Origin of the sequence: Ligilactobacillus agilis DSM 20509, from assembly GCF_001436215.1 — a bacterium.
Taxonomy (GTDB): domain Bacteria; phylum Bacillota; class Bacilli; order Lactobacillales; family Lactobacillaceae; genus Ligilactobacillus; species Ligilactobacillus agilis.
The window spans coordinates 1-42,633 of record NZ_AYYP01000026.1 but is presented as its reverse complement, the minus strand read 5'-3'; the positions used below and the strand labels follow the sequence as shown (position 1 = coordinate 42,633).

The window sequence follows — 42,633 nt, the reverse complement described above, 5'->3', positions numbered from 1 at the left end:
CACTGACCGTAAGGTCGTGATCTACAAGCCTCTCACTTTAGTGAGGGGTAGTTGACCTTTTTGTACATTATCTATATCGGCCAAAAGCAAAAATATTTTAGCCTCTTTAGACAAAAAAATAGTAGTGCTTATTTCAAACGGTTGAAAAAGTCACTACTTTCTTTTGACTATAAAATGCTGATTATCCGTTAAACTAGCCAAAAAAATAAAATTATAGGATAGTTCCCACAAATGGTGGTCAATCGCAGCACTCAACAAGACTAACCCTAGGCCTAGCAAGAGGCTGTAAGTTCGTTCTGCTTTAAACCGCCAGGCTAGAAAAATTAGCATGATAACAAAGCAAGTAAACAATAAAATTCCTTGCATAGCTAGCAGACGTACAAAGGAGGAATCAATGAAAAAGTACGGTTGGTGGGGGTTAAACTTGCCATTACCATTTTCCCTAAAGTAACGTCCAAATAAGGTCAGCGGTTTTTGCAAGGCTAGCTGTCCGTAAGTTAGGCGGTGAGACAAAAGTTCATCCACCCTCCTAAACCAGGTCCACTCAGGTGTAAACAAATAATTCATAGCTAGGTTAAAGCCCAAGTACACTAGCATGATGGCCCCTAAACTCCAACCATCAAGGTAGTTAATGAGTTTCTTTAGCTTAGGGTAGCTAACAGCTAGAACTAGCGTGACCGCCATTAATATTAAATCTAACCTGGTCCCCGTAAACCTAAATACTCCCCAGGTAGCCACTAGACTGACTAGATATTCTATCCAACTGAGCTTAAAATTGCGGTAACAAAAATAAGCTACTAGCCAGTGAAACACGTGGGCAGCAAAATCTGAGGGGGTAACGGAACCAAATGACATTCGTAACGTTCCCCCAGGTCTAACCATGGTCATATCATTAAGTATTCCCCCAAAAGTCAGGAGTGCTAGGCTAAGCATTATCACAGCTACTTCGATTAAGTAACACCTTAATAACCAACGATAGTCTTCATCTTTAGCCGCCACTAAAATCACAAAGTAAAAAAAGATATCCAGTAAGTGGGCGTTAGAGCCGACATAATACAAAAACAAGCTCATAGCTAAAAAGCCGGCTTTAAAACGCCAACTGTTGGCATCAATAAATAGAATTTTAATTGTAGCTAACCCAACCCCTAATTGAGAAATCCTAAATAAGATTAAGGGACTTAAGCCGGAAACATCTACCGGCAGTTGTGTTCCCCGCAAGTAATTTCCTAATAACGCTAACCCTAAAGCGACTAGCAGTATCTTCCTGCCCCAATTAGCTTTAGGTGTCAATTCTAATTGAGCCATGTTGCTTGATAGACGTCCTCTTTAAAACCACAAGTTACCTTGGTTCCCTCCACCATCAACGGCCGTTTGATTAGTTTGCCATCACTAGCCAACAATTCAGCCGCTTCAGCAACTGACATCTGGGCCACCTTATCTTTTAGGCCCAACTGCCGATAATGCTGGCCACTTGTGTTAAAGAAGTAACGCAAGTTTTGGTCCGAATTACTAATCCAGGTTAATAACTCTTCCTTAGTGGGAGGAAGTTCCACCAAATCCTGTTGTTCATAAACTACCTCATGCTCATCCAACCACTTCTTGGCCTTCTTACAAGTTGAACACCGAGAGTAACAGTAAAATTTCTTCATAGGTATCACCTCATTAGAAATTATACTGTGTTTTTAGTAAGAATGGTAGCCTTTCGAGCTAATTAAAAAATGCGTTGCCTTCAGTTCACATAGACAACGCATTATTAGTTCTATTTAAAATCACTCTCGTCTTGGTTACTAAACATGTAGCTCTTGTAGTGATAGCGCATTGACATAATAAAGCCAATCCCCATCATATTTCCTAACAGAGCTGACCCCCCTTGACTAACGAAGGGAAGAGGAATCCCAGTTAATGGCAACAGACCAATACTCATCCCGATATTTTCAAATACGTGGAATAAAATCATCATGATAACTCCAGTTGAAATATAGGCATAAAATTCATTTTTGGTATCAAAGATTACCTGAATCATTTGGAAAATCAGTAAGAGGTAAACGAAGATTAAGAGACAACTCCCAATGAAACCAAAGTTTTCACCAATTACTGAAAAAATCATATCTGATTCCCGCACTGGGACGTAAACTTTGGAAACATTGAAACCTTTTCCTAAAAGCTGCCCTGAGCCGATTGCCTTCATGCTTTGCCACAACTGATAACTAGTCCCGTTAGTTGATGCAGAGGGATCTAACCATGAATCAATCCGGCTGAATTGGTAGGCCTTAAAGCCGATTTTCTCCAGGATTGCGCGGTTATAAACTACTAGGAAAATCGCAGTCGACCCTAAAACCGTGGCAACTGCAATTACCGGGGCAATGATTCTCCAAGTCAGACCAGAAACAATTACCATCCCCCCAAAGATTGCGAAGAAAACCAACATTGTCCCAAAGTCATTTTGCAATTTTAATAAGACTGCCACCGGAATTAACCAGGCAATCATCTTGCCCAACAGCAACCAGTCCGTTCTCATGGTGTGCTCATAATACTCTGAATTATGTTGGGTAATAACCCGCCCCATCATCAGAATAAAGGCTGGCTTCATAATTTCTGACGGCTGGAAGGTAAATGGTCCCAGTGCAAACCAACTCTTAGCCCCGGTTAGGGCTGCATAGGAACGACTATAAAAAATCAGCACCATAATCAAAAGAAAAATTCCGATTCCATAAGCTACCGGCGCTACTTTCCAAAGTTGTTCGGCATCAAATTGCATCAAAAAGATAACGATAATCGCTCCTAAGGTGTACCAAATTGCTTGTGATAACATTACCCTGGTGATGCTGGCAGTACTAGTATCATGCTTAACCGCAACGTAGATGGACACCATCCCAATTACCGCCAAGACCAAGACACAAAAGATAATTCCCCAGTCAATCCTGGCATCATCGTCAGCTTTCATGCTTAAAAATTGTTTTTTTAGCATGGAAAAATCCCCTTTAACTAAAATTTGAATACTACTTATTATAGATAATTTGCCGACTGAAGCAATAATCAGCCGGCAAATTTAGTGCTTTTTTAGCTTTTAACCCCGATGTAAGTGGAAGTCACGAATCAATAGGTCAAGTGCTTCATTTTCTGTCTTCACATTAAAGCGCTCGCCACTTGGTAACACGGCAATAAACTTATCTTGGTCAGCAATTACTTGCCCCAACTTACTTTTCTTAGCCGTTAATTCTGTGACTAATTGACCATTAACCATCTTTTCTTCTTCAGTAATTTGAATATTTTTATCTTTTCTTGACACGAGATTACTCCTTATCGCTCTTTATTTCTCTGTAAGTTTTATCAGGATTACGCCTTAAGCTAAATTTATCAGGAACATAATCTATTCCGCCAGGAACAAAGGGATTACACCTTAGAATACGGCTAAATCCCATAATTAGCCCCAATATGGGTCCATGCTTTTCAATCGCTACAATAGTATAGGTTGAACAAGTCGGATAATACCTGCAACTAGGCGGAAATAAGGGAGATATCCACCCTTTGTAAAATCTTATCAGCCCAATTAAAATTCCTTTTAAAAGCTTACTTATTGTCATTTACCAGTTTGTTCCACCTTATCTAACAAGTAGCCTGTCCCTACAGCTACATCATCTAACGGCGAATCTGCTACCACCACCGGTACTTGTAATTGGTTAGAGAATAATTCGTCAATTCCATCTAAGAGTGCACCACCACCGGTTAAAACGATTCCCCGATCAATAATATCAGCCGCTAATTCAGGGGGAGTTTGGCTTAAAACCTCATGGGCAGCGATAATAACGGACATCATTGTGTCATGCAAAGCTTCTTCAATTTCGGCAGAAGTAACCGTAATTGATTCAGGCATTCCTTTAACCACGTCACGTCCCCGCACTTCCATTTCCTTATCGCGGTGGCCTTTAAGCACCGTCCCAATTTCAATCTTAATTTTTTCGGCCGTATGTTCACCGATTAAAAGCCCCCGTTTCTTGCGTAAGTAGGTAACAATATCTTGGTTCAGCTTATCACCTGCTACACGTAAGGACCGACTGACTACAATGTCACCTAGTGATAGGACAGCAATATCACTAGTCCCACCACCGATATCAATTACCATGTTTCCCTGTGGCTTGAAAATATCTAAACCAGCTCCTACCGCTGCTACCTTGGGTTCTTCTTCCAAATAAACATTGCCCCCGCCAGACTTCTCTGCAGCTTGGCGAATGGCCTTTTTCTCAACTTCAGTGGTATTAGTTGGGCAACAAATCATAATGTTAGGCTTAGACATAAAGCCTTTTACATTTAATTTCTTGATGAAATAAGATAACATTTGCTCGGTCATATCAAAATCCGCAATTACCCCATCTTTTAAGGGTCTAATTGCCCGGATATTGCTTGGGGTCCGTCCCACCATTTTATATGCCTCAGAGCCAACTGCTAGCACCCTATTACTCATCGTATCTACCGCCACAACTGAGGGTTCATTTAAAACGATTCCCTTACCCTTAACGTTTATTAAAACATTGGCAGTACCTAAATCGATACCGATATCTTTGGCCATACTAAAACTCCTCTTTAATACTTTAATTTTACTAGGATTCACTTGTCATATATTTTTATGCATCGAAAGTATTATAACATGAACCAATACCGCTTGAAAAGTCAATCAAAAAGGTGTTTAACCACTGAACTTGCCTTATTTCAGTGGTTAGACACCTGTTTTTTTACTTAATCAAATCACGTTGTAACCGGTACTCTACATCACCAGTAACATCATTTATCCGTTTAATTTCGGCCCCTAAAGCTGCTAGCTTTTGGTGGAAGTGATAGTAGCCCCGGTCTAAGTATTGAAGGTGGGTTACTTGGGTAATGTTTCTTGCCACTAAGCCGGCTAAAATCAAAGCTGCAGCTGCCCGTAAATCAGTTGCAGCCACTTCAGCACCATTGAAGTCAGTTGGTCCATACAAGATAACCGTATTTCCCTCCACCTTAAAGTCAGCGTTCATCCGTCTCAGTTCTTCTAAGTGCATAAAGCGATTTTCAAAGACTGTTTCCGTTAATAGACTCGTGCCACTAGCAGCCAACTGAAGAATGGACACCTGCGGTTGCATGTCCGTTGGGAACCCTGGGTGTGGCAAGGTTTTCACTACTACTGGCTTTAACTTATCCGGGCCAATAATTCTGATTCCCCTTGCCTCTTCTTTAACGGTAACACCCATTTCTTCTAATTTAGAAATTAACGGGATGTTGTGTTCAGCGATGGCATCCTTGATAAGTACATTTCCCTTAGTCAAAGCCGCTGCCACCATAAAGGTTCCTGCTTCAATCCGATCTTGAATAATTGCATGCTCAGTTCCGTGAAGCTCATCTACCCCTACAATCTTGATGGTTTCTGTCCCGGCACCTTTTACATTAGCTCCCATTTTATTTAAAATGTTAGCCAAATCAACAATTTCAGGTTCACGGGCAACATTTTCAATTACAGTGGTTCCCTTAGCCAAGGTGGCGGCCATCATAATATTTTGCGTAGCCCCAACACTTGGAAAATCAAGGTAGATATTGGCCCCCACTAAACCATCTGTACTAGCCTCAATGTAGCCATCATGCCGTTTTATCTTAGCACCTAGAGCTTCTAAGCCTTTCAAGTGCAAATCAATTGGGCGCGAACCAATTGCACAACCGCCGGGCATTGCAACCTTGGCATGATTTAACCGTGCCAAAAGTGGACCCAAGACTACGATTGAGGCCCGCATTTTAGAAACGTACTTAAAGGGCGCTTCATAAGATAGTTTACCGGTCGCATCAAGTTCAATTGTTTTACTTGCCTCGTCCATGCCGACTTCTACGTTCAAAAAACGGATAACGTTATTCATCGTATACACATCAGACAAAATAGGTACGTTTGTTAACACAGTCCGTCCCTTGGTGGGAAGAATTGCAGCCGCTAAAATAGGCAACACCGCATTTTTAGCCCCTTCTATTTCTACTTCGCCTTCCAACCTACGACCACCACGAACAATAATTTTTTCCAAGATAATTCCTCCATTAACACAGCACTAATACTGGCTTTTACAGCTTTTTGTAATTAAAATTTACCGACAGCCAATCTAGCTAATAAGATAGACTAGGTTGCGTGCGCTATCAATAAAATTCAAGAAAAATTCACTACAACCAAAACCAACTGCTACGGATAGCATTACTATGACCAATTTAAATTTACCTTGACGTTCTGGTGTAATGTAACGATCTAACCTTAATGATTGAAACCCCATAAAGGCTAACGTTATAAAAATAAAGTGGCTCACTAATGTAATTAGCGCCAAATATCCATAATATTGCATAACATTACCTCGTTAAGAATTCGTGATAATCATAGCATAAACTTTACTTTTAGTCACTAAAATTTTCTAATTTAAGTAAAGACTTAAACTTTAGTAAAAAAGGCATCGACCCGGAAGGTCAATGCCTTTTAGCTAACTATCTATGACTAGAAATACTAATCCGGTTAACAGCACGACGTAAGGAAACTTCCGCCCGCTTCAATTCGTCAACATTGTGATTTTCCTTAGCTTGTGCAATCCGCTTTTCAGCGCGTTCCTTAGCCCGTTGTGCACGGTTAGTATCAATATCTTCACTTTTTTCTGCAGCTGAAGCCACAATCGATAAAGTGTTGTCAGAAAATTCCATAAAGCCCCCGCTAACGGCGATTTCATCAAACTTTTCTTCACCTTTATGAACACGAACCCTATCAATTGCAAGGGCAGCTAAAGTTGGAATGTGGTTGGGCATAATCCCAATTTCACCAACAGTTGTCTTGCAAACAACTAGGTCCGTAGTCGCATCATAAACACTGCCATCGGGTGTAACGATATTTACGGTAATAACAGATTTAGCATCCATTTTACGCTACCCCCTTTATTGGTTTGCTAATTTCTTGGCTTTTTCAACTACGTCTTCGATTGGTCCAACTAAACGGAAAGCTTCTTCTGGAAGGTCATCGTACTTACCTTCTAAGATTTCCTTGAAGCCCTTAACCGTTTGTTCAACTGGAACATATGAACCTGGCAAACCAGTAAATTGTTCAGCAACGTTGAAGCTTTGTGACAAGAAGAATTGGATTCTCCGAGCCCGAGCAACGATAACTTTTTCTTCATCAGAAAGTTCATCCATCCCTAAGATAGAGATAATATCTTGTAATTCACGGTAACGTTGCAAGATATGTTGAACTTCGGTTGCAACTTGATAGTGTTCTTCCCCAACAATTTCTGGAGAAAGGGCACTAGAAGTAGAAGCCAATGGATCCACAGCTGGGTAAATACCTTGTTGAGTCAAGGCACGTTCCAAGTTAGTGGTTGCATCCAAGTGGGCGAATGTAGTTGCAGGCGCAGGGTCAGTGTAGTCATCGGCAGGAACATAAACCGCTTGAATAGATGTAACTGAACCCTTCTTAGTTGATGTAATCCGTTCTTGTAATTGACCCATTTCAGTTGCCAAAGTTGGTTGGTAACCTACGGCAGAAGGAATCCGACCTAAAAGGGCAGAAACTTCTGACCCGGCTTGAGTAAACCGGAAAATGTTATCAATGAACAAGAGCACATCTTGACCTTCAACATCACGGAAGTATTCCGCAATTGTCAACCCTGTTAAGGCAACCCGCATCCGGGCTCCAGGAGGCTCATTCATTTGTCCGAATACCATGGCTGTTTTTTCTAAAACGCCAGATTCTTTCATTTCAAAGTACAAGTCATTACCTTCACGGGTCCGTTCACCAACACCAGTGAACACTGAAATCCCGTTGTGTTCTTGGGCAATGTTGTGAATCAACTCTTGGATTAAAACGGTCTTACCAACACCGGCCCCCCCGAATAACCCAATCTTACCACCCTTAATGTAAGGGGCAAGTAAGTCAATAACCTTAATCCCAGTTTCAAGGATTTCTGTACTTGTATTTAATTGATCATAGGCAGGAGCATCACGGTGGATTGGATCACGCCGGTGATCTTCTGAAAATTCTTCGCCATTATCGATGGTTTCACCTAAAACATTAAATACCCGTCCTAAAGTATCTTCCCCAACAGGAACACTAATTGGTGCGCCAGTATCAACAACTTCGGCTCCACGTTGAAGCCCGTCAGTTGAATCCATGGCGATTGTTCTCATAACACCGTCACCTAATTCAAGCGTAACTTCGATGACCAAGACAGAGCCATCTTCACGCTTAACATGTAAGGCGTTGTTAATGTCGGGTAAAGCTTCGTTAAGAGGGAATTGTACATCGACAACAGGTCCGATAATTTGAACTACTTTACCAAGACTCATTTCGTTAAATTCCTCCTGTTATTCTTATTCTAAGGCAGCCTGTGCACCAGTAATTTCTGTGATTTCTGTCGTAATTGCACTTTGACGCGCCCGGTTATATTGCAACTCTAAACTTGCAATTAAATCCTTAGCGTTATCAGTAGCAGACTTCATGGCCGTTGAACTGGAAGCATGTTCCGATGTTTTTGCATCTAAAATTGCCCCGTAAACCAAACTTTCAGCATATTGAGGTAAAACTACCTCTAAAATTGCGTCTTGTGAAGGTTCCGTTTCATAATCTGCCATCAAACCATTTTCATCAGGAGTATTAAAATCATCGCTCCCCATGTTTTCAGCAGAAATTGGTAACATCTTTTCTGCACGAAAGGCAGACGTTAAGGTGTTAACAAAGTGACTATAGCAAACATACAACTCATCGTATTGACCATTACTATACATTGTAACGATTGCATTAACGATTGGCTGTACCTCACGGAAAGTTGGAATATCCTTTACTCCCCGGTATTCATAACCTACTTCATAGCCACGTTTCTTAAAGAAATCAGCACCAGTACCACCGATTGCTAGAATAACTACGTTATCCTTGTTGCGTTCGCCACTATTAACCAATGACATAGTTTGCTTAATAACATTGCTGTTATAACTACCTACTAAGCCACGATCAGAAGTGATAACCACAACCCCTGTTTTTTTGACGGGACGTTGTTTTAACATTCCCAAAGTATTGATTTTGCCATCTTGACTAGTCTCACTCTCGCCGGTTGCAGCAGAGTCTAATAGGTGAGACTTAGCCAAATGAGTGATGACACTACGAATCTTTTGTGCGTAGACCTGGTAACTGACAGCGTGCTTTTGAATTTGACTCAATTTAGCTGTTGAGACCATCTGCATAGCCCCGGTAATTTGCCCGGTCTTTTTAGTTGATTCGATTCGACGTTTAACTTCTTGCAAAGAAGCTGGCATCAGCTCTCACCACCCTTTCTATTTAGCACTAGCTTGAAATGTTTGTGCAAAATCTTTGATAGCGGCATCAAGCTTAGCTGTATCAGGTAACTGACCACTTGTCTTGATTTCAGCAAGTAAATCTTGATGGTTAGCATCAAAGAAATCAAAGAGTTGGTCTTGGAATGGTAAAATATCGTCCACAGCCACAGTATCTAAGAAACCGTGTGTTAAGGCGTATAAAATTACAACTTGCTTTTCAACTGGAAGTGGTTTGTGAAGTGGTTGCTTCAAAACTTCCACTGTCCGCCGACCACGGTTTAACTTACCTTGAGTTGCTTCATCCAAGTCAGAACCAAATTGTGCAAATGATTCCAATTCACGATAAGAAGCAAGGTCCAAACGTAAGGTCCCGGCAACTTTCTTCATTGCCTTAATTTGCGCTGCCCCACCAACCCGGGAAACAGATGTCCCGGCATCAATTGCGGGCCGAATTCCTGAGTAGAAACTATCACTATTCAAGAAGATTTGTCCATCGGTAATTGAGATAACGTTAGTTGGAATGTAGGCAGAAACGTCCCCGGCCTTAGTTTCGATAAATGGTAAGGCAGTCATAGAACCGCCACCTAATTCATCACTTAACTTAGCTGCCCGTTCTAGTAAACGAGAGTGTAAGTAGAAGACATCCCCAGGGTAAGCTTCACGACCAGGAGGACGACGTAAGATCAAGGAAAGTTCCCGGTAAGCATCGGCTTGTTTTGATAAATCATCATAAACAATCAAAACGTGCTTACCGTTATACATAAATTCTTCCCCCATGGCAGCCCCTGCATATGGTGCTAACCATAGCATTGATGCAGGAGATGAAGGACCGGCAGAAACAACGATAGTGTATTCCATTGCTCCGTAGCGACGTAAGGTTTCTACCTGTGTTCTAACAGTAGATTCCTTTTGACCAATCGCAACGTAAATACAAATCATGTCTTGGTCTTTTTGGTTTAAGATAGTATCGATGGCAACAGAAGTCTTACCTGTCTTTCTGTCCCCGATAACCAATTCACGTTGACCACGACCGATAGGAACTAACGCATCGATTGCTTTTAACCCTGTTTGTAATGGTTCAGCAACAGATTGCCGTTCCATAACACCAGGTGCCTTTCTTTCAACAGGACGGGTCTTAGTGGTCTTAATTTCACCAAGTCCATCCACTGGTTGTCCCAATGGGTTAACAACCCGGCCAATCAATTCTTCCCCAACTGGGACTTCCATGATTCGACCTGTCCGCTTAACAGTATCGCCTTCACGAATACCTTTATAAGCACCTAAAATAACAATCCCGACATCGTTGGCTTCCAAGTTTTGAGCCATTCCGTATGTGCCGTTTTCAAACTCTAGCAATTCACCAGATAAGGCATTATCCAACCCGTTGGCCCGGGCAATCCCGTCACCAACGTATGTTACAGTACCAACTTCAGCAACTTCTAATTGGTCTTGGTAACCAGCAAGTTGTTGTTTGATTAAAGCACTGATTTCTTCAGCCTTAATGCTCATAAAAGTCTCACCTCTTTTAAAATTACTTATTTCAATAATAACCGCTTAATGCGTTCAATCTTTGTTTTAATCGAGCCATCATAAATATAGCTTTTCGATTGTAAAACAACTCCACCGATGATACTCTCATCAATTTGCGGATTAACGATGACTTTCTTAGCACCAACAAGCTTGGCAAATGAATCACTGAGTTTGTCTTCTTGTTCTTTGTCTAATTTAATCGCAGTAGTGACCTTAACCCTTACTACTTTTTCATATTCATCGTATAAATTATTAAATGCATCAATAATTGTAACTAGGTTTGCAATCCGACCGTAATCATAAGCCATCATGATTAAATTCTTAGTCAAATCAGATGCTTCTTCAGTCATAGCATTTATCATAGCTACCTTTGCTTCCGGTTTGATTGCCGGACTTGCCATAAAAATTATAAATTGTGGTTGTGCAAGTAAACCCTTCTTTAACTCATTAAGCTCCAAACTTAAATCTTTCAATTGCCCTTTTTCTTGAGCAACTTCAAACAAGGCTTGGCTATAACGACGGGCTACTGTTGGATTATCTAATGCCATTTTGCTTCCCCAACCCTTCGATGTATGAATCTACTAGTGCTTTTTGATCAGCCGCACTCAATTCTTTTTGAATGATCTTCGAAGCAATTTCAATAGATAATTCAGCCACATCATTTTTGACACTAGCTAATGCTTCTTGACGTTCCTGTTGAATATCCTTTTTAGCATTGGCCTTCATTGTGACAACTTCATCATGAGCCGCACTAACGATGGTAGCCTTTTGTTGTTCACCGTTTTGCTTAGCACGGTTAACAATTTCAGAAGCTTCAGTGCGTGAAGCTTGTAAGGCTTCTTCCCGCTTTTGAGCTAAATCTTCAGCCTTCTTGCGTGATTCTTCTGCAGCATCAATATCAGTTGCAATCTTAGTGGCCCGTTTTTCCATCATTTCGGTTACAGGTCCCCAAGCAAACTTCTTAATTAGTGCCATCAAAATAATAAATAGTACTAGGTAAAATAAGAAGTCACCCCAAGCAAAGCCTTCTTCAGCAGCTCCTAAAAGAAATGTTGAATTCATCTATTGACACCTCCTTACTTTAGTATTTAAAACAAGTCCTTTGTTTATTGGAACACAAGTAAGAATGAAATAACAATCGCTATAATAGGAACAGCTTCAATCAAACCAACACCGATAAACATGTTTGTCCGTAATTGCCCTGATAATTCAGGTTGACGTGCCATACCTTCAAGCATCTTTGAGATAACCAAACCATTACCGACACCTGCACCAATTGCAGCACCTGCAGCTGCTAAACCTGCACCAATTAATGTTAATGAACCCATTTGAGAATCCTCCTCATTATTCTTTTTCAATCTTTTGTGAAATGTATACCATTGTTAACGTTGTGAAAACAAAGGCTTGGATACTTCCGATGAAGACTGAGAAACCTTGCCAGATTAATTCCAACACGGAAGCTGGAATAAAGACAAACGCATTAATCTTTGCTAACTTATAAATCAAGGTTAGCAAAATTTCACCGGCGAAAATATTACCATAAAGACGTAACGCTAAGGTAATAAAGTTAGTAAACTGCTCGAGAATGTTAATAGGTAACAAAGCTTTCATTGGACTCATGAACGTATTCACAAAGTAACCTTTAAAGCCGAACTTCTTAACACCCATGTAATGAGCTAGCAAGAATACGATAAATGCTAGCGTCATTGTCGTCATTGGCATTGAGGTCGGACTTTTCATAAAGTTATAATCATTGTAAGAAACTTCAATTGCCAAGCCCAACTGGTTTGCAACAAAGATAAACACAAATAGTGTAAATGCTAGCAAGCCATAGCTTTTTCCCGCTTCATCCGGAATTGCACTTTTTACAATGCCATTTGTAAAATCGATAATCCATTCTAAGAGATTCTGTCTCCCACTTGGCTTCATTTGAATATTACGTGAAAGCCAAAAAACCAAACAAAAGACAAGGAAAGCCGCAACAGTTCCTGAAATAATGTTGGACAAGTTAAACGGAATCCCTAGAAAAGTCACGATTTGAGTCTTTTCATCCACCGGGGTTTCACCTCTTTTCCTAAATTGTCAAAAATGGTTAAACATCAACCAAAATAAGATAGAAAGATTCAAGTTTGAAAAGCTTGAATACAAATGAAATAATACCACCATTTCAATGAAAATACAAAGGCAAAATTAGCTTTCTGTCGCTGTAAATCGGTTATTTATTGGGATTTATTTAGAATTAATTAAAAAACTAAACTTGTATATCCCAGTCATAAAAAGCCATCATTCGGCTTCTTATAGCCAATTACTCCAGTAAGCATAATCTATTTTTATATCCTAACATAAGTAAATATTTTATTTAATTTACATATTATAGTTAGCATATGCTTTAGCTTTATAAAAATAGTATTCTAGCCGTCATTACCCCGCATAATAGTTAATAACTAATAGAAACTATTACCACATTCTTAAATAAGAACTTGGTTGCGTTTTCAAAAAAATTTCATTTTTTAGCAAATAAAAAAGCCACAAACCTAGTACGGTTTGTAGCTTTAAACCTCAACTTAGATACTTACTTAGTCCCGAATAAACGGTCACCAGCATCCCCTAAGCCAGGGATAATGTAACTATTTTCATTTAGCTTTTCATCCAAAGCGGCTGCAAAGATATCAATATCTGGATGAGCTGCTCGTAAAGCTTCGACCCCTTCTGGAGCGGCCACTAAACAAACAAACTTAATTGAACGTGCGCCCCGCTTCTTCAAGGCATCTACGGCCATGATAGCTGAGCCACCTGTTGCAAGCATTGGATCGACGATAAACATTTCACGATTTTCTAAGTCATCTGGCATCTTGACAAAGTATTCGTGTGGTTTCATTGTTTCTTCATCACGATACATTCCGATGTGACCAACCTTAGCGGCAGGAATTAATTCTAAGATGCCATCAACCATCCCTAAGCCAGCCCGTAAAATGGGAACAATTACCACTTTTTTACCGGCTAACCGCTTTTGCACAGTCTTACCCATTGGGGTTTCGATTTCAACATCTTCTAGAGCCATGTCCCGCGAAACTTCATAAGCCATTAATTCAGCAATTTCATTTACACATTGACGAAATTCACGCGTCCCACAGTTCTTGTCCCGAATGATTGTCAACTTATGTTGGATTAAAGGATGATCCAAAACTTCAAATTTTCCCACGTTCAACACTCCTCAAAAAAATTTTAAACCATAACTATTTTAGCCGATAGTGCTAAACATTACCAGTTAAAAATCCCTAATTATGCCTCAAAAAATTGATTACCCGCTGCCTTTTTCAACCGGTTCATGTAAGCTTCACCCAGGCCTTCTTCTGGATAGGCTGGCGCTAAAATCCATTTAACCTCGGCCTGGTCATCAAAGTAACGCAAGCCAGCGAATAAATGCTGACTGGCAGTAACTACATCGGCTCCTAAATCATACGTATTCAAACCAGGCGCCCGGCTAATAACTTGCGGGCTAGCCATTATCCCAACTGAATTCGCGTGGTCTTTTGCCCAAGCCAAGGCGGCATCCCACTTGTCTTGAGCCACAATCAACACTTGGGCTGCCGGTGCATAATGCTTATACTTCATCCCTGGAGCCTTAGGCACCTCATTTTGACCTACATGGTGTTTATCAGAAATAACCTCCTGACCCAAAACAGCCGCGATTTCTTGCGGACTGACTGCTCCCGGCCGTAAAATTGTAGGTTGCTTGCTAGACATATCTAAAATAGTCGATTCGACCCCTACACTAGTCGGACCATCATCTAAAACCCCGGCAATTCTTCCTTCTAAGTCATGGTAGACATGTTGAGCGGTTGTCGGGCTTGGCTTACCAGACGAATTAGCAGATGGCCCTACTAACGGCACCCCGGCCTCAGCGATTAAAGTCCGCGTCAACTGATTAGCTGGACACCGAAAGGCAGCCGTCTTTAAGCCCCCAGTAACCGCTTTGGGTAAACTGCCGTCTTTAATTGGAAAAACCATCGTCAGCGGTCCCGGCCAAAATTTATCCATTAATTTAACCGCAGCTTCGGGAAGTTCACCGGTATACTGCTTAACCATTTCGCGTGATGCAACCGTCACAATCAAGGGATTATCGGAAGGACGGCCCTTAGCTAAATAAACCCTTTTTACCGCTTGTTCATTAGTTGCATCAGCTCCTAACCCATAAACCGTTTCAGTTGGAAAGGCAATTAGTTCTCCTAAGGTTAATTCTTTTGCAGCTTGTTTGACCTCACTTGGTTGGTATATTTTTGTAATTAACATGTTGATCCCTTCTTTTAAAATTCTACTTTAATCATCCGATCATGCCCGGTTAAATCCTGCTTAACCGTAACTTGTGCCCGCGGAAATTCCTGTAAAAATAGTACCTGTACTTGCTTAGCCTGGCTAAAACCTATTTCTAAGTATAAACGCGCCTTAGGCTGCAAGTAAGGCCGGATTTCTTTAGCCAAACGTTCATAAATTGCTAGACCATCTTTAGCCGCAAATAAAGCCAACGCGGGTTCATAGCGTTTAACACTTTCGTCCATTAAATCCGCTTCGCGTTTAGGAATGTAAGGGGGGTTAGACACAATCACATCGTAGCGTCCAACTAACGGTGTTAATAAATCACCTTGTTTCAGTTCAACGTCTAACCCCAAGGCATGGGCATTATTTCTAGCAACCGCCAAGGCAGCTTCGGAAATATCAGTTAAACTTACATCCCAACTTGGTTTGTTTGACTTCAAAGCTAGTCCAATCGCCCCTGTACCGGTTCCAATGTCAGCTACCCGTAAATCTTTTTGAGCTTGCAAATCCGTTAGGATAAAATCAACTAGTTCTTCTGTGTCCGGACGGGGAATTAACGTCGCCGGAGTTACTTGCAATTTAAGCCCATAAAAACTGGTACTACCTAGCAAATATTGGGGCGGGTAACCCTGACACATCTTTTTAACGTTAGTCTGAAACTTTTCCCAAGCGGCAGCTGGCATCTCACGTTGATAATTACTCAGTAACTGGGCTAAGGTCCAATTCAGTTGCCCTAGTAACAAGAAGTCGACATCCTCTTTTAAGTATCCATGCTCCGCACTAAAAGAAAAAGCCCATTGCTGAGCTTTAAAATAGGTCATCTTAGGCATCTTGTAATTTCTCCAAGGCCTTAGTTTGGTCAAAGAGGATTAAGGCATCAATAACGTCCTCTAACTCACCGTTCATAATCCGGTCTAACTTGTTTAGCGAAAGACCAATCCGGTGATCAGTCACCCGGTTTTGAGGGTAGTTATAAGTCCTAATTCGTTCGGACCGATCCCCAGTCCCAACGGCTGACTTTCTGTTTTCATCATAGGCATCTTGTTCTTGAGAAGCATAGTAGTCATAAACCCGGGCCTTTAAGATTTTCATTGCCTTTTCACGGTTCTGTTGTTGTGATCGTTGGTCTTGCATAGCCACCACAATCCCAGTTGGTAAGTGGGTCATCCGGACGGCTGAAGACGTCTTGTTGATGTGCTGTCCACCGGCACCGGATGAACGGTAAACGTCGACCCGAATATCCTTTGGATCTAATTCAATCTCAACGTCTTCTGCTTCAGGCATAACTACCACTGTTGCCGTTGACGTGTGGACCCGTCCAGCTGATTCAGTCACAGGCACCCGTTGGACCCGGTGAGCGCCACTTTCATATTTCAACTTAGAGTAAACATTCTTACCGTTAATCAACATGGCTACTTCTTTAAAACCACCAACTTCGGTCATATTGCGATCGATAACTTCGATTGACCAGCCCTGGCGTTCTGCATACTTAGAATACATATTAAACAAATCACCAGCAAATAAGGAGGCTTCGTCACCACCAGCAGCCCCCCTAATTTCCATGATGATGTTTTTATCATCATTAGGGTCCTTAGGAATCAACAAAATCTTGATTTCTTCTTCTAAAGCTTGCTTTTCGTCCTTAGAGTCAGCCAATTCAGCCTTGACCATTTCTGTCATTTCATCGTCGTCAAGTCCTTCGTTAAGCATTTCTTCGTCGTCGCTAATTCGTTGGCTAACTTCTTTATATTGGTTATACTTTTCAACCGTCTCACGTAAATCGGCCATTTCCTTAGATAGTTCTGTAAACCGCTTAGTATCAGCGATTACTTCTGGATCCGACAATAATTCACCTAATTCTTCATAGCGGTCTTCTAGCATTTGTAACCGATCAAATAATTTATCCATTTTATTCTCCTTTACTCATCATTTCTAAATCAGGGTTAAAATAATGCCGACGGCAAACTGGATAATAGGCCTCATTTCCCCCAATTTGAATTTGTTCCCCAGCATAGACTGGCTGATTGTTATGCACCCGTAAATTCATCGTTGCCTTCTTCTGGCAGAACCAACAAATCGTTTTCATTTCTTCTATTTTATCGGCATACAACAGCAAATATTTTGACCCCTCAAATAATTCATTACGGAAATCATTTTTCAAGCCAAAGGTCATAACAGGAATTCCCAATTCATCCACGATTTTAGTCAGTTCTAGCACATGATGCTTTTGTAAAAATTGCGCCTCATCAATTAGAATACAATCTGCAGCGGCATTGTGTTTAATTACTTCGTCATAAATGTTAGTTTGACTAAAGACCGGCAAGGCTTTGCGCTTCATTCCAATCCTACTTGAAACATAGCCAACCTCGTCACGATCATCCAGGCCACTTGTTAATATAATTACCTGTTTGTCCTGTTCTTCATAGTTATGGGCAACCTTTAAAATCTCAATCGTTTTACCACTATTCATCGCACCATAACGAAAAAAAAGCTGTGCCACTTTTTTCACATCCCAAATTTAGTCTTCCCTTTTTAGTATAGCTTAACCTTTCTGTGAATACAAATAGAAAAAATCCCCTAAGAAACACCGCTTTTTTAAAAATAGCTAATAATCAAAACTTTTTGCTAGCTTATTAATTAAGATGTGCTAACATTTAGATATTAAGTTAAAACAAGATGAGGAATGTTTATGTCTATCAAAAGTTCACTAGCAATTAGTGCTGGTAAAAGTTCATATTGGTTTTTACACAAATTTTTGCACGGCGGAACTGCCTTACCCGGAAAAATTACCCTGCAACTTGATCCGGACGTACTAAAAAGTTTAGCCAAAGATTATGAAATCGTCATTATCACCGGAACCAATGGAAAGACTTTGACAACCGCTTTAACCGTTAAGGTACTAAGACAAAAATACCCTAACCTATTGACTAATCCCAGCGGTTCTAATATGAAACAGGGAATCGTAACTGCCTTTTTGACCCATAAGAAAGCCAAAAGTGGCAAAAATTTAGCCGTCCTAGAAACAGATGAGGCTAACGTTCCCCTTATTTCTCAATACATTAAACCAAGCGCCTTTGTGCTGACTAACTTATTTAGAGACCAAATGGATCGTTATGGTGAAATCTACACGACCTACGAAAAAATCTTAACTGGGGTGAGGATGCATCCCAAAGCCACCATCATTGCCAATGGGGATGCCCCTATTTTCAATAGCGTTGAGTTACCTAACCCAGTTATCTACTATGGTTTTGACCACCGTGCTGATTACGACCAAAAGGCCCCTGCCAATACGGATGGCTTACTGTGTCCCAAATGTCAACGCATCTTGGCCTATAAAAATTTGACTTACAGCAACCTAGGTAAGTACTACTGCCCTAACTGTGGTTTTAAACGGCCCGAGTTAACCTATAAAGTTACTAAGCTAATCAGCCAAAGCCCACAAGCTTCCAAGTTTGAAGTAAACGGCCAGCCGCTTACGCTTCATATCGGTGGGACCTATAATATCTATAATGCCTTAGCCGCCTTTGCGGTTGGAGCTCACCTAGGTGTTAGCCCAGACTTAATTCAAGCCGCCCTAGACGATCCTGACGAAAAGGTTTTTGGACGCCAAGAAGTTATTAAGCTTGCTGATAAGGAACTGACTTTAATCCTAGTTAAAAACCCCGTCGGGCTTGATCAAGTCTTGGAAATGATAAAAACCGACCCCGAACCATTTTCTTTAGCGGTCTTATTAAATGCTAACTATGCAGACGGAATTGACACCTCCTGGATTTGGGATGGTCGCTTCGAAGACCTACCGTTTGAGCGGATTCCCGCCGTTTTAACCGGGGGTGAGCGGTATAAAGATATTACTTTTAGAATGCGCGTGGCCGGTGTACCTGAGGCAAACTTTGACCAAGAGCCTAAATTAGAGGCCGTTTTAGCCAAGGTTAAACAGATGCCTACTAAACACGTCTATGTACTTGCAACCTATACCGCCGTCTTACAGTTACGTAAACTACTGGCAAGCGAAGGTTATATTAAGGGAGGGATGGAATAATGCCTTACTCATTACACGTTGCCCACCTATACGGTGATTTAATGAACACTTACGGAGACATCGGTAATATTTTAGTTTTAAATTATTACGCTAAAAAAATTAACGTCACCCTGACTTCAGAAGTGATCTCCCTAGACCAAACTTTTGACCCCACTAATTTTGATTTAGCCTTGTTTGGTGGCGGTCAAGACTACGAGCAGGTGATTGTTTCTAAGGATATTCAGAGTAAAAAAGCTGCCCTAACCTCTTTTATTGAAGATAACGGCCCCGTTTTAGCAATTTGTGGTGGTTATCAACTTTTAGGCCAGTATTATATTGGCGCTAACGGTCAGCGAATCGAAGGTATCTCAGCCTTACCTCACTATACAAAGAGCCAAGACCATAACCGCTTTATCGGTGATATTGATATCAAAAACGAAGAGACTGGTGAAGTTTACGTTGGCTTTGAAAACCATAACGGGGTCACTTACCTCGGTGCTGGCGAACGGCCTTTAGGTAAAGTCTTAACCGGCCACGGTAATAATGGTCAGGATCAAACTGAAGGTGCAATCTATAAGAACACCTTTTGTTCATACTTCCACGGGCCAATTTTAGCTAGAAATCATAATCTAGCCAAACGAATTTTGTTACTAGCATTAAAACGTAAATACCCTCAAGCTGATTTTAGTCAAGCAGAAGCTACGCTAGCGCAAATTGACTAAGGCATTTCCCTAGGTTAACTGGCTAACCTAGGGGAATTTTAGTGCTTAAACCCTAGCTAAACTGTAAAAGATGTGCGATAATTTATGAACTTACCACTTATAATTACGCGGGGGAAAGCGCATGGAAAATAAGTTAATCGCACATAGTCTCATCAAAGCTCATGGGAAATACTTAGTAATTAGGCGAAATAAGATTAAACGCGGACAAAAAAATGTTTACCCTGCTCATTGGGACATTCCTGGCGGCCGGGTCGAGGTTGGTGAATTACCAAGAATGGCCGCCATTAGAGAATGTCGTGAAGAAGTTGGATTAGAGATTGAACTCGAAAACATTCTCCATGAAGATAGCAACTTAGACGGCCAACTAGTGTTTACTAGACTGGTTTATGCCGCCCACCTACTGGTAGATTCAAAAACTGATGTCAATCTAGACTTTGAAGAACATGACCAGTACAGATGGATTACCGGGTTAGGCGACTTAGCCGGTGAAAATGTTGTTCCTTATTTACAAAGTCTGCTCAAATAAAAAACAAAGCAACCTCTGATTTGCGTCAGAGGTTGCTTTGTTGTGCTTACTGGGCACGCTTAGCTAATTCCATAATCGTTTCAAAAAAGCTATCATGATCAACATCGTATACTAATTTAGCCTCACGCCCATTTTCGCTTAAGTAGGTCCGACCATCACTAGGTGCTTGGGTCATAACATCACACTTAATTTCTTTTTCCTTAACCAAATCAGGCTTATATAGACTGCAAGTCGTCAAAACATCCCAAAGGTAATAGGTTGAGTTAGTAGGAAAATCGCGTAACTCCGGTACAAAGGCGTAACTATTTCCAATAAAATCAAGGCCAATGTAGCGCCGGTTTTTAGCCCAGCTAAGGCGAATATCATTAGTCAAGGGTACATTATTAGTGCTTTCTAGTGCCACCATTGTTAGGGGAATCTTGGAATCAAAAACTGTTTTAACAGCCTCTGGATCCCAGAAAGCATTCCATTCCTGGGTACCATCACAATCGGGTTCGGCCACATTACCTTCCTTCAAAAACGAACCTCCCATCCAGCGCAATTCTTCAATCTTATCGGCAATTACCGGCTTTAATTCTAAAGCCATAGCTAAATCTGTTAAGGGGCCGGTAAATAGTAAGGTTACCTTTTCTGAACTAGCCTCTAGTTTGTCAATTAAATCCAAGTGAGCCGGCTTAGCTGCTACCGGAGTTACTATCTTACCGCTCTCGTTTAAAATTGGCAATGCATTCTCCGAGTAAGCATCTAATCGCCATTCCTTTGGAAAAGGATGAACTGCCCGGGCATTTGAGTTAGCTACTGCTAATTTCTTAGTTGGTGCAAAGCGATCAATTACTTTGCGACTAGCTTCACTAGCTGGTTGCAAGTAAGAATCAGCTCCCATAACACCAACCCCGATTAGGTCAACTGATTCCATCTGCAAGAGTAAAAAGAGAGAAATAATGTCGTCAACGCCACCATCATGACTAAAATATACTTTTTTCATCTATAATTCTATCCTTTCCTTAGCTAGGCCTTCTTACCTGGAACGGAAGCAATTAGCGTTAGTGTTCCTTCTAGCTGCCACTCTTTGACATCATTTGGCAAGATAAAGTGTTGCCCCTTTTGTAACTCATAGTCTATACCGGCTACGGTTAGCTTGCCACTACCAGCAATCACAGAAACCAAGGTATAAGGTTCATCACTATTGCGGATTAGACTTCCGGCTTGACCAGCTAATTGCCAACGCTGAACCTTAAAGAAGTCAGTATCTACAAAGGTCGTTACCTCAATTCCAGCCACCTGTTTCACTTCACGGTTTAGCTTAGGGTCAACGTGGGGAACGTTGATAACGTCAATTGATTGTTGTAAGTGCAATTCACGCTTTTGGCCCGTCTTTTTATCAACCCGATCAAAATCATACAGGCGATAAGTTGTATCAGAACTTTGTTGGGTTTCTAATACCATAATCCCCTTACCGATTGCATGCACGGTCCCACTAGGAACGTAAAGAAAGTCGCCGGCTTTGACTGGGACCCGTCTTAATAAGTGTTGCCAGTCTCCAGCTTCAATCAGTTGCTTTAACTCTGCTTTAGTTTGGGCGTGGTGACCATAAATCATTTCCGCTCCCTCATCAGCAGCTAAAACATACCAACATTCCGTTTTGCCCAACTCACCTTCATGTTTTAATGCGTAAGCATCATTTGGGTGGACTTGCACAGATAAGTCATCACGTGCATCTAAAATTTTAGTTAATAAGGGAAAAACATCACCTTTGGCGTTTCCAAAAACTTCCCGGTGTTGTTGCCAAAGCTCAGCTAGATTCAAGCCTTGGTAGGGGCCATTTTCAATTACAGCCGGTCCGTGGGGGTGAGCCGAAATTGCCCAGCACTCCCCGGTAGTGTCACTAGGAATTTCATAGCCAAATTCCGTTTTGAGGCGCTTACCACCCCACATTTTTTCTTGAAAATAAGGTTTTAAAAATAGTGGTGCTGTCATTTGCTTCCATCCTTTTCATAAAAATATTTTTCACGTAAATATTGTCCCAAAAGTAATTCACGCTGGGCTAAAAAAGCCTGGTTGTTACCAGCGGGGTGTACCCGGTTAGTTAGTAAAATTAGTGCATCTTGATTAGCCTGGTCTATTAATAGCATCGTCCCGGTATAACCAGTGTGATAAAGGCAAGCTTGGTTTTGCCAAGTGTACCGTAAATCCCAACCAAGTGAACGACCATCGTGCCCACTAGGAGTCCAATCCTTAAAAAGAGCGCTTACCATTTTAGAATCAAGTGGCCCTGGCGTAGAGTCTGGTTGTAAGAGCCACTGGCTAAACTTAACCATATCATGTAAGGTCATGAACAAGCCAGCAGAACCACAATGCTCTTTTAGGGTGTAGGCCTTAGGGTCGTGCACCTGCCCTCTAATTAAACCACGTTTAGCCGTCAATTCAGTTGGAACCGCTAAGCTTAGAGGTGGATTAAAGGTACTTTGACTCAATCCTAACCTAGCTAGAACTTCTTTTTCAATCACCCTTTGGACCGGTTGCTGATAAAAGCTCTCTATGATTTCTCCTAAAAAAATCAACCCGATGTCCGTGTAAACAACCTTTTTTCCTAAACCACTACCAACTTTAAGTTGATGTAGTGCAGCTAACAAGGCCGCAGGACTTAGTTCATCACGATTTTTTATGTAACCACTAATGGCCGAAGTGTGCGTTAATAAATGCCTAATGGTAACCCGCTGGTCCTTAAAGGCCGGTAAATATTTGGTAACCGCATCATCGACTCCCAGCCGACCACTGGCTATTAACTTTAAAATTACGGTAGTAGTACCTATGACCTTAGTCAAAGATGCTAAGTCGTAATACATGCCCGGTCTTAACTTTTCTTTGGTTGGTTTTAACTGGGCTAAACCAAATACCCCGGTTTGAAGTTGGCCTTGGTGTAAATAGGCATAGCTTACCCCAGGAACTACCTGCTTTGTGACTAGCTCGTGAATTAATGCAGTGGTTTTAGGATATAGCATCCTTAGCCATCCCCTTATCATCTAACTTCATTCTGTTAACGTATATAACCTTAAACTTGCCATTTTCATAGTCGACCCGACTAGCCCGTGAATTATCTAATAAAAAGAGGGGCACCTCACCTTCCAAACTCTCAATAAAGTTGGACAAAATTAACCCGTGGGTAACAATTAAGATGTTTCCTCCCTTATCTTGGTACTGATTTCCAATATTGGTTAGTGCACGGGTCATCCTCAAAGTAAGGTGATCAGCATCTTCAATCACTTCATTCCCATCTAGGGAACGGAAAAGCTCTGTCAATTCAGCCACATGTTCTTCATTAAGTAGCGCTTGCAAAATTCGCCGTAACCCCAAAGCTTTTAAGGCCTTGGGAATCATCTTAGTATTCTTAGCCTCTTCAAACTTACCAAAGCTAATTTCACGTAAATCAGGATCTTGATAAACGGGGGGGTAATAGGCCTCGTTTTCATCGATAATATACTGAGCCGTTTTTTGTGTTCGCTTCAAATCACTCGTATACACCGCTTCAAACTTAATCTGCTTTAACTCTTGACCTAACCTTTTGGCCATCCTAATCCCCTTTTTGGTTAACGGCGAGTTGGTCACTCCTTGGAGTCGTCTCTTCTTATTTAGCTTGGTCTGTCCGTGCCTTACTAGGTAAAAGTGTACTACCGCCACTAAAAGCCCCCCTTTCTTCTTACACATAATAATTATATACTTTGCCTTAGATGGTTTCAAAATTTATTTCTTTAGGTTAACCGTTTTCAATTTTAGCTTTACCTAAAAAAATGTTACAATTAAGAAAAACTAAGCACGTATAAGGGGGAGCAACCCGTGGCAAGTAACTCTGATTCTATTTTTTATGTCCTCTCTTATTTGAGACGACACCCTGAGGCTTTCTACTTTGCTAAAAATAAATACGATAACGTCGTTCAAATTTTTATTAAGGATGATTTACAGATAGCAGACGCTGACATCTATTTTCCACAAAACCGCTTGATGGTTAACCGCCTGCAAGACGACTTTTTAGCCCAACACGGTAATTTATTAGATTATTTTTGGGAGCAAAGTGGTCACCGACCAAGTGGCTACCATGAAGTTTGGGCAACAAGCAGCCACTTAATCGACAGTAACGTTTTCTTAATCGAATTATCCTACGAATAAAGCTTAAACTAATAGCGCTGAAGGTGACATCAATATCACACCTTCAGCGCTTATTTTCTTCACTAACTCACTTACAAACAATCACATTCCCCACTTACCGCCGTGAACCTTGGTTACCTGCGAGGTTACTATAAAGGCCTGCGGATCGATTTCGTGGATACTAGTAATCAACCGCCCGTAATCCTGACGATCTACAATTAACAATAGCTGTTGGCGTGGGGTTTGGCTGTAACCGCCAACCACATCGTAAACAGTCAAGCTACTATTTTCTGCTAACAACGCTTCCTTAATTTGAGGAAGCAAGTCGTTACTTAGAATCTGAACTTGATATTTCAAGTCCAAACCAGCTTCCGTATAGCGCATCACTAAGGCAGTCACCACTTGGGAAAAAGCAGCCAAGAAAAAAGCATTCAAGCCGGCTACAAAAACGTTCATTAAAATGACGGTTAGATCAATTAACATTAAGCTAAAAGCCGTATCTAAGTAAAAATATTTTTTTAAGATTAATGGTGGGACCGTCGTTCCCCCACTAGAAGCGTTTACTCGATACAGCAGCGCGACCGCAAAGCCCATTAGCACCCCACCGATAATAACGGCTAACAACTCATTATCGGTCACCTTAAAACTCGGGGTTATTTTCATTAGTAACGGTAATAATAAACTCCCTACCGCAATATTTTTAACCACTTTTCGCTCTAAGAACACCCCCGCCAAGACAATCATGGCCAGGTTACAAACTAAGACTGTTAACGACCTGTCAATTTGCCAGACTGCTTCCACCAAGATGGCAATCCCAGTCGTTCCCCCCGCGGCAATGTCTATAGGAGCGTAAAAAAGTTAATACTTAAAGCAATAATCTCTAAGGCAACTAAAAATACTAACCAGCGTCCCCAGCGGTATTTCCGTATTCTATTTGTCATTCAAACATCCTTTCAGTCTGTCCTTTTAGAAACATTTCTTATAATAAGCATAACAAAAAACTGACCTTGTGTAAAATTTAGCAAAGTCAGTTTGGAAAGATTTTATTTAGTTTTAATTTGTTGAACCTTAGCTCCAACCACCAACAGTAAGTTAACAAACACCAAGCTGGCAGTCACTAAGAAAACATATTGATAATCTAGCGCACTGGATACGAGCGAACCCATCAAAGGTCCAATCACCCCACCCGCAGCTTGAAAGGACTGGTTATAACTAAAAATTCGGCCAAATGATTTGGCAGGAACATTAATAGTCAAAGCAGTTTGAACAGCCGGTAGCAAGGCTGCATTAGCTACCCCTAGTAAAAAGCGCCAAAAGGCCAATAACCAAGGGGAATCCGTCATAAACATTGGAATAAATAGCAGAGTAGCAGCTAATAAACCGACCATCAACACCTTCAAAGGACCAACTGCATCCATCTTATGTCCTAACCAAGAAGCCACTAATAAGGTTCCAAACCCTGGGGTGGCCGCAACAATCCCACTCACAAATGAAACGTTACCGTGATTATGCATTAATTCTTTCACCAATAAACTAATAATTGGCGAAATTGACATCAGTGACGACTGTACAATCAGTGTCGTCAAGAACATGATAATAATTAAGCCCGGTTTTTCTAGGTCCGCAAACATTTGTCTCATTGGTTGCATTTCCTTTTTAGAAATAGGCTTAAAATGCTCCGTCGTATTAAATAGTGTCATCAAAAAGGCCAAGGCCATGCAAACTCCGGTAATATAAAAGGGAATCCGGTAGCCAAAGGTATCGGCTAATGCCCCTCCAAATAAAGGGCCTAACAGGTTACCGGTCACGCCCGCTGTCATAATCATGGTCATCACAGACCCGGACTTACTCCGCGGTGTTTCTCCCGCGATAAAAGCAGTCGCATTATTGATATAGCCAGAAAACAGGCCCTGGGTTAGCCGCAGTGCGATTATCATCCACACATTAACTGCCATCCCCGTTAAGAAAATTGTAATTGCCATTACTCCGGAAGCACGCAAACACATTAACTTCCGCCCCTTCCGGTCCGCCAGGCTCCCCCAATAAGGCGAAATTAATGCCTGGGTTAAAAAGGTTCCCGCAAAGGCAATCCCAGAATAGATATTTAGTTGCCACCGACTAAAATTACCAATTGACGAAATAAACAGTGGTAAAAAGGGCATCGTCATTGAAGCACCTAACCCAGTCATAAAGCAGCCAAACCAAAGGGCGATAAAAGTTTTGCGCCAGGTCGAAGGCATCTTTTCACCTTCAGTTACCATAAAAACATATCCTTTCACACTAAATCTGTCGATAACTACTATCCTAACACCAATTAGTTAACCTTGCACGCTACTTTTATAAATTTTTGTTAAACACTACTAAAGCTAAATTAATCATCCAAATCACGTTCAATATCAAGCCCATATAAATTACTTACCGGATGGTCTTCATCGGCTTGATGAACTACTAGAATTGCAATTGCGCCCTTGCTAGAAACGTAGCCCGCAAATTGAGCCACCTCTTCTACCACATAGGCTAACCCATCCGTGTTGTAGATATATTCACCGACTTTAGGCATACTTTCAAAAAAGGTCTTATTCATCTTGTAGTAATCCCCGTTTTGATCATGCATCACTAAAATTACCTTTATCATGCAAAAACTCCTCTCGAAAAAAGGCCACCTTCCCCTCGGGTCCGGCAGCCTTATTACTTAAACGTTAATAACTTTATCTAGGAACGCTTTCGTCCGGTCATGTTGGGGATGGTCGAAGACTGCTTCTGGCTTGCCTTCCTCTACTACGTAACCATCAGCCATAAAGACAACCCGGTCAGCCACTTCTTTAGCAAAGCCCATTTCGTGAGTAACTACCACCATCGTCATCCCATTTTTGGCCAATTCTTTCATAACCTCTAATACGTCGCCAACCATTTCTGGGTCAAGCGCACTAGTTGGTTCGTCAAACAACATCACATCCGGATTCATCGCTAAAGCCCGGGCAATGGCTACCCGTTGCTTTTGTCCCCCAGAAAGAGACGCTGGCATTGCATCGAATTTGTCGGATAATCCAACTGTTTCTAATAACTGCCGCGCTTCAGTTTCAGCAGTTTGCCGGTCCATTTTTCCTAGTTCGACTGGGGCTAACATAATATTTTCGCCTACAGTCATGTTATTGAACAAGTTAAAATGTTGGAACACCATCCCAATATTTTCGCGTGCCTTATCAATATTAGTCGATGGTAAACTAATATCTTGACCATCAATCACAATTGAACCGCTGGTTGGTTCTTCCAGCTTATTTAAGCATCGTAACAGCGTACTCTTCCCCGAACCAGACGGCCCGATTAAAACGACCACTTCGTTATTGGCAACTTTAAAGTCAATCCCCTTTAAAACATGGTTCGAACCATAACTTTTTTGTAAGTTTGTTACATCAACCTTATATTCTGTCATTAGTTCTTCATCCTCCGTTCAATCCATTTTGAAATCAATGTCAAGATAGTTATCATTAGCAAGTAAATAACGGCAATGATTGCCCACATTCTGAATCCTTGTAAGTTTCTAGCGATAATAATCTTACCAGTTTGGGTTAATTCTAAGATTCCAATTACCGATAGAATTGAAGTATCTTTCAGGGTGATAATAAATTGGTTAATAAATGATGGAACCATCAATTTAATCCCCTGTGGTAACACAACCTTCTTCATGGCTTTACCAAATGGCAAACCTAAACTACGAGCTGCTTCCATCTGTCCATGGTCTACCGACTCAATTCCACCTTTTACGAAGGCGCCGATATATGCTCCTTCATTTAAGGTCAAGGTAATAACCCCCGCAATGAAAGCAGGAACTTTAGTACCGGTTAAACTTGGAACCCCGTTATAGATGAAGAGTGCCAACACGATTAATGGTAACCCACGGAAAATGTAGATTACAGTGGTAGAGATTCCTTGGGCTAACTTATTAGGAACCACCCCTAATAAACCAATAATCACCCCAAAGATAGTTGCAAACACAATCCCAACAATTGTTAACCAAAGGGTTTCCAAAACCCCATGCCATAACGTGGTTTTATTTTGCTTTAGTAAGCCCATAATTGTATATTCGCTGTGTCCACTAGCTGCATTCTTCTTATCGGCCAAGGCCTTCTTACCCGTATACTTGGCAATGATCTTGTCATAAGTACCGTTCTTCTTGAGGGCAGCCAAGCCATGATTGAACTTGGCTAGTAATTCCTGGTTGGCACCTTTTTTAACAGCAAAACCATAATCGCCCGTATTAGTTGGCTTTGTCACAATTTTTAGTCCCAGGCCAGTCTTAACTCCGTATTCTAACACCGCGGAATCTTCAAAACAGGCGGCCGCGTTACCTGTTTTAACATCATCGTACATATTGTCTGAATCATCAAAGGTTACCGTCTTAAAGCCGTACTTCTTTTTAATTGAGTTAGCATAATCGGCTCCTGAAGTCCCGGTCTTAATTGCGACTTTCTTCCCCTTCAAGTCGGTTAGCTTAGTAACCCCACTACCAGGCTTGACTGCCATCACAATCCCAGATGAGTAGTAAGGCGTTGAAAAGTCAAACGTCTTCTTTCTTTCATTGGTAATGGTCATTCCGGCAATCATTCCGTCTACCTGCCCAGCTTGGACTGCTTGAATAGCAGCGTTAAAGCCGATTGGTTTAATTTCAACTTTAAAACCTTCTTCTTTAGCTACCGCCTTAATTAAATCCATATCAATCCCGACATATTTATTGTCTGCATTTGCGTAAACAAATGGGGGAAAAGTCACATCAGTTGCAATCGTATATGTTTTTTCGGCCGCTAAGACTTGCTCGGGCTTGGCAACAAGCGTTGTAATAAATGTTATTCCCAACAAGAAACTAAGCCAAATGAAAAATTTCTTCATAATTTCATGTTCCCCTTGTCTTTTATTAGTATATAAAATATTATAGCACACCTTTGTAATAAAATGGTACATATTCTCATTTTATCACTCTTTAAAAAGTTACATTTCAAGCAAAAATCCCGTTATATCAAAGTTTTATCAGCAAGAGCTTTTATTATTTTTTACTAATTTTAAGCGTAACAGCCCTTAAAAAACTCAATTCATGTTAGGTCGCAATTTAGCATAAACCCTTTAAAACCAAGGTTTATTCAGGTTAGTTGTATTTACATATAAAAGTAATAAAATATAACATTAAAATAAAATTAATTTTTATCATTAATCCTTCTTAGGCAAACCAAAAAAAGACCCTAGCCTCTTTCAAAAGCTAGGGTCTCAAAATATGAGTCATTGGGCATACAGGGTTCGAACCTGTAAATTATGGATTCAGAGTCCACTGCCTTACCAATTTGGCGAATGCCCAAAATCATTAACTCCATTATTATAGTATCTAACAATTCGTTCGTCAATAAGAGATTTTAGATTTATTGACGAACACTTACCTTAAATACTTACTTGCTTCCCGCAGACTTAGTTTAGCCAAGCCATTTTTCCTACTTGCAAGAAACTCTTTGACCCATGGTGGGTTAGTTTTAGAATAATCACGCAAAGCCCAGCCTATCGCCTTATTAATAAAAAACTCTCCCCCTATTCAAATTGTTATCAATAATTTTGGCCAACAGTTCTTGCTTAGTCTTTTCCTTTCTGCCTCGTTGGTGATCAATCGCTATGCGTCGCAGCCAAAAATCGCTAGCCTGGGACCAGTCCAACATTAGCTGGTCTACTCGCTTATCACTAAGCCCAATTTGGCCAATGACAGTATCCAAGACATCAATCGTATCCCACCATTGCTTGGTTTGCACATACAACTCCAACCGCTTTAAATCAGCGTAAACCAACTGTCCTTGCATCGCTTTCAAATAGTCACAAACAAAGTATTGGTATTCCCTTTGCTCAGCATCCAAAAAGTCCCACTCAACTTTAGCCGCCCGCTTAGTAGCCTTGATTAAATTTTGGGTCAGGCTCCTGCGCTGTGGAGTCTTAATTCCGTAGAACTTGAATTGATTGCGCATATACGCCGCCTGCCCACGCGCCATCTCCTTGTCGGCATTAGCTTCTAAAAGTGCCTTTAAGTCTGCAAATTGTCCCATCTCTTCACCTCTTAGAAATTGCTTTTCTTTTAGTATAATACCAAAATAAGGCCACTAACGTAGCAAAACTTTTAGCTACGTTAGTGACCTTAAGCTATTTTTTACCTATTCAAAGGTTACAAGTTGGTCGTTAACCTTAACTTGATAAGCGTTGGTTTTTAGGTTAGCCGTTAGGACCGCCGTCCGTGTCTTGGCCTTATTTTGTCGTTTAATCACAATTTCACTTTGACTTGGACAAGTAACATCAATTGTGCCCTCCAAGTCAAAGGCTGCTTCACGGTTACGGAAGCTGAGAAGTTTCAATAACGCAGCTACTACCGGCCGCTTAATCTCAGCATTAACCTCGGCGCGACTATAGTAATGGCGGTTAATATTGCGCCCTTCCTTGGTCTTTTCTAGCAACTCGATGTCATTTTCACCAGCTAGTAAACCAACGTAGTAGACTTGCGGAATTCCTGGTGCAAATACCTGCAACAACCGGGCTAAGAAATATTTTTGGTCGTCATTTCCCAAGGCAGAATAATAAGTAGTATTTATTTGGTAAATATCCAGATTATGATATTCAGCGCTAGAATACTTCTTCTTAACGTTAGCCCCAACTTGGTAAAGTTCTTGACTAGTATACTCGATTTCAGCAGGACTTAAAATATCACGAGCATCTACCACCCCAATCCCGTCATGGGTATCCAAGGTAGTAAATTGCTTCATGGGACTCATCTTTAACCACTTAGCTAACTGGGCTGTTTTCCCACTATAAAGCGAATACAGAGTCACCATTGGTAAGACAAAGTCATAGACAAAGTAACCATGCTCTGCAATCTTAAATGGTAATGAATAATGCTCATGAATTTCCGGTAAAATCTCGCCGTGCCCTGCAAGATCAGCCTTAACCTTAGCCAGCAAATCCCAAATTTCTGGCTCAACAAAAAAGTCATTGCTATCTAATTTTTTAACCGCGTATGCAAACGCATCTAACCTAATAATGTCTGCACCTTGTGCGCATAAAAAGCGTAACGTGTCTTTGATAAACTTCTGTGTGACTTCACTAGTAACATCTAAATCAATTTGTTCTTCACCAAAGGTGTTCCACAATTTCTCACGTTGCCCATTAGCAAAGGTAATTTCTTGATAAGGGGCCCGGTCCTTACGCTTATAAATCAAATCAACGTCTTCCTTGGTTGGACGTCCTTCGGGCCAAAACTTATCCCAACTTAAGAATAGTTCTGCGTAAGCACTAGCCGAACCCTTAGCTTGAAAATCTTTGTAATAACGCGATTGCCGGGAAATATGATTGATCATAAAATCAAACATCAAGTAGTAACGTTTACCTAGCTTTTTGACATCCGCCCAATCACCAAATTCAGGGGCCACTTGCTGATAATCAACTGGTGCAAACCCGCGGTCTCCGGTTGATGGGAAAAACGGCAGTAAATGAACCCCACCGATTGCTTCGCCAAAGTCATCTGTCAATACTTCAGTTAACTCTTTAATGTTCTTACCCAAACTATCTGGGTAGGTAATCAACATTACTTTATTTTCAAGTGCCATTCAACTACTCCTCCGTCACTGCTTCAAATAGGTAGGTTTGACTAGCAAAGTCATGCCGAACAACTGGATCATAAAAACCTAGATTCATCAATTCATCGCCGCCATAAACCTGACCCGTCGCCAAATTACGATAGCATTTATCCTTATCTAACCCGGCTAGCTTAGTCTTAGTTAGGTATGGTTGAGCCTGGGCTAAGACGTTAAAGACCGCCACAAAAACCTGCTTTTTATCAGCGGAAACAAAGTTCCAAGCGGCTTGATTACTATCTAGTGGACTCTTAAGGCGATAGAATTTACCCTCAAGTACTAATGCGCGCATTTGGTTATAGGCAGCAATCTGCTCTTTAACTGCAGCTTTTTCAGCAGAAGTCAACTTAGTTAAATCAAGCTCATAACCAAAGACCGCACTCATTGCAGCCGCCCCACGTGTTTCAAATGGGGTAACCCTGCCAGTCTGATGATTAGGCACTGCGGAAACATGAGCTGTCATCATTGAAGGTGGGAAGGCTAAGCTCGTTCCCATTTGAATTGTTAGGCGGGCTAAGGCATCGGTATTATCACTCGTCCAAATTTGTGGCATGTAGTAGGCTACCCCTGCGTCGAAGCGGCCGCCCCCACCAGAACAACCTTCGAATAAAACATCTGGGAATTTAGCAGTCAACCGTTCCATCAAGTCATAATAGCCTAAGACATAGCGGTGGTAAACTTCTCCTTGCCGATCTGCAGGTAAGCTTAGTGAATAAATATCGGATAAGTGCCGATTCATATCCCACTTAACATAATCAACTTGACCTTGACTCAAAATTGTCGCTACTTGTTCGACCACGTTGTCGCGAACTTCTGCTTGGCACAAATCCAAGATGTATTGACTTCTTGAAGGACTTGGAGCCCGGTTAGGGACTTGCATCAGATACTCTGGGTGTTGGCGATACAAGTCTGAATCGTAGGAAATCATCTCTGGTTCAAACCATAAACCAAATTTAAGCCCCTGGTTATGAACATAATCAGCAAAGTGGCCTAACCCTTGCGGGAATTTTTTAGCGAAGACTTGCCAATCACCTAGGCTACTATAATCGTCATCACGATGACCAAACCAACCATCATCTAAGACAAACATTTCAATTCCGAGTTGCTTAGCTTCAGCTACAATTGGTTTAAGCTTCTCTTCATCAAAGTCAAAGTAGGTAGCCTCCCAGTTATTAACCACAATTGGTCGCTTTAAGTCACGATACTTAGACCTAACCACCCGCTTGCTGATTAATTGGTGGAAAGTTTGACTCATCTTGTTTAACCCTTGGTCGGAGTAAGCCATTAACACTTCTGGCGTTTGGAAGCTTTGTGCAGGCTCTAACTTCCAAGTAAAGTTATAGTCATTAATTCCTACTAACAGTCTAAGCTGAGCTAGTTGATCTTTTTCAAGGCTAAACTTATGGTTACCCGAATAAACAAAGTTAAAGCCGTAAGCATCACCGCTAAATTCATCGGTTTGTTTATCAACTAAGGCAATAAACGGACTTATCTGGTGACTGGAAGTTCCCCGCCGGGATTCAAAACTTTGCACTCCAAAGGAAACAGGACGCCGTTCTGGATGCCGCTCGTTAACGTGCGCTCCCGGTAAAGAAATAACTTCAAAGTCGCGGTCAACAAAATCCAACTGCATGGAGGCCACTTTTTCTAACTGTACCGCTTGGGTCCCATTGTTTACCACCTTAACGGAACGGGTAATTACAGGCAAGGCCCGGTAAATAGTGTAACTTAATTGATAGTCCAATCCAGTTACTTCGTCTCGTAAAGTGATTACTAACGTTTCAGCTTCGGAATCGTCTTCAACGTAAGCTGCAGGAAGACCAGCCAACTTAGGTTTACCTTCTAAAACAGTGTAACCTACGTACTGTAAATTTAATGCATTAGCTCCGTCTGCTTGCCGGACCACAGTTGCCGGCAAATGGTAATCCATTTCGCCCGCACTACTGTATTCCCTTGGAAGGGTATCCTTAGAAAAAGTCCGGTCATCACTTCCAGGTAAGTTACCAGAAAAACCACGATCTACCCGGGGATAAGTTAACTGTCCGTGATAGCCCCTAACCCGCTTACCAAAGTACAAGTGGCTTAAAGTTTGGCCAGCTTCTACCGTTAGTAAATAAGAAATTTGCTCATTGTATAAATGAAAAATTTGTTGTTGTTCATCAACTTCAATTAGTTTTGTCATTATCCTTCACCTCGTTTAAGTTCCATTACCGTAGTTAAAGCTTCAACTGAACTTGCTGGTGCAAGTGTTAATTGAAAGTCTGTAAAACTTTGACTATTGGTTACCGTCACAATTACCGTGTCGTCTAACCCTGCTTTTTGAATGGTTGGTTGCCAGAATTCAAGTAATTGGTCACCTTTTTTCACCCGTTGATTCGTATCAACATAGGAGATAAAGCCGGTTCCTTTCAAAGCGACGGTACCTAACCCAACGTGGATTAACATTACCACGCCGTTGTCACCAACCAAACCAACAGCGTGTCTTGTCGTAAAGACCTGTCTTACCGTAGCATCGAATGGGGCGTAAACCTTACCGTCACTTGGTTTAATTGCAAATCCTTGACCAAGACCCCCCATAGCAAAGGTAGGATCGTTAACCTCAGCCAACGGCATTAATTGCCCGGCGATTGGACTGGCAAGTTTAAGTGTCTTAGCAGCAACTTGGCTTGTAGCTTCGACATCAGTTTCCTTTAAATCTTTTCCCCAAGTCTTTTCAAGTTCGGCCACGATTTCTGCGTGCTTAGCTTCAGTTAAGATAATCTTCTTCCAAAAGATTACGATAGCAATTACCATCATTAAGGCGGGCACTGCAAACATCATCAACTTGAAATTAGTTCTTCCGGCAGCCGTAATTGTCGAAGCGCTAGCTCCGGTTGTCATCCCAGCCATGATTGCAATTTGACCAACAACCCCGTTAGAAACAGCTCCACCAAACTTATCAATTAAGGGACGAATTGATAAGGAGAGGGATTCGTCACGGTGACCTAACTTCCATTGACCGTATTCAACTGAATCAGTGATAATCATTAATACTACCAAGAAAACAATTTGTTGTGGAAAGGCAAATAACACTGCTGAAGCCAATACCATTAACAAGTTACTACCCGAAAGTGCAAATAATCCAATCGCAATCAACATGGTGGTTAATGAACCTGTGAAGACTGCTCGTCTTGAGAACCGCTTTGACAAAACTGGGAATAAGGCTGCCGCCATCATCCCTAAAAAGATATTGATCGTTGATAAAATTGAAAATGAGGTTGGTTTGCCCATAATGTAGGTAAAGTAATATACCTCTAGAGAACATAAAATATTATTACCCACTCCATAAAAGAGGTACGCAATCGCAATCCATAGTAATTGGTCATTTTGAGCAACCGCCTTTAAAACGCCAAAGACCCCGACAGTATCTTCTTTATTTTCCCGAATTTCACTATTTACCTCCCGGGTAAATAAACCAACACACCAAGCGGATACTAAAGCAATCGTACAGATAATCGCTGCAAAGACAAACCAGCCTTGGTTATCCCCTGAAGTCGTCTTGGTAGCTGAAAAGTAGATAACCGCTGGCATAACTAGCACACCAACAAGGCCCCCACCAATTGTAGAACCAAAGCGCGCAAACGTTGCTGTTTTTTCCCGTTCCCGTGAATCGGTTGTTAACGATGGTAACATTGACCAAAAACCAACATCCTTAAAGGAATAAAAAATATCCATCGTAATGTACATAATGGCAAAAACAACTAAGTAAACAAAGGCGTTCTTAGCGTATAATCCACCTAAGCTCGTAAATAATAGCAATAATAATAGCGCGGAGATAGTCCCACCAATAACAACCCAAGGTCTAAAGTGGCCCCACTTGGTCTTAGTCCGGTCGATAGCGTTTCCAATAAAAGGGTCAATAAACAACTCAACAATACGCAAGATCATGATAATCAAAGTTACCAGTGAAATCATGTGGTTATCCAAGGCTTTATTACCGGTGTTAAATAAGTGTGACGTGATAAAAACAATTAAGTAACCTGACAGTAAGCCATAAAAGGCGTCATTACCAAATGCCCCAAAAGCATAGGCAAGCCGTTGCCCCATACTCATCTTTTTATTAGTTGTTGACATAACTTAGCCTCCAAATTTAAATCTAATTTCCTACTCGTGATCACACTTATAATATAACGGTTACATTTAACTAAAGCCATGGTCGTAAATTTCTATTATTTGCCAATTTACCTAGTATACAAATTGACATATTCGTTGTATAATCCTTGTTAATAAAAGAATAGTTTACTAGTGATTTAATTATTTTGACATTTTATAGATAGTAATTTTAATAGTAAATTTTTAGTTAAGGAAGAAATAATGAATAACGAATACCACACTCTTAGTCAAAACGGAATTGAAAGTAACATCTTGTTTTTTGGGCAGGAAAAATGTCAACCCGGCTACGCCTTTCGCGGAAATAATATTCGAGACAACTATGTCCTCCACTATATTTTAGCCGGCCAAGGAGATTTTTCGGTTGCCGGTCACAAGACCGTTAGCCTAAAGGCAGGCGATTTTTTCTTACTTCCTAAGGGAGTAGCCTGTTTTTACCAAGCCAGCTTTACCAATCCTTGGCATTATGCATGGATTGGGTTAACTGGGATTAAGATTGCCAATATTTTTGCAGCTTCTAAGCTAGCGGGAAACTACTACCTCAAAGCCACCGGCCAATCTAACTTTACTAAAAGCTTTCAAAGGTTGTTTGAGGTCCTCCACCAAAAAACTAGTCTGGCTAACAATTTATTAGTTGAAAACTTGACTTACGAGATGTTTTACCACCTCGTAACCGAATTTCCCCACACTAACACCGCCCCTAGCCAAAATCGACCCGCCCAACAATTTGAACTTGCCGTCCGTTACTTAGAAAATAATTACACCTATAACTGTACCATTGAAGACCTTTGTGTCTCCTTATCGCTTTCACGTAGCTATATTTATAACTTGTTTCAAAAATTTGCACACACGAGTCCCCAAAAGTTGTTGACCCAAATGCGGATGGAAGATGCCAAAAGTAAATTGACCTCCAGTAACCAAAGTATCCAAGAGATTGCCGACCTCGTTGGCTACCATGATACCTTCACTTTTTCTAAGGCCTTTAAGCGTTACAGTGGTTACAGTCCGTCCACTTACCGTAAGCATTTTTCTTAACTTATGGAGGAAATTTAAATGAAAATTACAGTCGCAGGGGGAACCGGCCTAGTTGGCCAAAGCATTTTGACAGAGCTTAGGCACCACCCCGAATATGAACTACACAGCCTGTCACGAACTGGCCGGCGGCCAACCTCTATTCCAGGCGTTACTTACCACGCCGTCAACTTACTAGCCGATACGTCATGGCAGCAACTAATTGAAACTTCTGACTGGGTTATTGACTGTGTCGGCATTTTATTTGAGAATCGCCGTAAACAAATAACCTACCAGACTAGTATCGTCTTACCTGCTAAAAAACTCATTGACACTCTTGCTAACACCTCCGGTAACTTCCTTTATGTTTCTGCTAACTACGCCCCCTTTTTCCTAAAGGATTACCTGGCGACTAAAAAGGAAGTTGAACTTTACGCTTACAGTCGCTTGGGCCAGCGGGCCGTTTGCGCTTTTCCTGGAATTGTTTATTCTAAAAAGCGGCTTAGTAATTATTACCCGGCCCGCATCATCGCTAACCTAATAAGGACTAGGTGCTTTAACTGGCTAACTAAGATTCGCCCCATTAGCAGCCAGGCCTTTGCCCACGAAATCTTAAACATTATCACCGGCTTACCTTCACCCTTACGCAAACGAATTCCCTAATTTCCCGGAAAATACTAATTAACCTTAGTGGCTAATCATGCTAAACTTAGTTTAGATTATTATTGAAAGGAAGTTTTCACTTTGAAAAATACCGACCCAGTTGCTAACACTAAAATTTACCTGGCTACCAGCTTCTTCAACGAAGAACAACGTGCCCGCATCCCTCAAGCTCTAGCCCAACTAGAAGCCAACCCGACTGTCGGCGTTGTTCACCAGCCATTCGATTTCCAATATAAAGATGCACGCGTAGACTCCGATCCTGCCGGCGTCTTTGGCAGCCTCGAATGGCAAATTGCCACTTACAATAACGACCTCAACGCGGTAGGAACTTCCGATGTCTGCGTTGCTTTATACGATATGGACCAAATTGACGAAGGAATTTGTATGGAAATCGGCATGTTCGTCGCCCTCCATAAACCTATCGTTTTACTACCTTTTACTAAGAAAGATAAGTCTGCTTATGAAGCTAACCTAATGCTAGCACGGGGTGTAACTACCTGGTTGGAACCTAATGACTTTAGTCCCTTAAAAGACTTTAACTTTAACCACCCAATGGCTCAACCTTTCCCACCATTCAAGGTTTTCTAACTAACCTAAAAAATTACCCAGTAAGAATTTAGCACTATTCTTACTGGGTAATTTTTATTCAGCTAACCTAAACCAGCCTTTACGGCTAAACAAGGCATACATATCGTTTAAAAAGAATACACTGTAACTAAAAATCAAAGCAAAGTTGCCGTCACCTTGAAGCATCGTTTGAACCCACAATGCAATCGTAAACAGGGATGCTAGCGTCCACACAAAGAACTGCTCCCTTTTCCGGTTTAATTCTAACAAGGAACCGGTAATTGCCATTGCTAGGTTTAAACTATCCAAAAAGACCCGCGGATCGCTTGTCAAACTAAAAAGTAGGTAGGTTATTAACCAAGTTACGAGGAAAAATAGGCCATATTTAATCCACTCAAGTCCTGATTCAAATTTTTCCACTTGAATGTCATCATTCCACTTAGGATCTAAGATACAAAATAAATCCAAAAAGATTAAATACCCTAATTGTTCAAAGGCTGTGGCGTAATTACCGGCAATAAAGCCCGTCGTTGCAATCGCTAAGGCCGAAATTGCCCCGGCCCAGCCCTGAATTCCTGACCGGTTAGAAATTCCGATTACACAAGCAACTGAGAGGTTGCCCCCAATAAAAGCAATTACCGCTAGTAGCGGCGTTTGCTTAAAGGACTGTCCTAAAGAAATAACTTGCAAGATAAAGTTAAAGCCTAACAACCCATAAGAAAATCTTCCCCAGCCTTGGCATTGTTGCCATAACCACGCAAAGTAGCCCTTTCTAAAAATATTTTTTGAATAACTGCTAAAATTAGTTAAAACGTCATAGTAACGTGCAAACATCTTCTCTTACCCTTCATGCTAAATTTGACCAAGCTTAGTCCAGTTTTGCAAAACAACGTGCTTAATTATACCCAAGGTTTAGTGTAAATACAAGCCTATACCTACTACATATTGTATTCTATTTTTAGAATAGCACTATATTTTGTGCAAAATCCTTTTACTAACATCCTTATTTTCCCTAGACAGACCAGCAATTTGACCTTATACTTTTAACTAGAAACTTTTAGCAAACGAGGTTAATTATGGCAAAAAAGAAACTCAGTAATAAAAAATTACTTCACCAAAAAAAGGCTAACGAACGAAAAGTAACTGGTATTAAAAAGACGGACAGTGCAATCACTCCTATGAACTTTATCTCCCAAGAACAGTTCATAAGTGAAGCAACTAAGCTGTTACAAAAGGTTAAGCAAAGTGACAATCCGACTAATATCGCCACTTTCCCAGCCCAACTTTACCCTGAACGCAAAGCTTTGGCCCGGCTTTTGCAAGGCTACATCTTAGCGGATGCTAACTTAAAGGTTACTGACCAATTAACCAACCTTACCGACTACCAAAATCAAAATATCCTCGTCCGCGGCTTAGTCGTCGACTTCATTCCAGGTGCTAGCGACGAAGAAGGTCGTTTGGTTATTCAAGCTCCAACTATCATTGCCCACAACAAGGACGGTCAAACCAGTTGGAATTATTTAACGGAGCCACTAGCACTAGCCCCTAGCTACCAATTGGCTTTAAAGGATATTCTCTCAGCCAGTGACAATGTGCGTGTAAGTATTGGGGACTACATCATTTTAGACACCCTTGTTACCGCTAAAGAAACTCTTAGTCAAATTGCAATTGTCGATAGTGGGCTAATTATCACCACTAAATACGGTTTCAACACCTTGGATAGCATTTCGAGTGCCTTTCCTCTTTGAATTTACCGACTTACCAAATGAACCTGGTCAATGGGGCTTAGTCTTGAATAACGAAGGCCTTACCTACTGGAGTCCACTTGCTTCTAGAAGTGAACAGGTCGACCCTAAACACCTAGCTGAATTCAATAACTAAAAAAAAACAGGCTGTAAGAGTAAGCAACCATTTGCCCTCACAGCCTGTTTTAATTTATTGATAATCGTGTTTTTTATAATTCAGCTAAGAATTTAGCTTAAGCAATGCTTACAGCCAGTCTACCTTTTCATCCCTAAATTGGGGACTATTTGCCGACATTTGGTAAGGATTATAGTTATCACTTTTGCAGCCATATTCTTTTAGAAACTGAACTCTATTATCCCTTGTCCACTTAAGCAGCGAAATTCCATCGAATTCCGTAACTTCGCTGTTTTTCATTTGACATTTAAACTGCCATTCAACCACAGTTTGATTTTGCTTATGGAAAAACTGATCAATCTCCCAGGAAAGTACGGTTCCACGCGTGTTCCATTCGTCAAACCAGTGCTTAATTTCTGCATTACCGTGATACTTAGGTCCTCAGCTTTCAACATAAACAGCATCAGCCGTAAAAAGCTTCAAAATTCCTAAATCTTTCTTTTGCAGCCACATCTGAAACCATAACCGAATGAGTTCTTCCCTTTGATTCACAACTAACTACCTCGCTAAGTTAAACATACCAACTAATCGAGTAAATCATATTTAAGTTGCATATGTGCATGTCCTTCTTCAACCATCTTCCCCAAAAGTTCAACCGTATTAGCAAAGGTTAGATCTGCCATCTTTTGGTTAGCCTTAGTTAAGCAGGTTTGTAGTTGGGCACCTTGTAATTCTTGAGCCAGTTTATCTGTTTGGTGTTGAATTCGATAGCAAGCAGCTACGGTTTTTTGTTCAAATGCACTCTCTAGCTCACCGTAAAGCTTAAAGTTAGTATCACCCAACTGCGACATTAACTTATTCAACCAAAAAATACTTTGCAAATTGAATTTTGAGCCTGTGTCCCTAAAAGAAGCAGGAGTATCCACAATGTTAGTGTAAAATGGCACCATTGCATTAAATGTGTTAGGCCCAAAACCAAGCCACTGCACACCCGCTAACCCAGCCGGCACATCATTGCGGATTTGTAAAATATGCGTTTCAAAATTACGGTTGATTCCAATTGGACGAAAGCGTTTCTTTTCCGCCGCTGTACCTTGGTCTCCATAGACATCGTACGGAGTATTTTGATAATGCGAGGCCATCAAAAACATAATGTCGTCAACACTAATTTTACGGTCGGCATGTACAATAAACGGCTGATCTTGATCTAGCGGGGTGGTTTGTAAGTTAGAATCAAAGTAGTGTTGAACGTACCAAGCACGCGGATTATTATAATGAGTATCCTTAACAGTTGCACTGCCAAATATGTGACGTAAATTATAACCTTCGAAATCTGGATTAAGTTTATAGTCAGCGATTATAGTCTGCAGATCTGCCGAGGCCATAAAATCAGGTGACTCAAAGTCAAACTCGTCAATATTAAAGCGGTTAGGAGCCACAACGTAAGCATCATCTGGAATTCTTCTAGCAGCCCAATGATGTCCACCAATCGTCTCTAAATACCAAATCTCATCTTTGTCAGAAAAGGCCATGCCGTTCATTTCATAGGTCCCATATTTTGCCAGTAACTCACCTACACGCAAGACCCCCTCACGCGCACTATGAATGTATGGAAGCGTAAGGGTAACAAAGTCTTCTTCGCCTAAGCCGTCATCGACTAAGAGTGGGTCAATCCCTTGAATCCGTGCATTAGTCGTAATCGTTTCAGTCGCCGTCATTGCAACATTTTCTTCATTAATCCCAGCTGCGGCCCACACCCCATACTTGCCATGTGCGTCTGGAACGCTGGTATACCGTAAAGGTTCACCAGGCAATTCAACCTCACAGCCAGTAAGGACACTCTTATAGTGGCGCGGTTGATCCTCAGGTAAGACCACCTTAAAACTTTCAGGTAAGATTTCTCTGCCCCCATCTTCACTGCGCGCAATCAGTGTCGAGCCATCAAGTGAGGCCTTCTTTCCTACTAAAATTGTAGTACATTCAGCTACTTTCATAAAACTTCACCTCTTATGGATATTCACCTACTCATTATACACCCATTCGCTAATCCTACTTAAAAAATAACCGAACCCTAGATAATCCTTAACTGGGTTAACCTAGGGTTCGTTATTAATAACTAACTGAAACTTGAAAGCAAAAAAGAGCATAAAAATTCTCTATTCTCTTGAT

General features: G+C 41.1%; 43 protein-coding genes, 1 tRNA gene and 2 pseudogenes. 9 read left to right on the top strand and 37 right to left on the bottom strand.

Annotation, left to right across the window (positions count from 1 at the left end; genetic code table 11):
• Positions 1-153: 153 nt before the first annotated feature.
• From FC14_RS04155 to FC14_RS04055, 21 genes are all read right to left on the bottom strand, one after another.
• Positions 154-1,305: a hypothetical protein gene (locus tag FC14_RS04155; protein ID WP_056976594.1), complete on the bottom strand. Its 1,152-nt coding sequence runs from the start codon at positions 1,303-1,305 to the stop codon at positions 154-156.
• Positions 1,293-1,649 carry an arsenate reductase family protein gene (locus FC14_RS04150; RefSeq protein WP_056976593.1) on the bottom strand — a complete coding sequence of 119 codons (357 nt, stop codon included), beginning with the start codon at positions 1,647-1,649 and terminating at the stop codon, positions 1,293-1,295. The genes FC14_RS04155 and FC14_RS04150 overlap by 13 nt, the downstream gene beginning before the upstream one ends.
• A gap of 110 nt (positions 1,650-1,759) precedes the next feature.
• Entirely contained in the window at positions 1,760-2,968 is a 1,209-nt protein-coding gene (locus tag FC14_RS04145) for an FtsW/RodA/SpoVE family cell cycle protein (protein ID WP_056976592.1), read from the bottom strand.
• A gap of 99 nt (positions 2,969-3,067) precedes the next feature.
• Positions 3,068-3,289, bottom strand: coding sequence for a DUF2969 domain-containing protein (locus FC14_RS04140; protein WP_056976591.1), 222 nt, complete (start codon positions 3,287-3,289; stop codon positions 3,068-3,070).
• A 4-nt stretch (positions 3,290-3,293) separates the two neighbouring features.
• Positions 3,294-3,584 (bottom strand): membrane protein insertion efficiency factor YidD, encoded by a 291-nt coding sequence (gene yidD / locus FC14_RS04135; protein WP_056976590.1) that lies wholly within the window; start codon positions 3,582-3,584, stop codon positions 3,294-3,296.
• Complete coding sequence (gene mreB, locus FC14_RS04130) at positions 3,581-4,567, bottom strand: rod shape-determining protein (protein WP_050611999.1); 987 nt, start codon at positions 4,565-4,567, stop codon at positions 3,581-3,583. Before mreB ends, yidD begins: the two co-directional genes overlap by 4 nt.
• A 163-nt stretch (positions 4,568-4,730) precedes the next feature.
• Positions 4,731-6,038, bottom strand: coding sequence for a UDP-N-acetylglucosamine 1-carboxyvinyltransferase (gene murA / locus FC14_RS04125; RefSeq protein ID WP_056976589.1), 1,308 nt, complete (start codon positions 6,036-6,038; stop codon positions 4,731-4,733).
• Positions 6,039-6,113: 75 nt separating this feature from the next.
• A complete protein-coding gene (locus FC14_RS04120; protein ID WP_050611997.1) occupies positions 6,114-6,347 on the bottom strand; it encodes a DUF1146 family protein in 234 nt (77 codons plus the stop codon).
• 136 nt (positions 6,348-6,483) lie between these two features.
• Positions 6,484-6,906: a F0F1 ATP synthase subunit epsilon gene (locus tag FC14_RS04115; RefSeq protein ID WP_056976588.1), complete on the bottom strand. Its 423-nt coding sequence runs from the start codon at positions 6,904-6,906 to the stop codon at positions 6,484-6,486.
• Between the two features lie 15 nt (positions 6,907-6,921).
• Entirely contained in the window at positions 6,922-8,325 is a 1,404-nt protein-coding gene (gene atpD / locus FC14_RS04110) for a F0F1 ATP synthase subunit beta (RefSeq protein WP_056976587.1), read from the bottom strand.
• Positions 8,326-8,349: 24 nt separating this feature from the next.
• Positions 8,350-9,288, bottom strand: coding sequence for a F0F1 ATP synthase subunit gamma (locus FC14_RS04105; RefSeq protein ID WP_056976586.1), 939 nt, complete (start codon positions 9,286-9,288; stop codon positions 8,350-8,352).
• An 18-nt stretch (positions 9,289-9,306) separates the two neighbouring features.
• Positions 9,307-10,818: a F0F1 ATP synthase subunit alpha gene (gene atpA / locus FC14_RS04100; protein WP_056976585.1), complete on the bottom strand. Its 1,512-nt coding sequence runs from the start codon at positions 10,816-10,818 to the stop codon at positions 9,307-9,309.
• Between the two features lie 26 nt (positions 10,819-10,844).
• On the bottom strand, positions 10,845-11,387 hold the full coding sequence (atpH, locus tag FC14_RS04095) for an ATP synthase F1 subunit delta (RefSeq protein WP_056976584.1): 543 nt from the start codon (positions 11,385-11,387) through the stop codon (positions 10,845-10,847).
• On the bottom strand, positions 11,374-11,901 hold the full coding sequence (gene atpF / locus FC14_RS04090) for a F0F1 ATP synthase subunit B (protein WP_056976583.1): 528 nt from the start codon (positions 11,899-11,901) through the stop codon (positions 11,374-11,376). Before atpF ends, atpH begins: the two co-directional genes overlap by 14 nt.
• Before the next feature lie 44 nt (positions 11,902-11,945).
• On the bottom strand, positions 11,946-12,167 hold the full coding sequence (gene atpE / locus FC14_RS04085; protein ID WP_056976582.1) for a F0F1 ATP synthase subunit C: 222 nt from the start codon (positions 12,165-12,167) through the stop codon (positions 11,946-11,948).
• A 16-nt stretch (positions 12,168-12,183) separates the two neighbouring features.
• The gene (gene atpB / locus FC14_RS04080; RefSeq protein WP_056976581.1) at positions 12,184-12,894 is read right to left on the bottom strand and encodes a F0F1 ATP synthase subunit A; all 711 of its coding nucleotides are present in this window, start codon (positions 12,892-12,894) and stop codon (positions 12,184-12,186) included.
• 517 nt (positions 12,895-13,411) lie between these two features.
• A complete protein-coding gene (gene upp / locus FC14_RS04075) occupies positions 13,412-14,041 on the bottom strand; it encodes a uracil phosphoribosyltransferase (protein WP_050611985.1) in 630 nt (209 codons plus the stop codon).
• Positions 14,042-14,121: 80 nt separating this feature from the next.
• On the bottom strand, positions 14,122-15,132 hold the full coding sequence (locus FC14_RS04070) for an L-threonylcarbamoyladenylate synthase (RefSeq protein ID WP_056976580.1): 1,011 nt from the start codon (positions 15,130-15,132) through the stop codon (positions 14,122-14,124).
• A 14-nt stretch (positions 15,133-15,146) separates the two neighbouring features.
• A complete protein-coding gene (prmC, locus tag FC14_RS04065) occupies positions 15,147-15,986 on the bottom strand; it encodes a peptide chain release factor N(5)-glutamine methyltransferase (RefSeq protein ID WP_056976579.1) in 840 nt (279 codons plus the stop codon).
• A complete protein-coding gene (gene prfA, locus FC14_RS04060) occupies positions 15,979-17,064 on the bottom strand; it encodes a peptide chain release factor 1 (protein WP_050611982.1) in 1,086 nt (361 codons plus the stop codon). Before prfA ends, prmC begins: the two co-directional genes overlap by 8 nt.
• 1 nt (position 17,065) lies before the next feature.
• Positions 17,066-17,656 carry a thymidine kinase gene (locus FC14_RS04055; protein ID WP_056976595.1) on the bottom strand — a complete coding sequence of 197 codons (591 nt, stop codon included), beginning with the start codon at positions 17,654-17,656 and terminating at the stop codon, positions 17,066-17,068.
• A gap of 189 nt (positions 17,657-17,845) precedes the next feature.
• Here FC14_RS04055 and FC14_RS04050 point away from each other — a divergent pair, with 189 nt between their 5' ends.
• The 3 genes from FC14_RS04050 (at position 17,846) to FC14_RS04040 (ending at position 20,422) form a co-directional block, all read left to right on the top strand.
• The gene (locus FC14_RS04050; protein ID WP_056976578.1) at positions 17,846-19,195 is read left to right on the top strand and encodes a Mur ligase family protein; all 1,350 of its coding nucleotides are present in this window, start codon (positions 17,846-17,848) and stop codon (positions 19,193-19,195) included.
• Positions 19,195-19,896, top strand: coding sequence for a type 1 glutamine amidotransferase (locus tag FC14_RS04045; protein ID WP_056976577.1), 702 nt, complete (start codon positions 19,195-19,197; stop codon positions 19,894-19,896). The genes FC14_RS04050 and FC14_RS04045 overlap by 1 nt, the downstream gene beginning before the upstream one ends.
• A 121-nt stretch (positions 19,897-20,017) precedes the next feature.
• Positions 20,018-20,422 carry an NUDIX hydrolase gene (locus FC14_RS04040; protein ID WP_056976576.1) on the top strand — a complete coding sequence of 135 codons (405 nt, stop codon included), beginning with the start codon at positions 20,018-20,020 and terminating at the stop codon, positions 20,420-20,422.
• Between the two features lie 46 nt (positions 20,423-20,468).
• Here FC14_RS04040 and FC14_RS04035 read toward each other — a convergent pair whose 3' ends face one another.
• The 4 genes from FC14_RS04035 to FC14_RS04020 are packed head-to-tail and all read right to left on the bottom strand — an operon-like array spanning position 20,469 to position 24,100.
• Entirely contained in the window at positions 20,469-21,407 is a 939-nt protein-coding gene (locus FC14_RS04035) for a nucleoside hydrolase (protein WP_056976575.1), read from the bottom strand.
• 23 nt (positions 21,408-21,430) lie between these two features.
• The gene (gene manA, locus FC14_RS04030; RefSeq protein WP_056976574.1) at positions 21,431-22,399 is read right to left on the bottom strand and encodes a mannose-6-phosphate isomerase, class I; all 969 of its coding nucleotides are present in this window, start codon (positions 22,397-22,399) and stop codon (positions 21,431-21,433) included.
• On the bottom strand, positions 22,396-23,424 hold the full coding sequence (locus FC14_RS04025) for a serine hydrolase domain-containing protein (protein WP_056976573.1): 1,029 nt from the start codon (positions 23,422-23,424) through the stop codon (positions 22,396-22,398). Before FC14_RS04025 ends, manA begins: the two co-directional genes overlap by 4 nt.
• Positions 23,411-24,100 (bottom strand): histidine phosphatase family protein, encoded by a 690-nt coding sequence (locus FC14_RS04020; protein ID WP_050611975.1) that lies wholly within the window; start codon positions 24,098-24,100, stop codon positions 23,411-23,413. Before FC14_RS04020 ends, FC14_RS04025 begins: the two co-directional genes overlap by 14 nt.
• Before the next feature lie 156 nt (positions 24,101-24,256).
• Here FC14_RS04020 and FC14_RS04015 point away from each other — a divergent pair, with 156 nt between their 5' ends.
• Entirely contained in the window at positions 24,257-24,586 is a 330-nt protein-coding gene (locus FC14_RS04015; protein WP_056976572.1) for a hypothetical protein, read from the top strand.
• A gap of 81 nt (positions 24,587-24,667) precedes the next feature.
• On the opposite strand, the pseudogene FC14_RS04010 reads toward FC14_RS04015, so the two are convergent.
• The 10 genes and pseudogenes from FC14_RS04010 to FC14_RS03965 all read right to left on the bottom strand — a co-directional run bounded on the left by FC14_RS04010 (position 24,668) and on the right by FC14_RS03965 (position 36,327).
• Positions 24,668-25,506 (bottom strand): annotated as a pseudogene (locus tag FC14_RS04010) (YitT family protein).
• Between the two features lie 102 nt (positions 25,507-25,608).
• Entirely contained in the window at positions 25,609-26,826 is a 1,218-nt protein-coding gene (locus FC14_RS04005; RefSeq protein ID WP_056976571.1) for an MFS transporter, read from the bottom strand.
• A 110-nt stretch (positions 26,827-26,936) separates the two neighbouring features.
• Positions 26,937-27,200 carry a hypothetical protein gene (locus FC14_RS04000; RefSeq protein ID WP_056976570.1) on the bottom strand — a complete coding sequence of 88 codons (264 nt, stop codon included), beginning with the start codon at positions 27,198-27,200 and terminating at the stop codon, positions 26,937-26,939.
• Between the two features lie 57 nt (positions 27,201-27,257).
• On the bottom strand, positions 27,258-27,998 hold the full coding sequence (locus tag FC14_RS03995) for an amino acid ABC transporter ATP-binding protein (RefSeq protein ID WP_050611970.1): 741 nt from the start codon (positions 27,996-27,998) through the stop codon (positions 27,258-27,260).
• Complete coding sequence (locus FC14_RS03990; protein WP_056976569.1) at positions 27,998-29,452, bottom strand: amino acid ABC transporter substrate-binding protein/permease; 1,455 nt, start codon at positions 29,450-29,452, stop codon at positions 27,998-28,000. The genes FC14_RS03995 and FC14_RS03990 overlap by 1 nt, the downstream gene beginning before the upstream one ends.
• 387 nt (positions 29,453-29,839) lie before the next feature.
• A tRNA-Gln gene (locus tag FC14_RS03985) sits at positions 29,840-29,912 on the bottom strand.
• A gap of 75 nt (positions 29,913-29,987) precedes the next feature.
• Positions 29,988-30,639: pseudogene (locus tag FC14_RS03980) on the bottom strand (DNA alkylation repair protein).
• Between the two features lie 105 nt (positions 30,640-30,744).
• Positions 30,745-32,187: a sucrose phosphorylase gene (gtfA, locus tag FC14_RS03975; RefSeq protein WP_056976568.1), complete on the bottom strand. Its 1,443-nt coding sequence runs from the start codon at positions 32,185-32,187 to the stop codon at positions 30,745-30,747.
• 4 nt (positions 32,188-32,191) lie between these two features.
• On the bottom strand, positions 32,192-34,396 hold the full coding sequence (locus FC14_RS03970) for an alpha-galactosidase (RefSeq protein WP_056976567.1): 2,205 nt from the start codon (positions 34,394-34,396) through the stop codon (positions 32,192-32,194).
• Complete coding sequence (locus FC14_RS03965) at positions 34,396-36,327, bottom strand: sugar MFS transporter (protein ID WP_056976566.1); 1,932 nt, start codon at positions 36,325-36,327, stop codon at positions 34,396-34,398. Before FC14_RS03965 ends, FC14_RS03970 begins: the two co-directional genes overlap by 1 nt.
• 240 nt (positions 36,328-36,567) lie before the next feature.
• Between FC14_RS03965 and FC14_RS03960 the strand changes: the two genes are divergently transcribed.
• The 3 genes from FC14_RS03960 (at position 36,568) to FC14_RS03950 (ending at position 38,625) form a co-directional block, all read left to right on the top strand.
• A complete protein-coding gene (locus FC14_RS03960; RefSeq protein ID WP_056976565.1) occupies positions 36,568-37,398 on the top strand; it encodes an AraC family transcriptional regulator in 831 nt (276 codons plus the stop codon).
• Between the two features lie 18 nt (positions 37,399-37,416).
• A complete protein-coding gene (locus FC14_RS03955) occupies positions 37,417-38,037 on the top strand; it encodes an NAD-dependent epimerase/dehydratase family protein (protein WP_056976564.1) in 621 nt (206 codons plus the stop codon).
• 81 nt (positions 38,038-38,118) lie between these two features.
• The gene (locus FC14_RS03950) at positions 38,119-38,625 is read left to right on the top strand and encodes a nucleoside 2-deoxyribosyltransferase (protein WP_050611962.1); all 507 of its coding nucleotides are present in this window, start codon (positions 38,119-38,121) and stop codon (positions 38,623-38,625) included.
• Positions 38,626-38,679: 54 nt separating this feature from the next.
• Here the strand turns inward: FC14_RS03950 and pnuC are convergent, their stop codons facing one another.
• Positions 38,680-39,438: a nicotinamide riboside transporter PnuC gene (gene pnuC, locus FC14_RS03945; protein ID WP_056976563.1), complete on the bottom strand. Its 759-nt coding sequence runs from the start codon at positions 39,436-39,438 to the stop codon at positions 38,680-38,682.
• 242 nt (positions 39,439-39,680) lie between these two features.
• Here pnuC and FC14_RS03940 point away from each other — a divergent pair, with 242 nt between their 5' ends.
• Both FC14_RS03940 and FC14_RS10520 read left to right on the top strand, forming a co-directional pair.
• The gene (locus FC14_RS03940; RefSeq protein ID WP_056976562.1) at positions 39,681-40,352 is read left to right on the top strand and encodes a hypothetical protein; all 672 of its coding nucleotides are present in this window, start codon (positions 39,681-39,683) and stop codon (positions 40,350-40,352) included.
• Positions 40,336-40,485, top strand: a complete 150-nt coding sequence (locus tag FC14_RS10520) for a hypothetical protein (protein WP_156655731.1) — start codon at positions 40,336-40,338, stop codon at positions 40,483-40,485. The genes FC14_RS03940 and FC14_RS10520 overlap by 17 nt, the downstream gene beginning before the upstream one ends.
• 563 nt (positions 40,486-41,048) lie before the next feature.
• On the opposite strand, the gene FC14_RS03930 is transcribed toward FC14_RS10520, so the two are convergent.
• The gene (locus tag FC14_RS03930) at positions 41,049-42,458 is read right to left on the bottom strand and encodes a C69 family dipeptidase (RefSeq protein WP_056976561.1); all 1,410 of its coding nucleotides are present in this window, start codon (positions 42,456-42,458) and stop codon (positions 41,049-41,051) included.
• Positions 42,459-42,633: the final 175 nt, after the last annotated feature.

Bases quoted from the DNA above. Each gene is read 5' to 3' on its own strand.
- FC14_RS04155 (WP_056976594.1), bottom strand. From the start codon at position 1,305: ATGGCTCAATTAGAATTGACACCTAAAGCTAATTGGGGCAGGAAGATA.
- FC14_RS04150 (WP_056976593.1), bottom strand. From the start codon at position 1,649: ATGAAGAAATTTTACTGTTACTCTCGGTGTTCAACTTGTAAGAAGGCC.
- FC14_RS04145 (WP_056976592.1), bottom strand. From the start codon at position 2,968: ATGCTAAAAAAACAATTTTTAAGCATGAAAGCTGACGATGATGCCAGG.
- yidD (WP_056976590.1), bottom strand. From the start codon at position 3,584: ATGACAATAAGTAAGCTTTTAAAAGGAATTTTAATTGGGCTGATAAGA.
- mreB (WP_050611999.1), bottom strand. From the start codon at position 4,567: ATGGCCAAAGATATCGGTATCGATTTAGGTACTGCCAATGTTTTAATA.
- FC14_RS04120 (WP_050611997.1), bottom strand. From the start codon at position 6,347: ATGCAATATTATGGATATTTGGCGCTAATTACATTAGTGAGCCACTTT.
- FC14_RS04115 (WP_056976588.1), bottom strand. From the start codon at position 6,906: ATGGATGCTAAATCTGTTATTACCGTAAATATCGTTACACCCGATGGC.
- atpD (WP_056976587.1), bottom strand. From the start codon at position 8,325: ATGAGTCTTGGTAAAGTAGTTCAAATTATCGGACCTGTTGTCGATGTA.
- FC14_RS04105 (WP_056976586.1), bottom strand. From the start codon at position 9,288: ATGCCAGCTTCTTTGCAAGAAGTTAAACGTCGAATCGAATCAACTAAA.
- atpA (WP_056976585.1), bottom strand. From the start codon at position 10,818: ATGAGCATTAAGGCTGAAGAAATCAGTGCTTTAATCAAACAACAACTT.
- atpH (WP_056976584.1), bottom strand. From the start codon at position 11,387: ATGGCATTAGATAATCCAACAGTAGCCCGTCGTTATAGCCAAGCCTTG.
- atpF (WP_056976583.1), bottom strand. From the start codon at position 11,901: ATGAATTCAACATTTCTTTTAGGAGCTGCTGAAGAAGGCTTTGCTTGG.
- atpE (WP_056976582.1), bottom strand. From the start codon at position 12,167: ATGGGTTCATTAACATTAATTGGTGCAGGTTTAGCAGCTGCAGGTGCT.
- FC14_RS04070 (WP_056976580.1), bottom strand. From the start codon at position 15,132: ATGTTAATTACAAAAATATACCAACCAAGTGAGGTCAAACAAGCTGCA.
- prmC (WP_056976579.1), bottom strand. From the start codon at position 15,986: ATGCCTAAGATGACCTATTTTAAAGCTCAGCAATGGGCTTTTTCTTTT.
- prfA (WP_050611982.1), bottom strand. From the start codon at position 17,064: ATGGATAAATTATTTGATCGGTTACAAATGCTAGAAGACCGCTATGAA.
- FC14_RS04050 (WP_056976578.1), top strand. From the start codon at position 17,846: ATGTCTATCAAAAGTTCACTAGCAATTAGTGCTGGTAAAAGTTCATAT.
- FC14_RS04045 (WP_056976577.1), top strand. From the start codon at position 19,195: ATGCCTTACTCATTACACGTTGCCCACCTATACGGTGATTTAATGAAC.
- FC14_RS04040 (WP_056976576.1), top strand. From the start codon at position 20,018: ATGGAAAATAAGTTAATCGCACATAGTCTCATCAAAGCTCATGGGAAA.
- FC14_RS04035 (WP_056976575.1), bottom strand. From the start codon at position 21,407: ATGAAAAAAGTATATTTTAGTCATGATGGTGGCGTTGACGACATTATT.
- manA (WP_056976574.1), bottom strand. From the start codon at position 22,399: ATGACAGCACCACTATTTTTAAAACCTTATTTTCAAGAAAAAATGTGG.
- FC14_RS04025 (WP_056976573.1), bottom strand. From the start codon at position 23,424: ATGCTATATCCTAAAACCACTGCATTAATTCACGAGCTAGTCACAAAG.
- FC14_RS04005 (WP_056976571.1), bottom strand. From the start codon at position 26,826: ATGGTAACTGAAGGTGAAAAGATGCCTTCGACCTGGCGCAAAACTTTT.
- FC14_RS04000 (WP_056976570.1), bottom strand. From the start codon at position 27,200: ATGATAAAGGTAATTTTAGTGATGCATGATCAAAACGGGGATTACTAC.
- FC14_RS03995 (WP_050611970.1), bottom strand. From the start codon at position 27,998: ATGACAGAATATAAGGTTGATGTAACAAACTTACAAAAAAGTTATGGT.
- FC14_RS03990 (WP_056976569.1), bottom strand. From the start codon at position 29,452: ATGAAGAAATTTTTCATTTGGCTTAGTTTCTTGTTGGGAATAACATTT.
- gtfA (WP_056976568.1), bottom strand. From the start codon at position 32,187: ATGGCACTTGAAAATAAAGTAATGTTGATTACCTACCCAGATAGTTTG.
- FC14_RS03970 (WP_056976567.1), bottom strand. From the start codon at position 34,396: ATGACAAAACTAATTGAAGTTGATGAACAACAACAAATTTTTCATTTA.
- FC14_RS03965 (WP_056976566.1), bottom strand. From the start codon at position 36,327: ATGTCAACAACTAATAAAAAGATGAGTATGGGGCAACGGCTTGCCTAT.
- FC14_RS03960 (WP_056976565.1), top strand. From the start codon at position 36,568: ATGAATAACGAATACCACACTCTTAGTCAAAACGGAATTGAAAGTAAC.
- FC14_RS03955 (WP_056976564.1), top strand. From the start codon at position 37,417: ATGAAAATTACAGTCGCAGGGGGAACCGGCCTAGTTGGCCAAAGCATT.
- pnuC (WP_056976563.1), bottom strand. From the start codon at position 39,438: ATGTTTGCACGTTACTATGACGTTTTAACTAATTTTAGCAGTTATTCA.
- FC14_RS03940 (WP_056976562.1), top strand. From the start codon at position 39,681: ATGGCAAAAAAGAAACTCAGTAATAAAAAATTACTTCACCAAAAAAAG.
- FC14_RS03930 (WP_056976561.1), bottom strand. From the start codon at position 42,458: ATGAAAGTAGCTGAATGTACTACAATTTTAGTAGGAAAGAAGGCCTCA.